The following is a 57,671-nucleotide window of genomic DNA, read 5'->3' on the forward strand; positions in this document are numbered from 1 at the left end:
CCGCCGTTGTAAAGCCATTCATCTAAGCTGGCTGCTTCCCAAATCGGGTAGAAGTGCAGGCCGATGGCGTTAGAGGAGGGCACGACTGCGCCGGAGATGATGTTGTTGCCGTATAGCAGTGAGCCGGCAACGGGTTCGCGGATGCCATCGATGTCCACTGGAGGGGCAGCGATGAAGGCGATGATGAAGCAGGTGGTGGCGGTTAGGAGGGTGGGGATCATTAGGACGCCGAACCAGCCGACATAGAGCCGGTTTTCGGTTGATGTGACCCACTCGCAGAACCGTTCCCAAACGTTGGCGCTTTCGCGGCGTTGGAGAGTTGTGGTCATTGATTTATGATTGCTATTGATTTTTCGAGGTGCGCGGTAGCGTTTTTTCTACCTTAGTATATAGATTACTGTCTATATTGAGTTTTGTAAAGCAATTTAATAAAAATTTTATTTTGTGCCGGCAAGCGGTTGGTCGGCAGTTTTTGAGAGAGGTTTAGGAATATGCAAGCCCAAATGCCAGAGCGCGCTCGCCTTCATTAAGCGGGAAATACCTTTTGACTCAAAGCATTCAGCACCCTTACCATCGGCCTCATCAGCTACGGATGACTCTCCGATTGCCCTGAGACCCTCACAGTGAATCACAAAAATATTTCTGACTGAGAATTGTAGGAATCCAGCAATTAATTAATATAACTTGATAATTCCAGCCGCTCACGAGCCTGGGCTTTAAAATTAGCAGATTAAGAGATATTAGCTTATTTTACATTGTAAATTTTTTACTTGCCTTCACCAAGAAACTAAAGTAGGTTACACAAACCTTATTTTTATAATTATTATAATAATGATGCTTGACAGTTAGGAGTAGTTTCTGTGTTGGCAAATCTTAAACTTAGAGGCCGTATATTTACGGGTTTTTCAATTCCTGTAGTTTTAGGACTTGGATTTAGTGGGCTAGTTTTTTTCGTAGGCAACCAACTTTTGGAAGCACTTAAACAAGTCGAGAGAACACAGGAAATTGTTGTCCAGACAGACATTATGGTTTTGAGAACTTCCATGATGGCTCGACAAGTGCGGGGTTACCTCCTCGTCAAATCTGAAGAACCTCTCAAGGAATTTAGGAAGCAAAAGCAACTTTACGATATGGCTGTTGAGGCTTCAAAAAATCTGATAGAAGACCCAGTCCAGCAACAAATTTTCAACGAAATGATTCAGTTAGGCGATGAATATTATGAAATGTGCCTAGAAACTTTTCGTCTAAAGGATGCCGGTCAGCACAATCAGGCTGTTAACCTTTACCTAAAAGAGTCTAAAGCAATGGTAGGGGGGCTAGATCTCCTGGGTGAAAAAGCAAACCAAAACGAGCGAAAAATAATGGAATCCTATACCAGAAGTGCAGCTAATGCTGTCCAGTTTCTGATCTTAGCGGCTGTGGTAACCGCACTGTTATCTTTGGTGCTTTCTGGTGCCGCTGCGTCTCTGATCTGGGGAACCATTGCCAAAACGAATCGAACGATGAATCAAACAGCCAATACAATTGCCGGTTCTTCAACACAAATTGCGGCGTCAGTAGAGCAACAGGAGCGTAATGCTTCACAGCAGGCGACTTCTGTTAATGAAACCACCACCACTATGAATGAGTTAGGTTCTTCCTCAAGAGTGACTGTGCAACAAGCAGAATCATCCGCAGAAACTGCGCGTCAAGTTTTAAAGTTAGCAGAATCATCTGTAGCCGGAGCCACTCAAGTATTAAACCTAGCAGAGAATGGAGCAACGGGAGCGCGCCAAGTTTTGTCTTTGGCACAGGGGGGAAGTCAGACGGTTGAGCGAACTTTAGAGGGAATATCAATTCTGAAAGACAAAGTTACTAACATTGCCGAACAAATTGGACGTTTGAATGAGCAGGCTCATCAAATTAGCAGCATTACGAACATCGTCAGTGATTTAGCCAACCAAACAAATATGCTAGCCCTTAATGCAGCAGTAGAAGCCGTGCGGGCGGGAGAACAGGGCAAAGGATTTGGTGTAGTCGCCACAGAAATTCGTAAATTAGCCGATCAAAGTAAAAAATCAGCGGATAAAATTAATAGCTTAGTTTTAGGGATTCAAACAGCTATTAATTCAACTGTTGTTGCGACAGAAGAAGGACGGAAAACAGCCCAGGAAAGTATTCAACTTTCTCAAGAAACAGCAGAGGCTTTCAACCAAGTCACTCAATCGATTAACGAAATTATTTTAAAATCTTCTATGGGAGTAGCGGAAGCGATTAATTCGATTGTGTTGCACAATCAAAAAACTTCACTTGAAGCAATTGAAAATGTAGTAGTAAACAATCAACAAATTTCTTTAACAGCTAAACAGCAAGCAGTTGCGATTGAACAAGTTGTTGAGGCGATGAACTTTCTGAATCAGGGAGCTGTTCAAACTGCTACTGGGCTGGCTCAAACCAAAATTGGACTTCAAAAACTTAATGAAGCGGCTCAGAGTTTAAAAGCAGCGGCGTAAGGATTTTAGCTGAATTTAAACATTTATAATCTAAAATCTTCATTTTTAAACGAGGAGCAATCCTTGAGTCAGATAAAATTCTTCATTTAACGCAGTTTTTCTGAAACGTCCTTCAATCTATCAAGAACATGTCGAAAAAAATCGCTACAAAATACGCAAGGCTAACTCAAATAGTACCCTTAAGTTTTGGGACAGTATTTTGTCTAATGCTGTTGGGTGCATTGGCTTTTAAAATGAGTTCAAATACTTTAGTATCATCCGTCGGTTGGGTGACGCATACTTATGAAGTCAAAGAAGACTTGAAAGACTTGGAAAAGATGTTAATTGATGCTGAAACCGGACAAAGAGGGTTTATTATTACGGGTCAAGAGAGCTTTTTAGAACCTTACAACAATTCAATACAAAAATTAAATGCTCGATTTGATGAAATAAAAAAATTGCTTAAAGATAATCCCGATCAAATCAGGAATTTAAGCGAAATTAAAAATTTATCTGATCAAAAAATGAAGGAATTAGCTGAAACTATTTTCCTGAAAAGAACCGGCAAAGAACAAGCATTAAGAACTTTAATCTTGTCGGCAAAGGGAAAAAATATTATGGATAATTTTAGAGTAAAAACGGCTGAAATGATTGAAGCTGAAAACCAGCTTTTAATCAAAAGGCAAAACATAGCAAAACAAGCTGAGGAATGGGGGAACCTTACTTCTTTCGGAATTCCCGTTTTGGGTATAATTTTCTGCTTATTCATTTTATTGTTTATTACCCGACGAGTTGTACAGCCACTTAATATGGTGGCAAGCTCAATCGCTAGATCTTCTGGCGAAATTTCGATCGCAGTAGAGCAACACGAACGGATTGCTCAGCAACAGGCTGTTTCGGTTAATCAAACCAGTACGACGATGAATGAATTAGGTGCATCCTCAAAAGCAACAGTTGAACAAGCCCAATCAGCGGCAGAAAATGCGCGTCAGGTCTTCAGGTTAGCCGAATCATCAGTAGTAGGGGCTACACAGGTATTAAACCTTGCAGAAGATGGAACTACTACAGCCCGTCAAGTTTTATCTTTGGCAGAGGGGGGAACCCAAACAGTTGAGCGTACCTTAGAGGAAATATTTATCCTCAAAGAAAAAGTCAGCAAGATCAGTCAGCAAATTGGACGTTTGAGCGAGCAAACGAATCAAATTGGCACCATTACGAACATCGTCAGCGATTTAGCCAATCAAACAAATATGCTTGCTCTCAATGCGGCGGTGGAAGCTGTACGGGCGGGAGAACATGGTAAAGGATTTGGGGTCGTGGCTACAGAAATTCGTAAATTAGCCGACCAAAGTAAAAAATCAGCCGATAAAATTAATACCCTCATTTTTGGGATTCAGTCGGCAATCAGTTCCACAGTTATGGCTACGGAAGAAGGCCAAAAAACTGCTCAGGAAGGCATCAAACTGTCTCAAGAAACGAGCAAGGCGTTTACGAATGTTACTCAAGCGATTAATGAGGTGATTTTAAAATCTTCTCAGGGAGTTGCTGAGGCAATCAATGATATTGTTTTGCATAATCAAACAACCGCGCTGACCGCAATTGAGGATGTGGTGGTGAACCTTCAACAAATTTCCCTAACTGCTAAAGAGCAAGCCAATGCCATTGAGCAAGTCGTTGAAGCCATGAGCAGTTTAAATGAGGGAGCAGTTGAGACAGCCAGCGGTATCACACAAACTAAAGTGGGGATTCAAAAACTCAACGAGGCGGCTTGTGATCTCAAAGCTGTTGTGTAGGGATTACAAATTTTAGATTCTTAAAGTTATCTAAAATCTATAATCCCCAAGTCATCTAACCGGGAGGCCATTTCATATGGCGTCCGCCGAGAATATGTAAATGCAGGTGATCAACTGTTTGGCCGCCATCATCGCCGTTGTTAATGACGAGGCGAAAACCATTACTTAAACCGGCCTCGTCGGCAATGCGCTTAGCAATTAACAGCAAATGCCCCATCAGCGCGTGATCTTCTGATGTCGCCTCAGCAAGTTTAGGAATCGGTTTCTTAGGAATTAACAGCAGGTGCACCGGCGCTTGAGGGTGAATGTCTTTGAAGGCAAGGCACAAGTCATCTTCATAAACAATATCCGCTGGAATTTCCTTACGAATAATTTTGCTGAAAATAGTTTCTGTGGTTTCACTCATGCAGATACTTCCTTGATTGTGCTATATGCCATCCTAAGGGGGTAAGGCGTTTGAGTAAACTACTTTTTGTTAATAAAGATTGCGAAGATTTTGCTCAGTTGTGGGGGAGTGGGTAGAGAATGATAGCGTTATTATGAATGCTGGTAGTTACCTAGCTCTAAAAAATGATTAGAAAGCTTTTTTAAAAAATATAAATTCCAGACCGATAATTTTTACCAATTTCAGGAAGATTAAAGTGCTTGCGAGAGTTTGGAGTGCATCGCTGGTTGGCATCGACGCCGTTAAAGTCGGTGTAGAAGTTGATGTGTCGGGTGGCTTGCCGGGAATTGTGGTGGTGGGGCTGCCAGATACCGCCGTGCAAGAGTCGAAAGAAAGAGTCAAGGCGGCGCTGAAAAATGCCGGCTATGCCTTTCCAATGCGGCGAATTGTGATTAATTTAACACCGGCAGATTTACGAAAAGAAGGGCCGATCTTCGATCTATCGATTAGTGTCGGGATTTTAGCCGCCTCTGAGCAAGTCAGTGCCCAGTTGCTGGGAGATTATTTATTTTTGGGGGAAGTTTCCCTGGATGGCAGTTTGCGTCCCGTTGCCGGCGTGTTGCCCATTGCAGCGGCGGCCCAAAGGCTGGGGATCACCGGCTTGGTGGTGCCGGCAGCAAATGCCCAGGAAGCGGCTGTGGTGCAAGGGATATCCGTCTATGGGTGCAAGCATCTGGCTGAAGTGGCAGACTTGCTCAATAATCCAGAACGCTATGTGCCGGTGAAACTGGATGGGTTAAAAGAGTTAGCGACAGCGCAATATGCCGGCCCTGACTTAAAGGATGTTAAAGGTCAAGCCCACGCCCGCCGCGCCTTGGAAATTGCCGCTGCCGGTGGTCACAATCTCATCTTTGTAGGGCCACCGGGAAGCGGTAAAACCATGCTGGCACGACGGTTGCCTGGAATTCTGCCACCGCTATCGTTTCAGGAAGCCCTTGAAGTCACGCAAATTCATTCTGTTGCCGGTCTTTTAAAAAATAGAGGTTCCCTCGTCAGCGATCGCCCCTTCCGCAGCCCCCACCACTCAGCCTCTGGCCCTTCCCTTGTCGGCGGCGGCAGTTTCCCAAGACCTGGAGAAATCTCTCTCGCCCACCGGGGGATCTTATTTCTCGATGAGTTAACCGAGTTTAAACGCGATGTTTTAGAATTTCTGCGCCAGCCGCTAGAAGATGGTCACGTTACAATCTCGCGTACGCGGCAATCTGTGAGTTTTCCCGCACAATTTACCTTAGTTGCCAGTACAAATCCCTGCCCCTGCGGCTATTTTGGAGATTCAATTCAGGCTTGTACGTGTACGCCCCGGCACCGAGAGCAATACTGGGCAAAGCTTTCTGGGCCTTTGATGGATCGGATTGACTTGCAAGTGGCGGTCAACCGGCTCAAACCTGAAGAAATTACGCGCCAACCCACGGGTGAGGAATCTGCGCCGGTGCGAGATCGGGTGAGGGCAGCACGGGAACGCACCCGTGATCGCTTTAAAGAAGACCCAGCGGTGGGCTGCAATGCTGAAATGCAGTCACAGCATTTGCGCCGGTGGTGCCAGCTAGAAGATGCTAGCCGCAATTTATTAGAAGGCGCAATTCGCAAGTTGGGTCTTTCGGCGCGGGCGACTGACCGCATCCTGAAAGTGGCGAGAACCATTGCAGATTTGGCAGGGGATGAGAACTTGCAAACTCCCCATGTAGCTGAAGCGATTCAGTACCGCACAATTGACCGAATGCAGTGAGAGTAAGGGCTGAGTTTTAAACCGGCTCTTGATAGTAAGTGAAAAAGTCTGTTTTGGTATGAGATATTCTTGAAAGCCGGTAAAAATAAAAAGCATCACGCTTGTTGTCAAATGTGATGCTTTAATTTTTAACAAATAAAAGTGAACTCGAAAAACTTCACTTTTAGCAAATTTGAGCACAGTTAACTTCAACTTGCTCCGCCAAAACCCTGGCAATTAAAACCGGCTCCAATAAATTTGGAGGAGACCCAACCTTCTAATGGCTGATCACCATTGGGTAATTCCGCCCTGGTAATATACAACCAGTGCCAAGCCTCTGTATTCATTGGGGCGCTATTTCTTCTTGCCACCCTGACTTTTGCGCCTTTGGGGATGCTGCTGATCACCCGGTAAACTACCCCCGGCCCTTCTCGGACAGCGAGAGGGGTACTTTGGGTTGTGACATTTGCACAGTAGTCGGCAATTAAAACCGGCTCTGGACTGCCGTTTTGGCCGGCTACAGCGCCCGTCCCCAAACCCACTACAGCCAATGAAAGCCCTGCTGCTAGTGTTAAGGATTTTCTCAATTGATTCATCTTTCTTAATTCTTACTCGTTAAGGTTCTAAATTTAGCCAGCACCCGCGTTATCTTGGAGTGTGTATAATCTTACTCAAACAATTTTTAAATCTCTCTATTCTTTAACTTTTTTTCCCATTGTTCTTTTGTACAATACCAGGCAGAGGTAGGGACGCTTTCTCAATTTTGGATATTTTAGGATTATAAGCGAGTCGCTTTTTTAAATTTTGATAGTTTAGAAGCTTGGATTTTAAACTAATAGCAATTTCCTCAACTAAATTTTTTATTGTTGAAAATAATGCAAATTCACAGCAAAATCTGTTCGGATAGCATCCGCTTAGTCATTTTATTTGCCTCACTCCGGGCGGTAGCCGGCCTACCGCTTATTTGACGTTGCTCGTTAGCCGGCAGTCCCACCATCGCTCCCGGATGATTCTGATGTGAGCGATCCCCGACCGGCACCTGTTTTTTTCCGCTGTTCCTGAGGCACCGGCTCAGATTCTAAGGCAGGCGGCGACACTGCGCTCTCAGATAGATTGCGAGAAGTGTGCAAGCGGAAGCCCATTTGTTGTAGGTAATCCCACCCCCTTTGCATTGCTACAGGTCGGTCTATTTGAGTGGAAATCCACTCGGCCACTTTCCGGCTGTTCCATAACCCACCATCAGGGGCCGGCCCATGTAAAGCTTGCCACAATAGAGCTTGCTGATCCTCAGACAGCAACGGCTCGCCACCCGGATTTTCGTGACGGCGATCTCCGAGTCCTTCTGGCCCAAGTTGGTTGTAGCGGCGAACAATTTTGCGAATCCAATCCAAGCTATAACCCGTTACCTGCGCGACTTCTTGGGTCGTTTTTCCAGAAGCCAGCAGCCACACAATTTGATAATGACTGCGTTCAACCGGATCTTTAGCTTGGCGGTAACGCGTTTCAAGTTCAGTTGCGTTGAGGAGCGGTTGAATGGTTACACGTTTAGGCATATTTGCGAATCGCACCTTCAGTGATGTAATGAGTTTACAGAAATTAGCGGGAAATCTAAAATCTCAATACTTTATGCCGGTGGAGCGCAGACTGCAGGGCAACTCACCATTGCCATATAATCAGGGGCAAACTCGAAAATGTGGTCTGAGCCTGAAAATCCTATAACAGTTAATTAAAAGCTGATTTGCTGCTCAGCAAGCTTTGCGCTCAACAATATTACGGAGGGAAGGTTAACTGTGGACATTATCGAGATTCTTCAGCAAGACTATCAAAGATTTCCCCTTGACCAAACTTACAGTATTTATGATAAAAATGTTTATTTTAAAGATCCGCTCAATGAGTTTCGGGGTGTAGAACGCTACCGGCTGATGATCGGTTTTATCAAGACTTGGTTTATTGACACGCAAATGGATGTGCACGATATGCAGCGTGCCGGTGACACGATTGAAACCCGCTGGACACTGAGCTTTAACGCGCCGGTTCCCTGGAAACCCCGGATCGCCATTCCCGGTAAGAGTGAATTAAAACTCAACGCTGAAGAATTAATTGTTTCTCACATTGATTATTGGAACTGTTCGCGCCTTGATGTTGTAAAGCAGTTGTGGCCCGGAAAATCCGCTAAGGTTAATTAATGTAAAAACTTCTCAGGAGTAGTTATGACTGGGAGCTGGAAATTGAGGGGTTAATCAGTCAACAAATTGCCAGTGCAGATTGAAAATTGAGGATTGACGCCGCATCCACCGGCACTGAGGAACGCAAAATCGCTAAATGCCTAACAGGGATTGAAATCTCCCTTCAGCCAGACCTGTTGCCGACGAAAACCCGCTAAATTAAATAAATGTAAATAATTCTCAGGCGGGGTTAAACGATTCATGCGCGTAATATTGATGACCGGCAAAGGAGGCGTGGGCAAAACCTCCGTAGCAGCGGCTACAGGCTTGCGTTGTGCTGAACTCGGCTATAGAACCCTTGTGCTGAGTACAGATCCCGCTCACTCTTTGGCAGACAGTTTTGATCTGGAACTGGGCCACGAGCCGCAACTGGTGCGCCCCAACTTATGGGGGGCAGAACTCGATGCGCTGATGGAATTAGAAAGCAATTGGGGTGCGGTGAAGCGCTACATCACTCAAGTTCTGCAAGCGCGAGGACTGGATGGCGTCCAAGCTGAAGAGCTGGCCATTCTACCGGGTATGGATGAGATTTTTGGCCTAGTCCGGATGAAGCGTCATTATGACGAGGGTGAATTTGATGTGCTGATCATTGACTCAGCACCCACCGGCACAGCATTGAGATTGCTGAGTTTACCGGAAGTCAGTGGCTGGTATATGCGCCGGTTTTATCGCCCACTGCAACAAATGTCAGTTGTGCTGCGCCCTTTGGTTGAACCATTTTTTAAACCTCTTGCCGGTTTTTCCCTGCCTGACAGAGAGGTGATGGATGCGCCCTATGAGTTTTACGAACAAATTGAAGCATTAGAAAAAGTTCTCACAGATAATACTCAAACATCTGTGCGCTTAGTCACCAATCCAGAGAAAATGGTGATTAAAGAGTCGCTTCGTGCTCATGCCTATTTAAGTCTTTATAACGTCGGCACAGATCTAGTCGTGGCAAACCGGATTATTCCTGAATCTGTAACCGATCCTTTCTTTCAGCGCTGGAAAGAAAATCAGCAGCAATACCGGCACGAAATTCACGAGAATTTTCACCCACTGCCGGTTAAGGAAGTCCCCCTTTATTCCGAAGAAATGTGCGGCTTAGCTGCCTTAGATCGCCTGAAAGAAACGCTGTATGCGGATGAAGATCCGACTCAGGTTTACTACAAAGAAACCACCCTAAGAGTGGTACAAGAGAATAATCAGTACAGCTTAGAACTTTACTTGCCTGGAATTCCTAAAGATCAAGTTCAACTGAATAAGACGGGGGATGAATTAAATATCCGAATTGGCAACCACCGGCGCAATTTAGTGCTGCCGCAAGCATTGGCTGCTCTACAGCCTGCCGGTGCCAAAATGGAAGATGATTATCTCAAGATTCGCTTTACTGAGGTGGCAAAGGTTTAGCCGGCGAAGTGAAAGGATTTATGAGTTTTAAACTGGGCGCTTCTATTGCCGCATTTTACACAGGGAAACCGATTGGAGAAAAGTTTCTGGAAGGGGCACCTGTGTCTGCGGCATGGAGGCTAGTGGTGAGGAATGTATAATGTTCTCCAGCAAGAAGTTGTGAGACTTTAGCGCATTAATCATCCGCAACAGCCGCAGGTTGATCACCAGAGTGAAGTGGTAGAAGCTGAGCCGGCTGTACCTGGTTAATCGATGCCGGTGGAAGATTTATTTATTTAGCGGATTAGCTACGCCTTAGCTTCTTACACCAGCGCTTAACCTATCTGTGGTTATCTGTGATAAAAATATATCGCATTCAGGCAAATTGACTAACTTTTCATTTTGTCTCAACTGTAATATTCCAAGCATCTAAAGTAATTCCAACCGTTTGCTCAAGCAAAGTTAGTGCGTTTAAATAATCAATTCTAGCGTCTAATTCTGCATTTCTGGCTTGGGCTAAGTCATTTTGAAAACCGACAACATCAATAATATTGGATATTCCTAATTTAAGCTTTTCTTGTTCTATACTCAGTTGCTTTTCAGATAATTCTCTAGCGCGTTGGGCAAGTTCCACTTGTTTGAGCTTCAAGTTAACATCTCTGATTCTATCCGTTACTTCAATTTCTAAACTTTCTTTCACATCATTTAAACTGTTTTCAGCTTGAAGTCGGTTAACTCGACTTCGTTGATATCTTTGTTCGACTGTTAAATCGCCAAATTCTCGGCTGAAAGTCAAGCCGGCTCTCACGTCTGTTGTTTTATCGCTTCCTGTATTTGCGACATTGCCATAGGTTGCATTAAAATCTAAATTCCACTTTCGCTCATTTTCTGCTAGTAAAAGCGCAAATTTAGAGATATCTAGGGCAAGTGTTGAGCGTAAATAATTGGGATTGTTGGTCAAAGCAAGTTGGTTTAAATTTTTTACATCTGGCGGTGTTGTGGGTAACGAAGAAGGTGCGGCGGCTAAAATATTGGTAGTTCGCTCAATGTCGAGAATTTTAATCAGTTCCAACCTGACTCGCTCTCGCTCATTCTCAGCAGCTAATAAAGTGAGTTGCCGGCTGGCAACATTTGTCTCACTTGGAAAAATATCCACTGGCGCTTCTCTGCCGGCATTAATTAAAACCTGCAAAGTTTCCAATTGCTGTTGAGCAATTTCTAGAGAAATTCTTTCGATTTTAACGCGTTCCTGAGCTTGTAGTAAGTTTCTATAAGCTAAAATAGCATTGGTTATAATATCGCTCAGCGTAGATTTTAAAAATAAAATATTAGCTTGTTCGTTCAAACGAGCAATATCTATAGAAGCTCGGTTAACTTCAACGCCAAATCCCCTTAAAAGCGGTTGATTAAAATTGAGCTGGAGATTTTGTCCAAGTGCGCCGCCATCATTGAAATCATCATCAAAATCAAAGTTATTCGTTGTTAAAGCGCGTCCCGTGCCATTCCAGCCAAAACTCAAGTTTCCACCTGCAGGAAGGGTAACAGAAACATTTGCCCCCAGATCCACGCCGCCTGATTTGCTTGTGCCGGCACCTACTCTTTGGCGATCTAATGCGATTGAAATTCTGGGTGTAAAATTAGGAACAAACTTATCTTGTGCAACGGCTAAATCTTGTCTTTGTACAATTCTTTCGAGATAAGCGTTTTTAATTCCTCGATTATTCTGCAAAGCCAAAATTACAATATCAGAAACCGTTAAAAGAATCCCTGGCTCATCGGTAACGGATGGTTGTTGTGCCGGCTTTTGTTTCGTTTCTGTCTGTAAATCACCTCTTTTTTTACTTTCTAAATTATTGTTGGTCGGTGAATTTGAGCTAGATGCCGACAAGGAATGCTGTTGAAATTGGGTGGAAATTTTTGCAGGGGAATTGAGGGGTTGAGAACGATTCGCAGACGCTAAAGTATTAACCGACTTTTTCCATCCAAATTTTTTTATCCGACTCTGAGAATTGTTTACTGCTGTTTTTAATGCCAAATTTTGATAAGTTGAAGATTGAACTACCGACGCGGGCGGAGAAATTGGTTGCTGCTGTTGAACGTTAGGAAGTGGAGGATTATTTTGAGTTGAGATTTGAGAAGATATTAACCGCTGAGTGTTTTTAACTTGAACAGGGTTAATTTTTGCAGAGGGTGCCGGCTCAACTAATTTACCTTCAGCAGTTGCTTTGACAGTTAAAAAAGGTTTAACAGCAAAAGCTAAAATACAAACCCAGCCCACAGTAGCACCCACGAGTGTGAGAATGCGAAATATCCTGTCTCGGATGGAGAGAACTGAGGAAGGGCTTGGATCTAGCTCGTCGGAAGTAGGATGCGGGGGCTGATGCATAAGAATTAAAGCCGGCTCAGTAATTTTTTTGCAAAGGTGTTATTTTAAACCGCAGAGGGGTTAAGGTTTGGGGTGATTTAGTTTAGATTTTTTTGGTTATTTTTAAACTTTTATGGAATTTTCACTCAGAACGTAATGCTTTAACGGGATCGAGTCGGCTGGCACGGATAGCCGGCATAAATCCAGCACCCACCCCCACTAATAGGGCTGATCCTAATGCTAAAGCTGCGGTGCCGGTTTCAAACTCGTAAGGCAGTGTAAACGTCTCAGCCACCACAACCGTTAACCCGTGTACTGTTACAATTGCTACCATTCCCCCGACTAAACTTAAAATCGCTGCTTCTAGAATAAACTGCAACATAATATCGGTCTGAGTTGCCCCAATTGCTCGCCTCAGACCGATTTCTGGGGTACGTTCCATCACCGCTGCGATACTAATATTAGCAATTCCAACGCCCCCAACCAGCAGTGAAATTGCCCCCAGTGCTAGCAGTGCTTGTGAAACCAATTCCAGGGTTTTTTGCTGCTCTATAATTTTCTTAACACTGTTATAAATATAAAACTTCTGACCTGGAAAACGCTGTTCCAGAAGCTTCTTAACTTGTTCTCCCATATCTGCCAAGTCTTCCATCTTGTAAGGGCGCAGCCAAATTTCTCCAATATCGCGGCGACCCGTCAGGGCGCTGTGAACCGACATCGGCAGTAGCAATTGTCCCTCTGGCTCACCCAGACTCTCCTTGGTTGGCACCACCCCTACGACAATATAAGGCCGGCTATCAGCATAGATGCGTTGATTGATCGGATCTTCGCCTTGAAACAGGGTTTCTACCAAAAATTCATCAATTACCACTACAGGACGGTAGCTAGCAAAATCCCCAGGATTGAAAAATCGGCCCGCCACCAATTGCCGGCCAGTTGTGAGCAAGTAGTCTAGAGAAACCGCCTGCATGTCAGGCGTGGCTTCCTCTCCCTGAAACACCGTTTTTGGAGCACCTGTCGACTCTCCCGCACTGATCGCCTGCAAACCCACGATTCGCTGTCGCAAAAATTCCATATCTTCCAACTTCAGATCGAGCCGCTGCCCGGTGTCACGATCCCACAGGGCGAAAACCCTAAGGTGCGGCGCATCGCGTTCTGCGAGTTGCTGTTGGAGCACAGCTTTGCTAATATTGCCCACTTGAAGCGTGGCGCTGACAGCAGCCACTCCCATGAACACTCCCAGCGTTGTCAAGGCGGAACGCAAGGGGTTGCCGCGCAAAGAGTTGCAAGTGAGGGCGAGGAGATCGAAAGGGGCGAGGCTCATATCGATTTTAGAGTTAGGCAGTTATTTTTTGGTTCTCGGTTTTCCCTTGCCATTTTTAGCTTTCGGGGGTTCTATTTCGGGAGTCACCGGCATTCCAGCCTCCAAAGCAGCCTCTGGCGGGGGCACCACAACCTGGTCGCCCGGTCGCAGTCCAGATTTGACCTCCACCGTGACTAACCCTTCTAAACCCAGCTTAACAGGACGTTTCTGAGCTTTGCCTTGAGTGTCGCGCACCCAGACAAACGGTAATGGACCCTCCCGCTGAATGGCCTCTGTATCCAAAACCACAACGTTCTGCCGCGCATCCAGCACGATTTCCACATTCACCTGACTGCCTGGAATCAGCTTACCGCTCGGAGTGCTCAGCCGCACCGTTGCCGGCACAGTTGCTTGAGCGGCTTCGCTGCTTTGATCTTGGCTATTTTGGGTGCCGGCACCTGCCAGTGGTGACAAACTCACAATCTGGCCGGCGAAGGTTTCTCCTTCTGGGCCAATCACACTAATCCGGGCTTCTTGATTCGGCTTTACTCGCGCCGCATTCAGAGTGGAAAGCTGAAGTTTTACGAATTCTTGGGAGGGATCGCCCAGGGTGAGCAGCTTATCGCTGAGGTTAACGCCATCCCCTTCTTTAACGACGAGGTCGAGAATCACACCGCTAATCGGGGCAATCACAACATTTTCTTGAAGTTTCGCTTCAATTTCTTGGCGTTCTAATTGCGCTTGTTGTAGTGCGATAGTCGCGGTGGCAACGTCTGCTTCTGCCTGTCGCAATGCAGCGGTGGCGTCTCGTTCAGAGGCTTCCGCTTGTTGCAATGTAGTGCGATCTTCTTCGGCTTTGTCCTGAAATTCTTCTTCTATTGTTTGAATTTCTAACTGAAGGCGTTGTTGCTCAATAATATTGGTGTTCACTTGTGACTGTGCTTCGCGTAAAGAAGATTCAGCATTGCGAACTGTCTCTTCCTGCTCTCGAAGTTCCGTTTTGGCAATGAAACCTCGACGATCTAATTCTTCAAGTTCACGCAGCTCTCGCTGTGTAGATGCGAGGCTTTCTTTAGCATCAAGAACTTTTTGCCGGCTGCTTGCTAAGGTGAGTTGTTGTTTTTCGCTCTCCAACTGCTGCTGGTTGAGACGGATTTGTTTTGTATTGTCGCGCCGGCTGACAATATCCTGTAGTGCCTTTTGGGCAGCGTTGAGCTGTGCGGTGGCTTCGAGAACTTTCTGCCGGTTATTTGCTAGGGTGATTTCCTGTTCCCGAATTTTCGCCTGCTGGGTGCTGAGGCTTATCTGTCGTTCCGGGTTTCGCAACACGAGCAGTTGCTCCCCAGAATCAACGCGTTCGCCTTGTCGCACCAATACTTGAGCAACTGCACCTTCTAGGGGCGATTTGAGTGTCTGCTGACCCCCAAGTTCCACTGTGCCGCTCTCGTTGATTGTACTTTCAACGTTGTCTTGTTTAACGTCAATTAGACGCACCGAGACGGCATCGGCTGGCCGGTTAATAATTTGGCCATAGACTAACCAGCCGCCAGCGCTTGCCAGGGCTAAAACTGCTGACATCATGATCCATTTGATGCCGGCTGTGACTTGTTTTTTATCTTTTTGCCCCATTATGAACTCTTATAGGCGAGGCGATTCCTCTTAATTTAACTATTGGTGGTGAGCTAGAGCAAAGAAATTTATATTAAACTTCATGCAAAAGTCTTCAAATGCCAATCTATGCCGGCGCGTTACGCTGCACGAGCATCTGTGATTAAAAAAGATTTTTTCAAGAAATCCATTGTCAATGTTTTGAGAAAGTCGGGACTTGAAAGCTCACTGTTGTTTGACTTGTCCCGAACAAATTGACTCAATGAATGTTTTGATAGCTCAAGCTCTCAATTGCACCGGCATGACTAAATAAATCATTTTCATCCCTCCCAACGGCGTTAGAACCACCGGATTTGTCGCTAAATTAAGCTGAATCTGAATTTCAGAAGTGCTTAGCACTTTTAACCCATCCATCAAATATTTAACATTGAAGGCAATTTCTTTCGGTTCATCTGCCGAAATTTGCGCCGGCATTGACTCTCTTCCACTCCCCACATCCGCCGCTTCAACTGATAGAAAAATCTGCTGGTTCTCGCTATCAAGCGTACACTTGACAATATTATTCTTTTGATCTGCAAGCACCGCAATCCGCTCTAAAGCGCTCAACAGTTGCCGCCGGTCAACATTAACTTGGTTAGAAAAATTTTTGGGAATTAATTGCCGGTAAGCCGGATATTGTCCCTCTAATTTTCGGCTCGTCAGCCGCTGATCTCCTAACTCAAAAACAATTTGCCCTTGGTCAAAATGCAGGGCGATCGGTTCAGATCCTTGGCGCATTCCCACCATTCGTTCCAATTCCCGCAAAGCTCTCGCCGGAACCGTCATTTCAAATTCTCGGTTGTCGGTTTCTGGCTGATCTGAGTCCTCATCAACCTTACCCTGTTTGGGTGTTTGCACAACAGCCAGCCGGTGGCCATCAGTCGCTGCAAATTCTAAGTCATCTTGCCCAACTTTCAAGTGGACGCCGGTGAGTACCTGCTTGGTTTCATCCGCACTGGTGGCGAACAAAGAACCCCGCAGTCCTTCAATTAAAGCCTCACCAGGCAAATAGATTGCTTGACCATTTTCCACAACCGGCAACTCTGGAAATTCTTCTACTCCCATTCCCCGAACTTTGTAGCGTCCTGACGTTGAAGTGATGGTGGCAGTAATACCGGCATCTGAACCCTCACCGGCAGCTTCTTCAACCGCTAGCGTGATCTCTCCCTGGGGCAAACGCGACACAATATCATTGAGTAGTTTTGCCGGCAGCGTCATTTCCCCCCCCTCTTCCACAGAGGCAGCAAAACTGGTGCGAAGTCCGAGACTAAGGTCAAATCCTGTCAACTGCACCCGCTGCGTTTCCACATCCGCACTCAAGAGTACGTTAGCAAGCACTGGATGCGTCGGACGAGAAGGCACTGCACGACTTACGAGCGATAAATTGGTACTGAGGTCACTTTGGGCACAAACCAGCTTCATGGCGTTTAAATGTCTACTTTGGAGTGATTGAAGTACGGAACACGCCATACCCCTGAGCGATATTTTGGCAGAATTTGCCTGGAAGGAAATCGTAGCACTCTCTAGAGTTAACAATCTAGTTGGATGCCGGTGCGAATAAAACGACTGATCAGAAATGAATTTATAAAGAGTAGTCGTAAAGGCTGTGGAAATTGTGGAAAAACTTGAGAAACGCTTTGCCGGCAAATCTTTGATGCCGGTTCAGCCTGTGGAAAACCTGTGGGAAAAGTCCCCGGTTTTTCCACAGAGTATTTATACTTGTCCGGGTTTTTCACTGGATCAGGCCGCTTTTCCACAGATTATCCACAGAGTTTTCCACAACTTTAGGGAAGTTTTCCACAGGATGGGTCGACCTTCTTAATTCTTAACCGTATTATTTAATAAAAGTTAAAATCAAAAATTTTCTGCATCGGCAACAAAAAGCCGATCAAGAACTTCGCAGTTTTGCATCTGTGTACAGGCAATCTTCAAGGTTAGGAAAGAAAGATTACCTAGATGGCCGACTTGCAAAATTAATGCGATCACTCAGTTGGCGAAGCGTTTGGGCTAAACTGGGATCGCTCTCTTTTAGTTGGGCAACTTTTTCGCAGCTATACATCACGGTTGTATGATCTTTGCCGCCAAATTCTTCTCCAATTTTCGGCAAACTTAAGTCTGTATGCTGTCGCATTAAATACATTCCAATTTGACGAGCTTGACTAATTTCTCGCCGACGCGAGTTGCTTTTCAAGTCTTCGATTGAAACATCAAAGGCTTCGGCAATCGCCATAATCACTGCTGCCGGTGAAGCTTCTATTTTCTCTGTTTGAGGATTTAAAATCGGCGTAATATTTTCCACCGTCATCGGTAAACCAGAAATTGAGATATAGGCAACCGCCCGAATTAAAGCTCCCTCTAATTCTCGAATATTGGAGGTGTAGCTAGAGGCGATATATTCAATCACATCTCTAGGCAGACGCATATTTTCGTACTCTGCCTTTTTTTGCAAAATTGCCATCCGTGTTTCTAAATCGGGCGTTTGAATATCTGCAATCAAACCCATTGAAAAGCGAGAACAAAGTCGTTCTTGTAGGCGAGGAATTTGATTAGGAGGCCGGTCTGAGGCGATCACAACTTGCTTACCGGCTTCGTGCAAGGTATTAAATGTGTGGAAAAATTCTTCTTGGGTGTATTCTTTGCCTTCGAGAAATTGAATGTCGTCTACCAAGATGACATCTGCAGCGCGATAATGCTCGCGAAAGCTTTGCATACTATCTTTACGAATGGCTGCGATTAAATCATTGGTAAATTGTTCAGTGGAAACATAAAAGATTTTGGCATCGGGATCGATTTCCAAGCGATAGTGACCGATAGCCTGCATTAAATGGGTTTTTCCTAAGCCGACACCGCCACACAGAAACAGGGGATTAAATTCTCGTCCGGGAGATTCTGCCACGGCAAGAGAAGCGGCGTGAGCCATGCGATTGTTAGATCCAACCACGAAGCGCGAGAAAACATATTTCTGGTTTAAGTCGGTCGGTTTGGGCCGGGGGGTGGGTGTGGGTTCTGGGGTGCCGGTGGCAGATGGCCACAGAAATTGGGTTTCACCGGCACTCGTGGTTTGATCAGCTTGGGCCGTGGTAATGTAAATTTCGACGCTGTGGCCCAAAATGTCACGCACAACGTCAGCAATGGTTTTGATGTAATACTTCTGCAACCAATTACGCGCAAAAGGGTTGGGCGTGCGAATGATCAAACAGTTATTTTCCAGTTGTTCGGCACTGGCAGTCTTGATCCAAGTCTCGAAGGTAGGCCGGCTCAGTTGCAGTTGCAGGCGTTCTAAGACTTGATTCCAAAGACTTTCAAGGGGAATGGTCACCGCTTACCTCTACTGCTAACTGGGCATGGGGAATGGGGGATGGGGGATTGGGCATGGGGCATGGGGATCTTTTCATCACCTCTTTCACTGTGTCACTCTCCCACTCTCCCACTCAGGACTTAGGACTCAGGACTCAGGACTCTCCTAACCCTAGTCTCTCAAATCCCCCTAATCTATAATGAAGTCAAGCCAAGGACATTTTTATTTGGCAAAGAAGCTATTCTGATTGTGGGGGGAAACTCCGGTTAAATACTGTTAATTTAACGGCTTTCTATAAAAAATTGAAAGTGTCTTTGCCATCGCTGTCTGCAGTCTACCAAAACCCTGCGTGACCTGTCGTTAGCGCCCGAAATCCAAACTTCACAATCTAATGTCCAAAATCAATCTGATGGATACTTCAACCAGCAAGACTGAGGCATCAAGCAAATTTTCGTGGAAGCAGCCGGCAATTTACTTACTGCTGGTGCTGATGGGAGCCGGTGGCACGTTCTTGGGCACGCGTTTTATCAAAGCTAACCCGCAGTTATTTGCCGGCTCAACGGCGAAACAAACTCAACAGTTCAAGAGTTTAGCTCCTCTGCAAACAGAGACTGCTGCAGTTGAGTCCTTGCCACCGGCTGATGTGGATTCTAATTTTATTGTGGCGGCAGTTGAGAAAGTGGGTCCGGCTGTGGTGCGGATTGATGCCTCCCGAACCGTAAGCCGATCACGCTCAGATATGTTTGAAGATCCCATTTTTCGCCGATTTTTTGGCCGAAATCAACCGCAACCTCCTCAGCAGCGACGCGTTGAGCAGGGCGTTGGCTCTGGTTTTGCCCTCAGTGAGGATGGCCATATTATCACGAACGCTCATGTGATTGATGGTGCGGATACGGTGGAGGTGACACTCAAGGATGGGCGCACGTTCACCGGCAAGGTACTGGGGGAAGATCCGGTGACTGATGTGGCGGTGGTTAAGATTCAAGCCCTTAACTTGCCGGCGGTGACGATCGGAGATTCCGCGCTGCTACAGCCGGGGGAATGGGCCATCGCCATCGGCAATCCTTTGGGGTTAGACAATACGGTGACAGCCGGCATTATTAGCGCGACTGAACGATCTAGCAATCAAGTGGGCGTGCCTGATAAGCGGGTTGGCTTTATTCAAACCGATGCTGCGATTAATCCCGGAAATTCTGGCGGACCACTGCTGAATGCTGCCGGTGAGGTGATTGGCATGAACACGGCTATCATTAGTGGGGCGCAAGGGCTGGGTTTTGCGATTCCGATTAACTCGGTGCAAGAAATTGCCCAGCAGCTGATCAGCAAAGGCAAAGTTGAACATCCCTATCTTGGCATTGAGATGATTGCCTTGACGCCGGAAATTAGAAAAGAAATTAACGCTGAACCCAGTAGTGGCATTCGCGTAGAAACCGACCAAGGTGTTTTAATCAGTCGGATTGCTGAGGATGCACCGGCAGCTAAAGCGGGGTTGCGGGCCGGCGATGTGATCCAAAAGATTGACAATCAGCCCATTACTAAGGCAGAAACCGTGCAACAGTTGGTACGAGCCAGCAAGCTCGGTAGCCCCCTGCAAGTTGAAATTAACCGTAATGGGAAGACGTTGAAACTGGAGGTAAAACCCGGCCCAATGCCGGTGCAACCTGAGTAGCCGAGTTTTGCTCCGTTACTGTGTGGCGCGATGGCAGCCGCCAACCGCGCCACCCTATTATTTGTCACTTGGAGAATTCCAGAAATTGGGGAGTTTTAAATTTTGTATTTGCGCTTGCGACGACGCCGTACTGGAAGGCATAGTGGCCAACTTTAACCCACCGAGAATCAAAGTTACTAAAATCGCTACAATGTAAAGATTAAGCTTACCAGGACGTGATAATAACCGATTGGCGAGAGAAGACTTGTTCCCATTGAAAGTTTCCATCTGTTTAGCGCGGATCGTTACCTCCGTTTTGGTAACGTTGATCAGTTCAAGTTGCTTTAACTGCCTAAAAGCGTTGAGAACCTCACGTTCGCTATAGGGTCTTTCCTTAAACTCAGCACTCCATGCTTGAAAATCCTTGATGTTAAGGTTAGCCGTAGCTTTGGTGGGAACTTTCCGCAGAATCCATTGATAGAGAAGGTTAGCGCAGGGGGTCAGCTGTTCTTGTAACATTTGTGTATAGGTAATTTGGTATTGCCCGTCTTCCGTGGCATTTTTATAGTGCCCAAGAATCGAAAGCTATCAGCAGAATTTTGACGATTTTAACAAAACTTTACAATTAGCCTACCTCTTCAGGCAGATGCAGCTCTTCTTTATTTAATGTAGCGTAGAAAAATTTTTATGAGCGACTTACTGGAAATCTCTCAACTAGGCGATCCCATCCTGCGCCGGCAAGCTCAGCCAATCGAAAATGTTCACGATGAACACATTCAAAAACTGATTGATCGCTTAATTTTTACTGCCGGTAAAGCGAATGGCGTAGGAATTGCCGCGCCCCAAGTGGCAGAATCTTACCGCTTGTTTATTGTGGCATCGCGCCCAACGATAAGATATCCCAATGCGCCGGTGATGGAACCAACAGCAATACTGAATCCCCAGATTATTGCTCACTCCGCTGAAGTTGTGAAGGATTGGGAAGGATGTTTAAGTATTCCGGGGATTCGGGGATTGGTTCCGAGATATCAAGCGATTGAAGTTGAATACACCACTCGGGATGGCAAACTGTGCCGGCAAACATTAAGCGATTTTGTTGCCCGAATTTTTCAGCACGAATTCGATCATCTCAACGGCATCGTGTTTGTTGATCGGGTAGAGAGTACGCTAGAGATTGTCACAGAGCAAGAATACCAGAAACTGATTGTTTAGCCATCAGCCTGAACCCGTAAAAATACCGAGTTCAGGCCAGATCAATATGTGTAAGATTGCTGCAGACACCCTTGGGTGCGAGTGCGGTTCACTACATATTGGGTAGGGTTGCAGGAAGCATGGCTAACACAAATGACGACTCCGATATCGAGTTAGAGTTAGAGCAAATGCGGCGGGAACTCGCAAAACCTGAGCCAATTACAAGCAATCAGAATCCCGCGTCAATTGCAAGTAATCAGAATCATACGTTAGTTACAAATACTCAGAATGCTGAGCCAATTGCAAGCAATCAGAATATCGAACTCTACCCACAAAAACTCTACACTTCATCATATATTGCAATCGGCCTTTTAATTGTTGGGGTGGGTGCCGGCTTCTTCACCTTATATAAAGCACAGCAGTGGACGCTCGCTAAATCCCAAACCGTAATAGCGAAGGTGGAAACTGTTAAGAATAGTCCTGATATCAATTCGCTGACAAATGCAGAGCAATCTTTGACAGAAACAATTGCCATTTTAGAAAAGATGCCCAATGCGCCTGGATTTCCCTACAAACAAGCTCAAGCGGATCTAGTTAAGCTGAGAGGACTGCAAAGCATTGTTGGGGTAAATTTTTTAGCAGCAGAAAATCTAAAAAATGCTGAAAAACTAGCGATGGAAGCTGCTATTTTGGTGCAAAAGCCACCGCATCCGGTGAAAGTTTGGTATGAAGCGAAGCAGAAATGGCAAATGGCGCTTCTCCTCGTTAAAACGATTCCCGTAAGTACATCTGTGGCAGAAATCGCTCAGCAGAAGTTGCCGGCTTACCGTTCTAATTACGAGATAATCAGCAAAAGATTTGCAACTGCTCAGCAGGCAGCAGACTTTAATAACCGAGGGGTTCTTAAACTTGAAAAAGCGGAGTATCGGCGAGCTTTAGAATATTTTACGCAAGCAGTAAGTCTGAATTCCAGCATCGCTGAGTCTTACTTCGGGCGGGGAATTGCGTATTCGGCTTTGGGAAATAATCAGAAAGCCGTTCAAGAATACAACCAGGTTATTAAACTGAATGCTAACTATAGTCAAGCATATTTTAATCGCGCTTTGGCGCAATATGTCTTAGGAAATAAACAACAGACAGTATCTGATTTAAGTGAAACAATCCGCGTTGAGCCAAACCATGCTAGAGCTTACCTGGAACGAGGTTCGCTGCGTTATGAGCTAGGAATTCAGGAAAAAGGAATTGAAGACTTACAGAAAGCCTCAGAACTTTTTTCTCAGCAGGGAGATACCAAGAATCTGCAACAAGCTGAAAAATTAATTAGCCAGTGGCAAGGAACTGCTGAACCGGCTGCTGTTGCAGTAAGTGATGCAGAATTAGAGGATTCTGAGTTAGATGAATGCGAGGACGCGTGGCAAAGCCATTCCCCGGCACTCTCCTGTTATCTTCCATCAGTTGATATTACTAATCGGCGTGACCGGCAACCGTTAAATACTGGTTCTACTAATATTCTTCCTAAAACTCAAAGTGATGCCGGCAATACTGAAACCTCAATTCGTACGCCTTCTCGCAGCCGTGGCGGTAGCTTTAGCCGTAGCAGAAGAAGATAAGCTTAACTAAGTATTACTCACTTAGCATTCAGCACTCAATCTCACTCCTGAAATCCGTTGCCGGCAATCACTTCGCTGTACCATTTAGCACTCTGTTTGGGGATGCGTTTGCCTGTTTCATATTCCACTCGTACTAAGCCGAAACGTGGCTTGTATCCGTGTGCCCACTCAAAATTATCCATCAGAGTCCAAATGTAGTAGCCATGTAAATTAACACCTTCTTCAATCGCATCGTGGGCTGCCAGAAAGTGGGCGCGAAGAAAATTTATCCGGTTGGGATCGCTCACAAAACCGTTTGTGTCGGGTGTATCTTTGAGGGCGCAACCGTTCTCAGTAATGTAGATTTTGGGATTGCCGTAGTTTTCTTTGATATCAAGTAAAACGGCTTTAAAACCGGCAGGATTGATCCCCCAGCCCATTTCAGTTTTACCCCAACCTGATGCTGAGATGGGTTTGGAATCATATTTGAGCAATCCGCCCCAAGGGGTAAAAGAAATGGCATCTGTGAAGTAATAATTGACTCCCAAAAAGTCGATCGGCTGGCTAATGATTGCCATGTCGCCGTCTTGCACTTTTGGTGCGTGGGAACCGATCCACTCAAACAGCATTTCTGGGTAACGCCCTTTGAATAGTGGTTCCAAGAATAAGCTGATAGTGTTCTCATAAATTCGCCGGCAGGCTGCGATATCTGCTTCGTTATGGGTTGCCGGCTCAAAATGGGAGAAGTTCAACACAATGCCAAGTTCGCCCTGATAACCGCCTTGGCGAAACACCTGCAATGCTTTGCCGTGAGCTAGTAACAGGTGATGGGCAGTCTGGTAGGCTTGGGAAAAATCTGCAATTCCTGGGGCAAAATTGCCGAAGCCGTAGCCGAAAAAAGCCGCTACCCAAGGTTCGTTGTGAGTAGACCACAAGGTTACTCGATCTCCCAGCCGACTAAACATCAAGCCGGCATATTCGGCAAACCAATCGGTGATATCGCGGTTTGGCCAGCCGCCAGCATCTTGAATGGCTTGGGGCAAATCCCAGTGGTTGAGGGTGATGTTGGGGACGATGCCGGCTTCTAATAATTTATCGACCAACCGGTTGTAGAAGTCGATGCCTTTTTCGTTGATATTTCCGTATCCTTGCGGGATTACTCTCGACCAAGAGATTGAGAAGCGATAACTTTGCAACCCTAATTCTTTCATTAGGGCTACGTCTTCAGGCATTTGATGATAATGATTGCAAGTTATATCGCCGTTGCCACTGTTGAGAATGGTATGCTGCCGGTGGGTGAAGCGATCCCAAATACTTTCGCCTTTACCATCTTCATTCCAGGCACCTTCTATCTGATAGGCAGCGCTTGCTGCACCCCACAAGAATTTTTCTGGGAATTTTTTTAAGGCCATGTTTTGGGGTTTTTAAAGATAATTAACCGCAGATGATAGCGCAGCGTACCGCCGGCATACACAGATAAAGAGGAGTTGGCCGGCTTTTAGCGAGTAAATAAGTTGGGAAATAAATACCGGAATCCTATGAGGAATAAAAATAGGCCATAGAGTTTTTTCATGAGTTCGCTGCTAATGTATGGCTGATTAGCAAAAAGTGCGCCGAAGAGATTGCCAATTACTAAGCCAATGGCAATGATAATCGCGTGTTTAATATTCAGGTTGTTGTTGCGATGGTAGACAATTGCACCGAGAATTCCAATCGGTAATACCTGGGCGGCTAGAGATGTGCCGGTGGCTAATTTTTGATCGAGGCTTAATAGGAGTACCATTGCCGGCACCATAATTGCGCCGCCGCCGATGCCGAACATTCCGCCGGCGACACCGGCAACTAAACCAATTAGTAGCAATTGAATCAAAAGGTTAGACATTCTTCTATTTCAGGTTTTGAGTTTTTTGGCTTGTCAAACTTAGCATGATAACGGGGAATCACATCCGATCTAATACTCGAATTCCTAGCAAGTACAATCCCATTTTTAGCGTGTAAGCTGTCAAATCGCACAGCATTAAGCGAGAAGTTCGCTGCGGTTCTTCTGCTTGCAAGACAGAACACCGATCATAAAATTGATTGAATTTTTGGCTAAGTTCAAAAAGATATTGACACAGCCGGTTTGGCAGTAAATCAACTTCTACGATACTGATAACTTCGTCCAGTTGAAGTAAATGCTTCGCTAAGGCTAGTTCTGTTTCTTCTTGCAACAGAATTTTTCCACCGGCACCTAAATTGTCAAAATCAATATTACCCTTGCGGCTAATCCCTTGCACTCGGACATAAGCATAGAGCATATAAGGGGCAGTATTGCCCTGTAACGTCAGCATTTTGTCATAGCTAAAAATGTAGTTGCTGGTGCGATTTTGACTCAAATCGGCATACTTAACGGCACTTAATCCCACGATTTGGGCGACATTGGCAATAAATTCTTCAGTTTCCTCGCGTTCTTCTTCTTTGATTCGGGTTTCTAAATCTGCACGGGCGCGAATTACTGCTTCATCTAATAAATCCCGCAGCCGCACGGTTTCCCCAGAACGAGTTTTTAATTTTTTGCCATCTTCTCCTAATACTAATCCAAAGGGAACATGAACAATTTCAACATTATCTGGAATCCAATCGGCACGTCTAGCAACTTGAAAGAATTGAGCGAAGTGGTTAGATTGGCCGGCATCGGTAATATATATGAGCCGATCTGCCTCATCTTGTTGAATCCGGTAGCGCAGGGCTGCTAAATCGGTTGTGGCGTAGTTATAGCCGCCATCGGATTTTTTGACAATTAAGGGTAAAGGATTGCCTTCTGTGTTCTTAAATCCTTCTAAGAAAACACATTTTGCCCCGGCATCTTCCACCAGCAATCCTGACTTCTCTAAATCTTCCACGACTGCCGGCAGCAAGGGATTATAGAACGATTCGCCCCGTTCCGTTAAACAGATATCTAGCAAGTCATAAATTACTTGAAATTCACGCCGCGATTGCTCACATAAAAGCTGCCAAGCGTGGCGGGTATCTTCGGCACCGGCTTGCAGTTTCACCACTTCTTGTTTGGCGATTTCTTTAAAGGCTTCATCGCTATCAAACCGCTGTTTTGCTTTCTTATAAAAAGCAACTAGATCGCCTAAATCGAGAGCATTTGCCGTTGTCAGCGCCTCTGGAGAAACTTCCCGCAGGTACGCGATCAGCATTCCAAATTGAGTCCCCCAATCCCCGACATGATTCAGCCGCAGAACATCATGACCTTTAAATTCTAAAATTCGGGCGATGCAATCACCGATAATGGTGGAACGCAAATGCCCGACGTGCATTTCTTTGGCAATATTGGGACTAGAAAAATCCACCACCACGCGCAGGGGTGTTTTCGCCTTGGGAATTCCCAGCCGGCTATCTCCCTGAATTGCCATCAACTGGGTTTCCAGATAAGCCGGCTTGAGGGTGAGATTGATAAAACCAGGACCGGCAACTTCTGGCGGTTCGCAAAAGTCGGCGATTTGCAAATTTTGAACGAGTTTGTCTGCGATCTCACGCGGCTTTTGCCCCAATTTCTTTGCCAGGGACATCGCCGCATTCGATTGATAGTCGCCAAATTTCGGATTGCTGGCAGGGACAAGCATGGCGTCTGTGCCGGCCATTTCGTCCCCAAAGGCGGCGATGAAGGCTTGGTTGAAGCGGGTTTTGAGCTGTTCGAGGGTGGAGTTCATGATGCTAGATGCAACGCAGGCTTACGTCGTGTCTATCTAATGTAGCAAGCTGTCGATCTTCACATCAATCAATTTATGGTTTTGCGCGAATCCTACGGTTTTTTCTATAGCTGCAACTCATGCAAGTTCATCACACACGCTACGGTTGCGTTAATTGCCCGCGCTTCTGTGATTTTTCAATGCTCATCCGGCTGAAAAGCTTGCGATGCCGACATCTTGCCAGCTAGATCTCTAACAACCGATTTAGGATTGCTATAGAACCTCTCAGTTCAGTCCAATTTGATTAAGTGGGATTATTGGTAAATAATATTTTAATATATAGCGCAAATATCTTTACTTATAAAACTAAGTAAAATGAAACTCGAATTACGGGACTAGAGAGTTCCTAATCCGTCGAAGAAAAGTTTGAAGCCCAGATAAGTTTATGTTTTAACTGGCAACTTTTAAGAAACCGCGACGCACTCCATAAATCAGCCGATTGATGATCACTTGATGTTCATCGCTGATTTTATCTTCTAACAGTACAGCTTTTAGATGCTGGCGATCAGAGCTAGTCAGGAACCCGGAAAGGAGAACTTGACCGAATAAATCTTCTAGCGTGCCTGGGGAGGGATCGAGTTGAGACAGATGAGAGCTAAAGCCGTAGGTGATACCCATTTGATAGACCTCCTGTAGTTAGTCCTGTAATTCGTCTATATTTAATAGTCTGCCGTGTTTGCCGGCAAAGGTCATCAGCAGAAGCGCTAGTCTTGTTTTTTTCGGGATTCCGCAACATCTCTAACAGTAAAATTACGGAAAATCTAAGGGAAATTACACACAAATTCTAGCGTTCTCAGCCTTAAAAGTTAGGGGTATATGAGAATTAGCTGATATCCGCCGACAAATGTGATTACGCGCGTTCCTCTTGATCTACCACAGTTATTATTTTTGACATACCTTCTAAGCCAAATCGGCTTCTCGATATTCAAGCCGGCGCTGATCCCCTTTTCTTACTCCTGTAGTGTCTCTACTCTTTATCTACCGAAAGTAAGAGGACAAAAGCAGGCTTTCTGCTATCCTATTTTTTCGGGTCATCATTCCCTATGTTTACACACTGGCAAGGCGCTGCGTTCCAAGTCAATTCACTTTGACAGTTCAGCCATCTAATTTCAGAGAATTTACATAGAGCCAATGTCTGTAATTGTTCTGAGGTTTTTGTAAAAACAATCACAATTTAGATGCTTTAAGGCTCTAGAGCCTAGCTTTGCCCTGGCCGACTTCATAAAATTCAACACCTCTATAAAGATTTCTCGATAAAATATTTCTATAACTAGAGGAATAGTCACAATTATTACGGACATATAATGCTAGGACTTTTGCCAAACTTTTTTTCTGGAAGTTTTATTCCACATGGCCACTGCTACCTATGGAAGCCAAGTTTGGTAGGGTTGCATATAGTCTCCGACTCATTGATAGCACTAGCTTATTATTCAATTCCAATAATGCTGGTCTATTTCGTTGCCAAAAGGCGAGACGTGCCATTTTACGGCATCTTTTTGTTGTTTGGAACATTTATCATCGCCTGCGGCAGCACACATATTTTGGAAATTTGGACCCTTTGGCATCCAAATTACTGGCTTTCGGGGTTCCTGAAAGCCTTTACTGCTGGGGTTTCTGTATATACAGCTTTAACACTGACACCGCTGATCCCTCAAGCGTTAGCGCTCCCCAGCCCAGCCCAACTGGAAGCAACTAACCACAGGCTAGAAAATGAAATTCTCGAGCGCAAGCGGGTGGAGGAAGCACTACGACAAGCCCACAAGGAATTCGAGAAACACGTTGCAGAATGGACTGCCGAATTACAAGCAGCTAACGCGCTACTGCAACAGGAGATGGTTGAACACAAGCAAGCAGACGAAGCGTTACGCAAAAATGAAGCGCAATTCCGAGCGGTTTTTGAGTGGACAGCGGTTGGTATCATATTCGGTGATTTGGACGGGCGAATTGTGGAAAGCAATTTAGCCTTGCAAGAACTCATGGGATATAGCAGCGAAGAACTTCGCGGGATGATTTTCAGCAAGCTTATCCATCCGGACGATGTCACAATCGATCTAGAACTTTTTCAAGAAATGCGAGCAGGAAAAAGGGATGGTCACCGGCGAGAAAAGCGCTATATCTGCAAGAATGGTTTGATTATCTGGGTTCATGTAACGGTTTCTCTAATCAGAGATCAAAGCGGGCAACCTCAATTTATTGTGGCAATAATCGATAACATTACTGAGCAGCGGCAGGCTGAAGAGGCACTGCGGGAAAGTGAAGCGCAGTATCGCCGCATTGTTGAAACCGCCACAGAGGGAATTTGGGTTTTGGATGCGGAGGGCAATACAAATTTTGCCAATCAGCAAGTCGCTCAAATGCTTGGCAGTACGCCGGAGGAGATGATAGGTCAGCCTTTATTTGCGTTTATGGATGAGGAAGGTAAAGCAATCTCGCTGGAGAATATGGAGCGCCGCCGGCAAGGAATTAAAGAACAGCATGATTTTAAGTTCTATCGTAAAGATGGCTCTCATCTGTGGGCAATTGTGTCTACGAATCCCATCTTTGATCGAGCGGGAAACTATGCCGGTGTTTTAAAAATGATTACTGACATCACCGAACGCAAGCAGGCAGAATCTGCGTTGCGGGAACGTGAAGCGCGGTTGAGGAAGCAAACCAATCAGCTTGAACAAGCTTTCTACAAACTGCAACAGACCCAAAGCCAATTGGTTCAGAGTGAAAAAATGTCTTCTCTAGGACAAATGGTGGCGGGTGTCGCTCACGAAATTAACAATCCTATTAATTTTATTCACGGTAATCTAATGTACGCCAGTGAGTACACCCTAAGCTTGTTGGAATTGCTGCATCTTTACCAGTTACACTATCCCGAGCCATTGCCACAAATTCAAGCCAAAACAGAAGCTGTGGATCTGGATTTCCTTATAGAAGACCTTCCAAAAATGCTTTCTTCGATGTCTGTAGGAACTGAGCGTATTCGCTCAATTGTCCTGTCATTGCGAAACTTCTCGCGACTGGATGAAGCAGAAATGAAGCCGGTGAACATTCATGAAGGTCTCGACAGTACGCTGCTAATTTTGCAACACCGACTTAAGGCTGGGGTTAAAAATTCTGAAATTCAGGTGATCAAAGAATATGGTGAATTGCCTTTAGTGGAGTGCCATGCCGGCCAGTTGAATCAAGTGTTTATGAATCTCCTTAGCAATGCAATTGATGCTTTAGAAAATGTGACTTCCCCACGAATCATTACGATTCATACTTCAGTGGGGTTTGGCGAGGAGGAACAGGAATCTTCAATCCATCATCACCAATCCCCAAATCTAGATCCCCAGTTTGTGATCATTCGCATTGCTGACACCGGCATCGGCATGAGTGAGGATGTGCGCCGACGTCTGTTCGATCCGTTCTTTACGACTAAACCTGTTGGCAAAGGCACAGGATTGGGATTGTCGATCAGCTATCAGATTATCATTGAGAAACACGCGGGTCAGTTGAAGTGTATTTCGTCCCCAGGCAAAGGCGCGGAGTTTGTCATAGAAATTCCCATTCACCAACATTCTAAAAAGCCGGTTTTATTTTCGGGAGTCTAATCGTGTCGGCTTAACGTTTGTGTTCTAGAAAGCGAATTAAAAGCGTTCTATCAGTTGCTTGAGTCTTCTCCATCTTTTCCCGGTTGCATGAACTGTTTTAAAATTTCTTTGGGTTCACGATCCCATGTGTCGATGTGTTCGTAGATCAGGGCATCTTTGTTGAGTTTGTAAGTCGAGTAACCGTTGAAAAATACGCGAGCTTTCCAGGGAACTCTCAACACGCCGCGGACTGTCCACTTTGCCAGAATGGTCTCCTCGGTTACCCAATCAACTTCATGAAGATCGAAGTAGATTTTTGTAAAAAATAGCCGGCTGTGAAATCGCAATGTCCAAAATATAATCCGATAGTTGAATTTCCATTTAAAAGTGTTAACTGGATCTTTAAATAAAATATCATTTGTATAGATATCGTAAGAAATATCTTTCTCAAAAAGCGTTGGTAAGTCTTTTTTGAGTGTTTCAATCACTTCTTCTACCTGTCGCTGATCTTTAAGCACTGCTTCTACTCCCACGATCTGACACAATGATTATTGTATCTACTTAACTCCCTGGTTCTGTGGGCGCACCCATTGTTACTCGTTTTGCTGCCCAGACACAAGCCGGAAACCGCTAAGCCGCGCCTCTTTGGGTTGTGCCGGCGCGGTTTACTGAATGCCTGAGTTCGTTTTTGCCGGCTTCACTTGGCGACGCCATTTAAAATTTCCAACAAAAAAATGTTTGCTTCAGACAGATAGACAAAGGAATTGCGATAACTCAGTGTTCGCTCAAACTATCGGCTATGCTATTTATTAAAATAAATTCAAGTAGGCTATTTTAAAATTTTCCGAGGAAGATGCTTAATTCTCTAACTTCTTTAAATTCTGAAAAAATGAATAAACAATTATATTTCCAAAAACTAGACGCGCTGCGAGGAATTGCATCGTTATATGTCCTGCTTCATAATCTTGTTTACGGGTTAGTTGGCCTTAACTTAATTTCGCCAAAATTTAAAATATTTTTTGCTGCCGGCCAAGAAGCGGTGATTTTATTTTTTTTATTAAGCGGATTTGTGATTTACATTTCATTTTATAAAAATCCACATATCAATTTCAAAGGATTTTTTATTAAAAGATTTAAAAGAATTTATTTTATATTGCTCATTTCTTTAATTATTTCTATTTTTATTTCAGCTTTTAATGGTAATTTAGCACAAAGATTTTCTGAGAGAGAATTAATCGGAAATTTATTATTTCTCCAAGATTTTGGCCGGGTAAAGCCAGGAAATTTGGTTGACCCTTTTTTGGGTAATCTTCCATTATGGTCTTTATCCTATGAATGGTGGTTTTACATGATGTTTTTTATAGCTTATACAGTTTTACCTAAAAACAAAAATAGAATTTATTTGGTTTTAACACTTTCGGCAATTTCTTACGTAATTTTTATGATTCACCCCAACCATTTATGTTTAATTTCTGCTTATTTTATTCTTTGGTGGTCGGGAGTGGAAGCGGCTACCATCTTCACAACTTATAAAAGATTCACGTACAATCATCTACAACCTATATTTATTTCGTTGATTTTAATGTCACTTTTGGCTACACTTCCATTGCAAGGGGCAGAAGAACTTAGATTCGGTTATTATCCATTTTTAGTATTACGTCATTTTCTTGCGGCTTTATTATTAATGTTTCTTGGCTGGATTTGGTATATAAACAAATTGTTTATGTTTGATAAATTGTTAGGAGTCTTTGCAAAAATCTCTCCTATTTCTTACGCACTTTATATTTTCCATTATCCAATTTTAGTGCAGTGGCACCTCCGACCGTACATCCCTAATTATTGGCTGGAATACAGTTTAAAATTTGTTGTGCTGATCGGGCTGGCATATTTAACAGAAATTAAACTACAGTCCAGAATTTATCGGTGGATTAAATAACTTGAGTTTTGAGAAACTAGCTTTTGCTATTGAAGCGATTTTGAACGAATGTAAGCAATCGTTGAAAGTTGGTTGAAAGGCGACTTTGAAAGCTTGGCGCGGGAGACAGATTCATGCCGGCAAGACGCTGCTGCACGGGAATAGAGTCTTCAGAGGCCGGCTTTGCATAGGGTCCTTCTCGCAATGCTTTGGCTAAAGCATCGTTATCCTCTCGCAAACCTTCGTAGAAAAACAAAATTTCCCCTCCAATGCCAACTGAGCGATTGTAATTGATAGCTTGGATAAGGTATTCAGGAGTAATGCGGTATGAACCCACCTTAATTAAAATGCCTGGGGAAACCTTCGATAACTGATCCGCTGTAAATTGCTCACGCACCAGCCGGTCAATAATATCTTTGTAGCTGTAAAAGTCGCGGCGATAAACTTGGGGGTGAATCAAATCCGTTAATTCTTGATCAAGCCAAGCTTTGGAATCTTGCAAATATTCATTTAAACACCATTTATAAATATTAGGAGCCATTGACACCAGAATATCTGGTTTAATGGCTTTCACCTCTTGATAAAGATGCGCTAAAAAGTTGGTGAGAATATCAGCACGCCATTGCACCCATTGGGGATCTTTTGGGTTTTGCGGCGGATTTTGATTAAATGTTTGGCAGTAGCGTTCAATTGTGCCCGGATCGTATCCCCCTTCACAGGGAAATGCCGGCAGTCGATCATCTCCGTGAATCCCGTTGATGTCGTAGTTTCTCACCACTTCCAGCACTAAACTGAGCATAAAATCTTGCACTTGCGGATCGAGGGCATTCATCCACTCAAAACCGTTTTTTTTCAACAGGTTGCCGGCATAGTCACGGGCTGCCCATTCGGGTTTTTTGGCTAGCAGATGACCCCCGCCTAAGTTGTAAGAACTGGCAAAACCGTATTCAAACCAAGGAATCACTGCTAGGTTATACCGGCTTGCCTCTTCAATGAGTTCGGCTAAAGGATCACGCCCTTGGTAAAGGGGATCGATTTCCACTCCAAAAGTTTCCCTCATCACTTGACTGGGATACAAGGTGTGCGCTTTATTCCAAACAACGGGAAAAACCATATTAAATCCCGTTTCTGCTAGAAATTTCATCGCTTCCGCAATGTTTTTCTTTGAGCGCAAAACTTTACTATCCGTATTGGTCAGCCAAACACCGCGTATTTCCATATCACTTGAGTTTCCAAAGAAGCATCCCCACATCAAATTTAGCATTTGCTTACAGCCGGCTTTGGGCTTTAATTGATGTGCCTTAAAATTGTTATATTCGGCTAGGTGAAACAGTCTGCCAACACCCCAATCCAGAATATTTTGCACCGCTGACAATTTAAATCGGCTTAAACAAGTAGCGCATAATGCTTTTTATTATAATGAAATATACTTTGGGTAAGCGTCACCATAACCTTTATGAAAGGTAACGTTTGAGAAAACTATTTAACGAACTGAGAGAAAGCCCATGCAAGAATTGTTAAGAAATATTTTTTCACAGCAATTCATTCTTGATGGGCGAGGTTGGGCTATCCTGCCTCAGTGGGGAACGTGCGACCTCTGGCAGCCGGCCTTAGTGTGGCTGCATATCCTGTCGGATTCCCTGATGGCGCTGGTTTATTACTCAATTCCAGTAATGCTGGTCTATTTCGTCCGTGGGCGTTCCGATCTGCGGTTTTCCTGGGTTTTTTGGCTGTTGGGAGCCTTTATCGTTAGCAGTGGGACAACTCATTTGACGGAAGTATGGGCGCTGTGGCACCCGCAGTCTTGGCTAGCCGGCAGCCTCAAAGCCTTGACTGCTGTTGTTGCTTTATGCACAGCCGGCGCAATGCTACCCCTGATTCCTCAAGCACTGGCTTTGCCATCCGATTTGGCAGCAAGCAAGCACAGACTCACATTAGAAATTTGCGATCGCGCTGTGGCAGAGGCACAACTGCGCCAAACGACGGCTGAGCTGCAAGCGATTTTTAAAGCAGTTCCCGATTTGTACTTCCGGCTTTATGCCGATGGCACCATTCTTGATTACAACGCCGGACACCCTGAAGATTTATATTTATCGCCAGAAATGTTTTTGGGGAAACGAATGCAAGATGTTTTGCCGGCAGGCGTGGGAACTCAGATGGCTTCTGCGATCTCGCAAGTATTCGCTTCGCCAGAAGACACCTCTCCCCTGCCGATACAAATTGAGTATTCTTTACCCATGCCGGCAGGAAAACAAACCTATGAAGCTCGGCTCATTCCTTTAATCGACAACCAAATTATTGTGATCGCCCGCAACATCACGATTACCAAGCGTTCCCAAGAACAGGTACGTTCCTCTCAACAAATGCTGCGGCTGGTGATTGACAATATTCCCGAACTTATTTTCTGGAAAGATAAAAATTCAGTTTATCTCGGTTGCAATCAGAACTTTGCACGGGCTGCCGGTGTGGCCACTCCAGACAAGATTGTCGGGCTAACAGACTTCGACTTGCCCTGGACAAAAGAGGAGGCCGGCTGGTTCCGCGAGTGTGACCGGCGCGTGATGGAAAGCGACACAGCGGAATATCACATCATCGAAACCCAACTGCAAGCCGATGGCAAACAGTCTTGGGCGGATACCAATAAAATTCCACTCCATGATGCCGGCGGCAGCGTGGTGGGCATTCTGGGCACCTATGAGGACGTGACAGAGCGCAAACAGGCAGAGGAGTTGTTGCTCAGAAGCGAAGCCCGGTTCCAAAGGCTAGCCGCAAGTGTGCCGGGAGTGATTTACCAATATCGCCTCAGTGCCGATGGTTACCAGTCAATCTTATATGTGAGTCCAGCCTGCCGCGAACTTTATGAATTAGAACCCGAAGAATTTCAACAAACATTTGCCTATCACCTGATCCATCCTGATGATCGTCCATCCCTAGACCGGGCGATGGCTGTCTCTGCTTCTACCTTAGAGCCTTGGCATTGGGAGGGCCGGCTGATCACACCGTCGAGCGAGCGCAAGTGGTTGCAAACGGCGGCGCGGCCAGAATTGCAGCCTAACGGAGATATTCTCTGGGATGCCTTAGTCATCGATATCACCGAGCGCAAGCGGGTAGAAGAACAAGTTTACTTTCAAGCACTGCTGCTCGATGCAGTGGAACAAGCGGCAATCGCTGCCGATTTAGATGGCAAAATTACTTATTGGAATCGATTTGCCGAGACGCTTCAGGGTTGGCAAAAAGAAGAAGCCCTCGGTCGAAATTTTATAGAACTCTTACCCGTTGAGGCTTCCCGAACTGAGGCGGCAGAACTGCTGTCTCGCTTGAGAGCCGGTACAAGTTGGAGCGGCGAATTTGCCTTGCAACGTAAGGACGGCACAACTTTCCCGGTGATGACCACAAACTCGCCCATCTACGATGTCAATGGCGTCCTGATCGGCACTGTGAGCATTTCTCAAGACATCACGAAGCGTAAACAGGCCGAAGAAGCGCTGCGGCACTCGGAAGTACGCTCTAGAACCCTCGCGCAACGAGAAAAACTGCTGAACCGGCTCGCCAGCCAAATCCGCAACTCTCTTGATTTAGATACGATTTTAGGAACCGCAGTTCACGAAATTCGCAATCTGCTGCAAATTGATCAGTGTCTATTTATTTGGTATCGCCCAAACAGTTCTGAACTTTTTATTTTGAATTCTGAGTTACACGGGTCCATTGAAAATTCAAAATTAAATATTCAAAATATCTCTCATTGGGAAGTAGTGAAGGAGGCAAAAAATCCTGATCTGCCCAGCTTTCTCGGTTGTTACTCGGCTAAAAAAACAGACATTCTGATTAACAGGCAACTGTTAAACCTGGAAATGTTGCGAGTGGATGATATGTCGGAGGCGAGTGAGCCTTGGGAGCGATATCTTCGCAAGCATTTGGGCTACACTGCTTTTTTAGCCTTACCCATTCAAACGCGCTCTGGTGACGTTGGTGTGGTTAGCTGCGGGCATTTTAGTGAGCGCCGGCCTTGGAGTGATAATGAAGTGGAACTGCTGCAAGCTGTGAGTGATCAGCTAGCGATTGCCATTAGCCAAGCCGAAAGCTACGCTCAAGCCCAGGAAGCGGCTAGAATTGCCCAAGCGCAAGCTCAACAGCTTGAGCAAGCGCTCAAAGCGCTGCAACAAACTCAAGCGCAGCTGATTCAAAGTGAGAAAATGTCTTCTCTAGGGCAGATGGTTGCCGGTGTTGCCCATGAGATCAACAATCCGGTTAGTTTTATTCAGGGTAATCTTAATTTTGCGGTTGAGTATATCCAAAAGCTGTTGCAAATCGTGCAGCTTTACCAGCAAGTATATCCGAAGCCCGCACCTGTAATTGAAGCAGTTGCGGTTGCTATTGATTTAGATTTTATTATTGAAGATTTGCCGAAAATGCTCTCTTCTATGAAAATAGGAGCCGAACGTATTCGTCAGATCGTGCTGTCTTTACGGAACTTCTCGCGTCTAGATGAATCCCAGAGCAAATCTGTTGATATCCACGAAGGTTTAGACAGCACTTTGTTGCTGCTACAACACCGGCTGAAAGCCCAGCCTAAACATCCTGAAATTAAGCTAATTAAAGAGTATGGTCCTTTGCCGCCGGTGGAGTGCTATGCTAGCCAGCTCAATCAGGTGTTTATGAATATTCTGGCGAATGCGATTGATGCCCTCTTTCCTACGCGGGGAAGTTCCCAAAACCTTGAGGAAAAATCTATCATTCAAGATCCGCAGATTCGCCTACGCACCGAAGTCTTAGAGGGAGATCGGATCGCGATCATTATTGCAGATAACGGGCCAGGAATACCAGAGGACGTGCGTCTGCGAATTTTCGATCCTTTCTTTACAACGAAAGCTGTTGGATCGGGTACGGGTTTAGGGTTATCAATTAGCTATCAAATTATTGTTGAAAGGCATGGGGGTCAGTTGAGATGTATTTCCTCACCCGGTGGAGGTGCAGAGTTTATTATTGAGATTCCTATCAGGCAACCGACTCCAATCGTAACTGTGCGCCGATAAGTCGTTATCTTGGTCAAAATCTGTGTCAAAGCTGAATTTGCACAGATTATCTTCCTCCTGAAAGATTGACTGCATAAGCGAGTGCTGCTTGCTGTTCAATATTTAAATCCTCAAAGCCAAAGCAAACAAGCATGAGAGGCGGTAAGGCTGAGTTTGTATATAAAAAGATTTGATCCGATGCATCTATGAGAACGATTTTATCTTCCTCGATTTTCACTTTATAAAGTGATTGTTTGGCCGGGGTTTCTATTTCAAAACCGTAGTCGCGAAGTTTAATTCTATAAATTTCTTTGCCGGCTTCATTTTTAAGCTGATAATTCCCATCTTCCTGCCGGCTTAAAATATAAAGCTCTTTTGTTTGCTCGGCGTTCTCAATTGTCCAGGCGCTACCTTTGATCGCCGCATAACCTAATACTTTGCCGGCAGCGCTGTTAATTCTGAACTGTTTGCTGTTAGTTCCAATCGTGAACTGAGCAATTTCTTTTTCAGTCGCATCTAGGAATTTTGCCCCACCCACGACTGGCTTAATTGAAAAGGTATTCGTTCCCTCCTTTAGTTTAAATTGCATGGTATCATCGGCATCTTTATCAGGTTGTAACGAATTATTTTCAGCAGGTTGGCTGTTTTGATTGCTAGAAACCTCGCCACAGCTTACAAGAATTGGTGTTATAGAAACTAAAAGGCAATAAAAAATTACGATTTTCAGTATTTTTTTCATATTAATTAAACTTACTTTTGAAAAACAAAGTTGAGAATTTTAGCATAAATAAACTCGCTTGGCTGCTCAAACTAATGGCTATAAAACAAGGAGCCTCACTCATGCAATTTTCTGGGGATTTAATTTGGTTTTGTTTCTGTTGCTACTTAGAAAATTAATTAAGTTATCATGCTTTAGAAGGAGTAGTTTTTTAAGAAATTTATCCCTTAGATAGAATCTATTTTTAACGTGAGCATATTATATCATGCTTTAGATAGAGAACTTTTGCCAAAATCTTTATCCTTTAGATCGAAGATTTTCCTAGCTTCATTGATTAGGATAATAGTTGAGAAACTTAAATAGTAGTTGGAGTGTTTTCATGGCTGATACACAGCAAGTAAAAGAGTTACCGGCAGAACTCAAAGATCAAATGCTCGAAGGCTCTCAACAGATATATCTGGCTGCCTTGAATAGTGCTATGTCAAACGGGATGGATGAAGATTCTGCCCGCCGCGTTGCAATGAATACCGTAGAACATGACTATCAAAAAGGTGACGATGGCAAGTGGCACCGCCGGCCTCAACAAAGCAACCAGACCCGCAAATCGGTTCAGTCTGGTGGCAACTAGATGCCTTTAAAAAAAGGGTTTAAATCGATTGTTACCCTTGTGAAAATTACAAGGTGCAATAATTTTTCCCGACTTAAGTAAAAATTTCAGCCACGTATCAAATCTAAAAACCTCCTGATGGATTGGAATGCAGTGACAGCTAACAAACCAGGAGGTTTTTTGCGTTAACTTGAGGGTGATACGTCTACCTCCGTTGACAAGAAAGGCATTAGGGAGTTGCTTATTAACTCGTTTAGGGAAAAGGATTCAGATAGGAAAATCTTTGCCAACTCCAAGCAATGATTCCCTGAATGTCTTGCCCCGACAGTCTTTACATTTTGTTGTTTAACTCAAATTGCTGGAAAATCTTTAGCCCTACTGATCCGCAGGATTGAGACGAATCATTTCCCAAGTTGTATAAGTGCCAATGGGACTCCAAATTACATAGGGAAGGAGTAAAGCAGCAGCCCATCCCGAAATCGGCCATACGGTTAGTAGTAACAGTAAACCTAAAAGGGTGCCGGTAGCTCCGATAATGGTGCCGGCTTTGAGACTTCGCAGCCTTAACATTCCGGGATTGTAGGAAACAATCGCAATTTCTACTAACAGGTAAAAAGCCATCAACAACCAAGTTTTCTGGCTTCCTGGATCTTTTTCCCAAATAATATAAGCTGACCAAGCCCCACAAATAAAGACGATACTCCAAATAACCGGAATCAGCGCCTCAAAAGTCAGCCATCTTGGGCGCTGTAGATGCTTGAACCACTTGACATCCTTTGGCGTAATCAAGTTACTACCTAGGGCAACTAAGAAAGTAACGCCGCCAATCACCATCCAAGATCTAATAATCATTATTCCCCCACTTTTGTGCCGTGCCCAACCCCATAAAGCAATCGCCTCGTGTAAATTTTTCCAAGACAGGTTAGAGAGTCCTCATCCAACTCTGCTGATCCCCTAATGCCGGCCAATTTTCCAAAAATCTACAGATGGTGTTATTTTGTCAGGTGGGGAGGGGAAGGGGCAATCAGCCCGGAGTCTGAATTTTGAAAAAACTGCCCTATAGGGCTGCTATCGGATTTGTAAACCTCGTGAGGTGAGAAGGCCGGTTTTATAGAAAAACCAGGGTTTTTCCTGTTCACAAACAATTTAGGGTTGCTATATACTGGTTTGTAACAGCAATCTCATTCGTTGCAATCAAGTTTTTCGCCATGCCTCTCTACGATTATTTCTGTCCTAGCAATAACCAGAAGGTCGAAGTTATGCACAGTATGAACCAGGAAGTTAAAACCTGGGGTGACGTGTGCAAGTTGGCTAAATGTGAAACCGGCAATACTCCGGAAGATGCTCCTGTGCGCCGGCTGCTTAGCGCGCCAAGGCTGAGTGTCCCAACATCCGACAGTGATTACAAAAGTGTCGGGATGTCTAAGCTGGTGAAACGCGATCAAGGGGTTTATGAAAATGTGACGGCGAAGGATGGAGAAGACCGAATTGTGTATCGCTAGAATTTGAGTTTTAATCTGAATTTAAAAATTAAACCTTACCGGCACAGTTAGCTAAAAAAGCCTTTTTAGGCGGAATCAGTGCCGTATTTTTTTAACGGTAAATGCGGAAAAGCTTCTGGTTGGGGCAAAGTGCCGGCAATTCACTCCAACCAGAAAATGACCGGCTAGCAAAGTATTGTGGATTATCCGCGCCACCGGCGAGCAAAATAAATCAGTGTCGCTTGAGGTATTTGTCCTTGCAGCCAATTAAGTGCCTGATTTTGATTAGGCTTGGCTTGATAAAACCTGCACACATCAACCAAACGAATGGGCGCTGTGGAGGTGGAATTGCGCCACCGGCGGGCAAACTCTTGTAAGGTGGCGGCGGGAATTTGCCCTTGCAGCCAATCAAGCGCCTGATTTTGGTTGAGCCGGCGCTGATAGTATAAGCAAACATCAACCAGACGGATGAGTGTTGATTGAGACGAGGTAGTAGGAGTGCGCCACTTTTGGGCAAATTCCTGCAAGGTGGCTAAAGAGATTCGCCCCTGCAACCACTGTAGTGCTTGATTTTGATTGGTCAAACCTTGATAAAACTTGAACACGTCAAGCAGGCGAATGGGTACGTGGAATTTTGAGTTTCGCCATTTTTTAGAAAACTCGCTGAGGATGGCTTGAGGAATTTGTCTTTGTAGCCACTCAACGGCTTGATTTTGGTTGGGTAAGGCTTGATAGTATTTACCGGCATCCACCAAACTAATAATATATTGAGACGGGGTAGGAGGTGCCGGTGTTGGAGTGGGTATGGGTGTCGGTTTGGGTGCCGGTGCCGGGGTTGGTATCGGAGTGGGTGCCGGTGCCGGCTTGGGCATCACACTATTATCCATCAGTGCCGTCCACGTTTGAACCCCTACGATGCCATCAGCCTCAAGTCCCATCGCCCTTTGAAACGCAACGACCGCATTTTTGGTACTGGCACTAAAATAACCGTTAACGGTTCCAGGATTAAAGCCTTTTTTTTGCAAACATTGCTGGAAAAGCTTGACGATTGAGCTGGTTTGCCCTTCCCGTGAGCTTTGAAAACGATTGATGTCCACACCGCCAGAGACTCCATTCACCCGCCCAGAGTCGGTATATTGCCACATTGTCCAGGTATCCCAACCGCCAGTGATCCAAGGCGCAGAGTCGCTGGTGTAATGCGCGATCCACAGGGGATAGTCTGAGAAACGCTGCATATCGCCGATTCGTTGCCAGAATCCGGGATAGGTGTAGATAATCGGTCTGCGTCCGGTTGCTTTCTCGACTATCGATAACCATGTTGCCATGCGTGTGGCGATTGCGCTGGCACTCATACTGCCGGTGGATTCGATATCTAAGACTGCCGGCAAGTCTCCAGGCAGCATTTTGACGATTTTGAGGAAATGCTGCGCTTGCGCTTGAGCATCGCTTTGGGGGCGAAAGAAGTGGTACGCACCCCGCAGCAAACCAGCTGCCTTAGCGCCGGCCCAATTGGTTGCGAAGCTACTGGCGACAAAAGTTGTGCCTTCAGTGGCTTTGATAAAGGCAAACGAAATGCCATCATTGGCAACTGCCCGCCAATTGACGTTTTCCTGAAAATCTGAAACATCTATGCCGTATGCACTCATGTCTGCTCAATTTGTAAAGGATGGGTTCGATTCAAGTTTCTAACAGGTTACTGAGCTTTGGCTTTTTTTTCAGTGCGTTGAGAAATGAGAATTTGTACTTATTGCGGGAAGATAATTGTAAAAATTCTGCTAAAAATAAAAGGTTGAGAGGCAGAACTTGACAGTGATCGAGCAAACCTGTAGTAGGTAACTCTTCACTAGAATTAATGATTGTTCAGCAACGGGGAAATCGCTCATGGATGTTATTCCAGCAATCGATTTGTTAGAAGGCCGGTGTGTACGGCTGTATCAGGGAGATTATTCACAATCGCAAACGTTTAATGAAGACCCTGTTGCCGTGGCTAAACAGTGGGTAGATCAAGGTGCGACGCGGTTGCATTTGGTGGATCTTGATGGGGCAAAGACGGGCGCGTTGGTGAACCGGCAGGCGATTGCAGAGATTGTGCGGACGGTTTCGGTGCCGGTGCAGCTTGGAGGCGGCTTGCGAGATTACGCTGCCGTTGCCGATCTATTGTCTTTGGGTGTGGATCGAGCGATTTTAGGGACGGTGGCGGTAGAAAAACCGCAGTTGGTGTGGCAGTTGTGCGAAGAGTTCCCAGGTCAAATCATTGTTGGGATTGACGCCCGTGATGGTAAAGTGGCCACGCGAGGCTGGCTGGAAACGTCTGAGGTGCTGGCAACAGATTTAGCTCAGCAAATGGCCCAACACGGGGCGGCGGCAATTATCTATACAGATATTTACCGGGATGGGACGATGCAAGGGCCAAATATGCCGGCTTTGCGAGAAATTGCCGATGCAGTTGACATTCCCATTATTGCCTCTGGTGGGGTGAGTTCGATTACTGATTTGTTGAGTTTGCTGGCGCTCGAATCTGTGGGAGTCACCGGCGTCATTATCGGACGTGCCCTGTACACGGGTGATATTTCGCTGAAAGAGGCATTGCAAGCGATCGGCCCGGAACGGCTACAGGATATTCCCCCGGATTTTGGTTCCTCAGCGTTTGCTTAAAAGCCGGTGATTGTTCTGAATGTGGGGCATTGAGATGCGCTAAAGTGCAACCACCGTTTGAGAAGACTGCACAACTGGAATTGTAATCATGAACTCGGCACCCTCTCCGGGTGCTGAATTGCAGGTTAACTGACCTCCGTGCTTTTCCACGACAATTTGATAGCTAATTGATAATCCTAACCCTGTGCCGGCACCGACGGGTTTTGTGGTGAAGAAAGGGTCAAATAAACGCCGGCGAATTGCTTCGGTCATTCCTGGCCCATTGTCTGTAATTCGGATCACAACACAGTTGTTTTCGACTGATTCTGTCTGAATCCGAATTGTTCTTTTTTCACTGCATTCTTGGGATGAAAAACTTTCGATCACACCTGGCTCATCAAGTATGTCAATAGCATTGGTGATGATATTCATAAATACTTGATTTAACTGGCCGGCGTAACACTCTATTAGGGGCAGCTTGCCATATTCTTTAATTACTTGAATCGCGCCATGTCCGCCTTTGTCTTTGAGCCGATGTTGTAAAATCAGCAGGGTATTATTAATCCCGTCGTGAATATCAACCGGCTTCATTTCGGCTTCATCCAAACGCGAGAAGTTGCGGAGCGAGTAAACAATTTCTCGGATACGATCAGCTCCCATTTTCATAGAAGATAGCAGTTTGGGTAAGTCTTCCCTTAAAAATTCTAGTTCAGTCGCCTCTATTTCCTCTGCAACTCTAGGTGTGGGATTGGGATATTCTTCCTGGTAAACTTCAATCAGTTGCAGCAAGTTTTGGGCGTACTCGTTGGCGTGAACCAAATTGCCATAGATAAAGTTAACCGGGTTGTTAATTTCGTGAGCTACGCCAGCAACTAACTGACCGAGTGAAGACATTTTTTCGGTTTGAATCAGTTGAGTTTGAGTGGTTTGGAGTTCTTGCAAGGTCAGTTTTAATTGTTTCGCCTGTTCTTTAAGGCGCACATTTTTTTTCTGTAATTCCACCGTGCGTTCTTCAACTCTCAACTCCAGCGTTCGGCTGTAATCTTCTAATTGCTCATTCGCTGCTTTGAGGCTGTCAGTAGCATCAGACAAATTTCCATAAAGACGAGCATTTTCCAGCGAAATCGCGACTTGGGAAGATAGAAGTTTTAGAAGTTCTAGCCTGTCTGGAGTAAATGCGCCGGCGATCAAATTATTTTCTAAGTAAAGAATGCCGGTGAGTTTGCCTTGATTAATGATAGGCGCACATAAGATTGACTTGGGTTGCTTCTTTGCGATATACGAATCTGTTGTAAAGAGTCCCTCACAAGCGGCATCATTTAAAACGACGCTTTCTTTCGTTCGCTCTACATAATTTATGACAGACAAAGGTAAATTACGACTAGTTGTAACTGGAGTATTAACACCCAATACTGTCTCATCTTGCTCAACTGTGGCGCTGGCTTCTATCACTAGCGTCCCACTTTTTTCTAAGATAAGATAGCTCACTTGAGCGCCGGCATTTTCCATGACAATTTGCATTAATTTCTCTATCAAATGGCTTAAAAGGATTTCGCCGGAAATGGCTTGAGTTGCTTTGATGACGGTGGCTAAATCCATCGCTGCTGAACTCCCGCCAGTGGTCGAGACGGTTGTTTTGTGTAAGGACGTTAAATTTTGCGCCGGCTCATCTGCAATCTCTCGCTTCTGCCTTAAAGAAAGTAACTGCGGATATCTTTCTTCTAAGTCTTTGATCTTGGCTTTTGCTCCCCAGTTAATATAACCATAATGTGCTTTTGTCAAATACATCTGAGCAATTTCTTCTCTTCCTTTTGTTAGATAAAATTCTGCGGCTAGTTCATAAGCGAGTGCTTCTTCCTGGATGTAACCTTGTTCTCTTGCTCCTGCGCTCGCTCGATCATAATACTCTGCCGCTTCCCAATGTTCCCCCAAAACTCGCGCCTTCTCTGCCTCCACTAGCTCGTATTTATGCTGAAAGTTTGACGGGCAATGATCCGCCCATTTCTTCATTTTTTCTTGGTTCGACTCCACCAGAGTCATATATTGCTGTTGTTTGTCGGTTTTGGCATGAGCATACTCAGCCAGGAGAGCCAAAGAATAGTAAAACTTATGGGTGGCAATATACACCAACCCTATAGCCGATTTGGCATTTTCTTCTGCAAGCGAAGCGGTAACAATAGCTTCAGCAGACTCTTTTGCTAAATATAGGAGAATTGTTTTGGCTGTATAAGTGTTGAAAAGTGAAAAATGATCGTTACTGGCGTACAATTTTGGCAAGATGGCTTGTTCATCAAAACTTTCACCAATCAAACGATACTTATCTACCGCTAATCCTAATAAATTTAAAGTCAGTTGTCTCCAAATACTGGCATAGTAAAAAGAATGCGTGTTTTTTAGCTTAGGCAATAAATCTATGAAAGGCACTTGCTTCTGAGCTATAGACTCTAGTTTTTCCTCAATTGTAAAGATGTAAGCACAATAATTAGAAGCACAAAAGCTAGCATAGACTAAATCTCCAACTTCAAGCCCACTTTGAAGCCCTTCCATTAATGGAATCATTGTTTCCCTGATATGCCTTTTCCAGGGTCTGATAAACACGTTAAACATATTAATTACTGTGCATTTCAGTTCTCTGGCATCGAATTTATCCAACAGCTTCAGAGCCAGCAACCCAGCATGATATCCAGACTCTATATCTCCCAGCGCACCACACAGCACAAGGCCATACCAACTATATGTAAAAGCGGCTAGAGGTGAATGACCGTGTTCAATACAAAGATTGACCTGTGTGAAGATAATTAGGGGAAAAATATCGGGCTTGGCTTGATAAGCAGGAGCAGTGAGAGCCATAAGCAGCCGCATTGCCGCCAGTTTATAGGCATCAGTCATTTCTGGAATGTCTTCCAAGTCCTCAAGTCGAGGTAACGTCACCTTCTCGCTCCCGTTGCCAAGCACGTTGGATAGCGAAACGCCAATCATTTCCAGAGCTTGCAGCCCGGTATCGACGGCTTTTGCCATCTGAAGTTGAGCTGTATACATCTGGATTTTTAGCTCGTACACCTTCATCCGCTCAAGCAGGGTGTTAGCTTGTTTTAAGACGACCTCAGCCAGTGTTTCTGCCGGCTCAAAGTTAGTGTTTAAATACTGCACTTCCACGGCTTCGACATAGAGTGCAAGTGTTAAGTCATACTGACTTTGCCAGGAGTCAATTGCCAGCAGTCCTATTGCTACATTTAAATATCTGAGTGCAGCTTCATAAGCGGTTGCCGCCTTGGCACGCCGGCCTGAGGTAAGATTGAGTGCGGCGAGTTCATCTTTTTGCTTTTGCTCAGTAATTAAATTAACACCTATATTCAAATGGTTAACAATATCAAAAAGATTTTCAGCCAGGGTTTCGCGCCCCATATTTTGCAGCAACAACTGACCGACTTTCAGGTGTACTTCTTTTTTATGGTCAGCAGGAATTAAAGCATAAGCCGCTTGCTGAACTCGGTCGTGTAAAAACTTATAGTCAACCTGTATCTCTCTGACTGCGTTATTGAGATCATCTGGATCAAACGCAAGGGGAATTTTATAGTCGGAATTCAAAGGTAAAATTAAACCGCGCTGAAGTGCCGGCCACAGTTCCCCAGCGGTAGCGATGGCCGGCTTTTCATTTACAATCGCCAGAATCTCTAAATTAAACTGATTTCCAATACAAGCAGCCAGCTTTAAGACGTTCTGCGTTGCATCTGGCAGTTTTTGAATTTGGCTGATCATTAATTCAACGACATTTTCGGTGATTCCTACGGCTTGAATTTGCTCAATTTCCCAATGCCAAGAATCGGCAACAATATCGTAAGCTAACAGATTTTCTGAATGCAGAGACTTAAGTAACTGAGTCAAGAAAAAAGGATTTCCCCCTGTTTTTTCTAGCACCAGGTCAGCTAAAGATTTTGCTTTTTCGGTGGAGCAACTCGTTGTCTCTGCGATTAAATGAGTCACATGATCTAACTTTAAGGAACCCAGGGTAATCGTATTGACAATAGCTCCGGCTTTTTGAATTTCCTCTAAAGTTATCATGAAAGGATGGGTTGCGCTGACTTCATTATCTCGATACGCACCAATGAGTAATAAATATTGGCTTTCTGGCTCTGTGATCAGTAGTTCAATTAACTTTAGGGAGGCCAAATCCGCCCACTGCAAGTCATCCAGAAATAAAACCAGTGGGTGTTCTTTTTTTGTGAAAACATGAATGAATTGTTGAAAGACTCGATTAAACCGATTTTGAGCTTCAGCAGCACCTAATTGCGGCACCGGCTGTTGTTTTCCAACAATCAGTTCAACTTCGGGAATTACATCGATAATCACCTGACCGTTGGGGCCAAAAGCCTCTAAAAGTTTTTGTTTCCAAGCTTCTATTTGTTCGCTGCTTTCTGTTAGCAGTTGCCGCATTAATGACTGGAAGGCTTGAATGAGTGAAGCATAAGGGATATTTCGCTTGTACTGATCAAACTTGCCGGCAATAAAATATCCCCGTGCCGCAACAATGGGTTTATGTATTTCATTGACTAAAGCCGACTTGCCAATCCCTGAATAGCCGGCAACTAGCATCATTTCACTTTTGCCTTGTGCGGGCGAATCTGGAGAAAAAGTTACTTGTTCTTCAATAAATTTTTCTACTACATTCGCCCCGACTCGGTTATCCTGCGGACAGGCTACGCGCACAAAAGCATTCATCAGTATGGCAACTTCGGCATCACGTCCATAAAGTTTTTGGGGAATGAGAAATTGACCGGATTTATCTCGCTCACCGACTATGAAGTTTCCTATGGTGCCGGTAGTTTCTAACTGAATAAAACAGGCTTCTAAATCCGCTTTTAATCCTAAAGCAGTTTGATAGCGATCTTCAGCGGTTTTGGCGAGTAATTTCATCACGATGTCAGAAACTGCTTTGGGAATTTCTGAATTGAGCTGATGAGGGGACACCGGCATTTTAGCAATATGGCAGTGGACTAATTCCAGAGGATCGGTTGATTGAAAGGGTAGCCTGCCGGCAAGAATTTCATAAAAAGTAACCCCTAGAGAATAAAAGTCGGTGCGGTAGTCAATCGACCGATTCATTCTGCCGGTTTGCTCTGGAGACATATAGGCAAGTGTCCCTTCCAAAAAACTGGGATTGCTCAGTTGAGGACTTTCTGCCGAAAGGCGGGTGGCAATACTAAAATCGATAATTTTTACTTGGCCAAGCTGCTTGTTTATAATAATATTATGAGGTTTAATATCTTTATGAATAATATGATTTTTATGTAATTTTTCTAATATTAATGCTAACTGAATTGCAATTTTTAAAAAATCTCTTAATTGAATTTTTTGACTGGCTAGCAAATTTTTGAGTGATGCCCCGCTAAAATCTTCTAAAATGAGTGCCAAACCGTTTTGATAGTTCTCCAAACTATAGGGTTTGACAATTCCTTCGATATTCAGAGGTTCAAGGATCTTATACTCATGCCTCAAGCGGGTAAGCGCTTCTAAAGAGGGATACTCAGCTTTCAGGGTTTTAATGATCACTGAGGTTAATTCTGGCTCCCTAGCTCCACGATAAATGATGGTACTGACGCCTTCATGAATCGCTTCGATGAGTTGGTATCCTGACAGGGATTTGATCATGTTAGTCTTTACGGTTGCTAAGGTTATGCTGAGGTTATGGGGTGGGGATGGTAGATGTACTTATTTGAAAGAAATTGCTATAGGAAATAGTGCCAGAAATTTCATCGGGTTGAACGTGATAGGTAGCAGTCGGCAAGCTCATCATTGAAATGCAGTTGCTTTACCTTTAAGCTACAATTCTAAAGTGATTTTAATAAGTTTAACCACCGAAAATCTAAGGAGTACCGCTTGTGTAAATTCCCGGAGAAAACGAGTCCGTAAATTCCCATATAAATTGTTTCTAGCAAGTGCACCTCTATATTTAGAAGCAGCCTGAGGATCAGCTAGTTGTAAATATAGCCGCAGAATTTAAATATCTATATAATTGCCGGCTGAGAATAAAAAATATCAAGAGTAAGTCAGTGAAACCTTATCAAAAAATGCCGATTCAGGAGTGCGACGAGCCTCTGGTGGCAATTCCTCTGGATTGCTTTGCAGTTGTTGCGCCTCATCCATACCAAGCCTTGGGTGCACCTTATGGAACAAAATCACCGTTTTATGTGCGTCAAGGTGTTTTAACCGGCTTAATAAACGCTCAAACCGAATTACAACACCGACATCCTGGTTGGCGCATCCAAATCTTCGATGCCTACCGGCCCATTTCAGTGCAGAAATTTATGGTAGACTTCACCTTTGCCGAACTCGTCTCGCTCCACAATTTGACGGCGGCAGATTTAACAGAAACTCAGCGACAAGCCTTTTTAGAGCAGGTGTATCAATTTTGGGCAGCGCCTAGCCTCAACCCAGAAACGCCGCCACCCCATAGCACCGGCGCTGCGGTGGATGTGACATTGGTAGATGCCACTGGCTCACCTGTGGATATGGGTTCTCCGATTGATGAAATTTCGCCGCGATCTTATCCCGATCATTTTGCCGGCAGCACAGAGCCGGGGGAAATACAACATCACGCACATCGGCAGCTCTTAGCAGAAGTGATTAGTTCAGCCGGTTTTCAACGTCATCCCAATGAATGGTGGCACTTTTCCTGTGGCGATCAGATGTGGGCTTGGTTGTGCAGTCAACAGGGTGCCGGTGAGCCGGTTGTGGCGCGTTACGGGCGCGTAGAATAGCCAATGTGCGGGTAATTGTAGAGAAATAAAAATATGAAATAGCTTTGGCGCTTAAGAGCCAGTATTTTGATTGCTAATCGCCTTTTGAAATTCGCTCACCGCGTCATATTGATCTGAATAATTAACATACTGAACTAATAGATTCAAGTCTAGTGCTGGTAGCAAAATACTGCGTTCGCACAGCTCATACTCCTGTTCAGCCAAATGATAAACCTCAAGCTTTCCATTTTGCCAAAACCACACTTCAGGAACATAGACTCGCTTATAATTTTCCAGCACATTCACACCGCCGCTGGTAATAACCACCTCAATAACAATATCGGGAACAGGTTTTTTTGTTTCTAGATTGTAGGACTCGTCAGGCTCTTTTCTTCCCCCTAATTCCTTGCTTCCTAAAGTCGCGCTTCCGCGAGTATAAAATCTGATGCCCTTCACGCGAAAATAAGTTTCTAGCAGTAAGCCAATCGTACTCTTAAAATCTTCATGTTCAGGTGAAAGCGGAGCCATAATATCCAATGTTCCATCGAGATAAATTAGTCGGGTGCCGACAATTCCCTCCAAGGCTGATTCTATGGCTTCAAACTGCTCCCAACTGACTCCGTGTAAGGTTACACAGCCTTCTTGAGGTGGCAAACCGGCTTGTTTCTCCAGAAGTGGTGAACTCATCTTAATGCCTGAATAGGAAAATCTTGGATTGCTGTATTACCTGCCCGATTAGAACTCACAATGGACAAGTTAACTTGATGATAACAAAAAGGTGTTTGAACAAGGCCGCACTTATAGAATTCATTCTGCTGCTTGTCACATCATTTTGAATGCTTCTTCAAGACATCAAAAAGGTTTGGCTTCTTTTGGAGGAATTTTTTGGGAAAACGACAAAAAAAGCGCCTGAGTGAAGCTCAAGCGCATAAAAGTGATAAATTGTCAATACAAAACCTAACCGTTGAGTGCCTCAGCGCCGCCCACAACTTCCAGAATTTCTTGCGTAATTGCTGCCTGCCGCGCTTTGTTGTAAGACAGTGTCAGGCTGCCAATCAACTCTTTCGCGTTGTCACTGGCGCTGCTCATTGCCGTCATCCGCGCCGCCAGTTCGCTAGCCGCAGACTCTTGGAGTGCCCGCAGTAGCTGGTTACTCAGATACAGCGGCAACAAGGCGTCAAGAATTTGCACCGGATCTTGCTCAAATAGCATATCTCTCGGCAGACTCTTCATCGCCGGCGCAGTCACTGTCTCGCGCTGAACTTGGAATTCTCCGCCTTGAGAAGTGAGGCGGAAAATTTCATCATCTCTGACTTCCAAACCTTGAGAAGTCAGCGGCAAGAGCGTTTGAACAACCGGCCTGGAACTGATCAGCGAAACAAACTTGGTGTAAATCAACTCCACCCGATCCACTGTTTCAGACAAGAACAGCGATAGCAGTTGATCCGCAATCTGAGAAGCTTCATCTGCGGTGGGAATTTGTTCTAAGCCGGTGTAAGTCGCATCAATCGGCTGATTGCGCCGTTGGAAATACTGCGTGGCTTTACGCCCCACCAGGACAAATCTGTAGTCCACACCTTGAGCTTTCAGTTGCTTGGCCCGGTTTTCAGCCTGCTTGATGATGTTGTTGTTGTAGCCGCCACACAACCCGCGATCACCAGAAATGACGAGCAACCCGACTGACTTGACTTCCCGCTGCCTCAGCAAGGGGAGGTCGGCATCTTCAAACCGCAACCGGGCTTGTAAGCCGTAAAGCACTCGCACTAAGCGATCTGCAAAGGGGCGAGTTCCAATCACCTGTTCTTGGGCGCGACGTACTTTAGCGGCGGCCACAAGGCGCATGGCTTCTGTAATCTTTTTGGTATTTTTAACCGACTGGATACGGTCACGAATCGCTTTTAGATTTGCCATAATCTTGAGTCTTGAGTGTTTCTTAAGTCCTGAGTCCTGAGTTGGAGAGTTCTGAGTTTTGGGCATTGCTATTTTACTCAGCACTCAGCACCCAGCACTCAGCACTTTTTATGCCATTGCCTTGAAGGCTTGAGTGCTGAATCTTGAGTTTTGGCGTTGCTTTTTACTCAAAATTCAGCACTCAGCACCCAGCACTTTTTACGCCATTGCTTTGAAGGATTGCTTGAATTCAGCGACTGCTTCTTTCAGGACCTTTTCTGCCTCATCACCCAGCTTCTTCTCAGTCTTAATCAATTCAGCGTACTTGGGCTTGCTGGTGCGTAAATATTCGCGCAAACCTTTCGTAAAGCTGGTGATTTTGTTAACTGGGATATCATCCATTAGGCCATTAATACCGGCATAGATAATCGCCACTTGCTCGTTCACCGGCAGTGGAGAATATTGAGACTGTTTCAGCAGTTCACGTAAGCGCTCACCCCGTGCCAGTTGGTTCTGAGTGGTCTGATCCAAGTCGGAGGCGAACTGAGCGAAGGCTGCCAAGTCGTCATACTGAGCCAGTTCCAGTTTCACTTTACCGGCAACTTGTTTCATTGCCTTGGTTTGAGCGGCGGAACCCACACGGGACACAGAGATACCGGGGTTGACTGCCGGTCTCAGACCAGAGTTAAACAAGTTGGAAGAAAGGAAAATCTGGCCATCCGTAATCGAAATCACGTTGGTCGGGATGTAGGCAGATACGTCACCGGCTTGGGTTTCGATGATAGGTAGGGCGGTCATGCTGCCTTCACCCAATTCGTTGCTCAGCTTTGCGGCGCGTTCTAGCAAACGAGAGTGGAGGTAGAACACGTCCCCAGGATAGGCTTCCCGTCCCGGTGGCCGGCGCAGCAACAAGGACATTTGGCGGTAAGCTTGAGCTTGCTTGGAAAGGTCATCGTAGACTACCAAGGTGTGCTTGCCTTTATACATGAAGTATTCCGCCATACTCGCGCCGGTGTAGGGAGCGAGGTATTGCAATGTTGCGGGGTCACTTGCGTTTGCAGCAACAACGATGGTATACTCCATCGCGCCTTTTTCTTGGAGAACGTTGACGATGTTCGCCACGGTTGAGGCTTTTTGGCCAATCGCGACGTAAACGCAGATTACGTTTTCGCCTTTTTGGTTGATGATGGTGTCAATGGCGATTGAGGTCTTGCCGGTTTGCCGGTCGCCAATGATCAGCTCGCGCTGGCCACGTCCGATGGGAATCATGGAGTCGATGGCGGTGATGCCGGTTTGCAGCGGTTCATACACTGAGCGGCGTTCGATAATACCGGGTGCCGGTGATTCAATCAAACGAGTTTCGCCGGTGTTGATTTCGCCTTTGCCGTCGATAGCACGGCCTAAAGCGTCCACAACGCGACCCACAAGCGCATCACCGACCGGCACCTCAGCAATTCTGCCGGTGGAGGTAACGGAGGAGCCTTCTTGAATATCGCGGCCTTCACCCATGAGCACTGCGCCCACGTTATCTTCTTCGAGGTTCAGGGCGATGCCAATGGTGCCATCTTCAAATTCGAGCAGTTCGCCGGCCATTGCTTGTTCCAAGCCATAAATCCGGGCGATGCCGTCGCCAACTTGCAGCACGGTTCCGACGTTTGAAACTTTAACGTCTTGGTCGTACTGCTCAATTTGTTGCCGAATAATATTGCTGATTTCGTCAGGTCTAATACTTACCATTGTTGTTACTTGTCAGGTGTCAGGTGTTAGGTGTCAGTTCTTGGCCGTCAATTGTCCTTTGTCATTGCCAACAAACAAAGAACGTTTAACAAATGACTAAGCCGCACTGCTGAGGCGGATACCAATACGGCGCAGCTGTCCTCGCAAACTAGCGTCAACGACTTGCGATCCCACTTTAATTATGACTCCGCCAATCAAGTCGGGGTCTATTTTGGTACTCAGTTCAACAGCTCGTGCGCTGGTCATTGCTTGTACCTTTTCACGGACTGCTTGCTGCTGCGCTTCTGTTAGTTCTACTGCTGAGATGACTTCAGCTAAAACGGTTTGATTGAGTTCGCGCAGAAGTGTCAGGTACTGTTGAGCGATACCTTCTAAGAACAAGATGCGACGTCTATCTACAAGCAGCATTAAAAAATTGCGGGTGAAGGGGTGAACTCCCTCGCCGGCAATTTGTCCTAGAACTGCTTTTTTGTCCGCTTCTTTAACGAAGGGATTGCCCAAAAACTGGCGCAATTCCTCGGAATTATCCAGAGCACTCAGCAGGGAACGCACATCTTCACCGATTTGCTCTGTGATATTTTGCGATTTAGCCGCCGACATCAGAGCTTCTGCGTAGGGTTCGAGGATTTCAGCACTAACCAAACTGCCTTTCATCAACGCCCTCCTAGCATCGTAATGCTGCGATCAATCAATTGTTGCTGAGTACCCTCATTTAATTGAGACTTGAGTTGGGACTCAACTTGCTGCAAAGCCAGCGCTGCAACGCGCTGGCGCAGTTCCTTAAGCACCCGATCCAGGTCAGAATTTAGATCTCTGGCTGCATCTTCCTTCAGGCGCTCAACGTCTTTGACTGCCTGAGCTAAGATGGCTTCTTTTGCCACTTTTGCCCGTTCTTCTGCGCTGCGGCGGATGCGTTCTGCCTCGGCTTGGGCTTGGGTTAATTTTTGCTGCGCGTCGGACAATGCTGCCGCTGCGTCTTTCTGGCGCTTTTCTGCTTCCTTAATTGCTGTTTCAATGCCGGCGCGTCGTTCGCTGAGGATCTTCCCCAAAAAACCACGCCCGAAGTAAAACAGCACTCCAATAATAATCGCCAGGTTTATTAGGTTGGTTTCTAATATGTCTATATTGAGACCGACCCCACCTTCCGCTAATTCCGAGTGAACTTCACTGGCTGCTGTAGCCAATACTAAAAAAATCCCCATCATACTCAATCCATAACAGTGTTCATTAGCTCTGGGCTAGGAGAATTGAGAATTGAGAATTGAGAATTGGGAAGTCATTCTTAATTCTTAATTCTTAATTCTTCATTTGACTAACTCAGGGCCGAGGAGTTTTTCGAGGATCTGGCGACTGAGGGTGTCTACCTGTTGCTCAAGAGACCGCATAGCTTCTTGTTTTTGCTGTTCGATCTCTTGCTGAGCTTTTTCTCGCTCTTGCTGGGCTTGTTTTTGTGCTTGGGCTATTTGCTCAGCCGCCATTTTTTGGGCATCTGCTTCAGCCTGGGCAATAATTGCTTGAGACTGCCGGCGAGATTCCCCTAGCTGTTGCTCATATTGAGCGGCCAACATCTGGGATTTTTCCAGGCGTTCGCGGGCTTGTTTTTGATTGTTGCGGATGTACTCTTCCCGCTCATCTATTGCCTTGGTCAAGGGCTTATAAAAGATTGCGTTCAGAATTGCAGCCAATAGTAAAAACTGCACAGCCATCAAAGGCAGCGTGGCATCTATATCAAATAGCCCGCCTCCCTCCTCTGCAGCAGTTTCAACGGCTAATAAAATTGTCCAGTATGTCATGGCTTTTAATGGCCCCGATCTCTGTTAATAAAGAGTGATAAAGGGTGAAGATTGAGTGGTGAAAGATGAAGCATGAAAGATAATTTCACGCTTCACCCTTCACCGCAAGCAGTACGCACACGCTGAGCGATCGCCCTTGCTTCAGTGCGTCAGAACTTCAGTCCTTTCTTAGGCAAACGGGTTGGCGAATAGCAGCACCAGGGCAACCACTAGACCATAAATGGTGAGCGCTTCCATGAATGCCAAGCTCAACAGCAGGGTGCCACGAATTTTTCCTTCTGCTTCGGGCTGACGGGCAATCCCTTCCACAGCTTGACCTGCAGCATTACCTTGACCGATACCAGGGCCGATCGCGGCTAAACCAACAGCTAGAGAAGCGGCCAAAACGGAAGCAGCAGCAACTAATGGATCCATGATAATTTTCCTGACTTCTAGTACAAGTAACTGAACAAACGACAGAATCAAAATTTTTAGATTTTAGATTTTAGATTTTAGATTTTTGGATCTAAAATCCACGTCTCCAAAATCTACAATTTCATCAACAAAGTGAGGGTTCACTCGTGATGCTCTTCACCACCATGCCCTTCCATTGCCTCATGAATGTAGGCAGCTGCCAGAGTGGCAAAAATCAACGCCTGAATCGCACTGGTAAAAAGTCCCAAAATCATGACCGGCAATGGCACAAACAAGGGAACCAGCAGCACCAATACCGCCACCACCAATTCATCCGCCAAAATGTTGCCAAATAGACGGAACGAGAGCGAGAGGGGTTTGGTAAAGTCTTCCAGAATGTTGATGGGCAAAAGGATTGGCGTTGGCTGAATATACTTGGCAAAGTATTCTAAGCCACGCTTGCTGAAGCCGGCATAAAAATACGCCAGAGATGTCAGCAGTGCCAGGGCCACGGTGGTGTTAATGTCATTGGTTGGGGCAGCCAGTTCACCTTCAGGCAAATGGATTAGCTTCCAGGGAATTAACGCTCCCGACCAATTTGACACAAAAATGAACAGAAACAGTGTGCCAATAAATGGCACCCAAGGGCGGTACTCTTTCTCGCCAATCTGGTTTTTGGCCAGATCCCTGATAAAGTCCAGGGCGTATTCCATAAAGTTTTGCATACCACGGGGAATCCGCTGTACGTTCCGCGTGGCTGCCAGGGAAGCTATCACTAGCACGGCAATTACAAACCAGGAGGTGAGAAACACCTGTCCATGCAGTTTTAGATTGCCGATTTGCCAGTATAAATGCTGGCCGACTTCCAATTTGGCGAGGGGAAGAGTGTAAAGGGCGTTTAAAACATCCAGCATATCGATTCAGGAGTCTTCCAAGCGCAATGTCCATCAGGACATACGACTGGGCGAAAGAGTAGTTGGAGGATTCACAGGTTGTCTGACTTATTTAGGTCAGGCATGAGTGTTGTTCGCAACACATAAACGATGAGCGCGGCTTTATATGTCAGAAATCCCAAAAATATGGGCAATATGTGTAGCTGATTCCATTGAGTTGCTACTATAATCAACCCAATGAATATTGCTAACCGCGTCTTGCTAAGACGCTCTTTTTCTCTGCCAATGCGCTCAACGTCCTTCGCCAACATTCTCAAGTAAACCACACCTGTGCACGCCCCGATCAAATAATTCAGGGCAATGTTTAGCGAGTAAGCAATCCAGACAGAAACGAAGATAATCCCTGTCAGTGCCAGAGTCCACAGCAATAACTCTTTTTGGAGTTGGTAGAACTCTTGCATCGATTCATCCGGTTCTGATCGAACAGAAACAGATTGAGGAGCATCTTCCGCTAGGGAAGTCGGTTCGAGAGAGTCGTCTGGCAAGTTCACCAAAAGATGTTTGGATGTGCAGGCCACTGCCAATGATATCACGCAGGGGTAACAATTCTTAAAAAACAATTAATCAGAGTGGAGGGGAAAGGGGCATGGGGAATGGGGCATTGAGCATTGGGGATTGGGGATTGGGCAAGGCTGCGCCAACCAAAAATGGGCGGGAAAAAGGGGGAATTTTTGGTGGCGTAGGGCTTTAGTTCCTAGCTCTACAGTTAATCCTGCTGGTGGGAGAATAGGTAGGCACCGGCAGCCGATAGGGCAATGGCAATGACCAGCAGCACTGGCACGCTGTACCAGGGAAATTGGGAAGCCGGCAAATAAGCGGCAGCACGTAAGCCAATGCTGGTATAAGTCAACGGCAGCAGATAGACAATTGCTTTAATGGCCGCCGGCAGGGTAGCCGGATCAAAAAATGTCGCCCCTAAGAAAGACATTGGGATAATCAAAAAATTGTTTGCCAAACCGACACTTTCCAGGGACTTGACAGTTAAGCCCATAATCACCCCCAATCCAGAAAATACCGCACAGTTAAGCAGCAGCAACAAAAGAAACAGCGGGTTGAGAAAACTCCACACCTTGCCGGTGAACAAAATCGCCACGAGGATCACAGAACCGGATGTCATCAACCCGCGCACAATTCCCGCCATCATTTTGCCGATGTGCAACGCCAAGGGGTGCACCGGCATCAGCAACATCTCCTCAAATGTCTTGCTAAACAGCCGGTCACCACAAATTGAAAACGTGGTGCCTCCAAAACAGATTGCCATCGATGACAGCGCCACCATCCCCGGTAGCATAAATTCCAAATAGCTGCTGTAATTACCACTAATTCCTGATCCGGGCTTGATTGAGCTTCCTAGCCCCAAGCCAAAAGCGAGAATGTAGATCAACGGCGACACCAAACCAGAGGCGGCAACTTGGACAATTCGCACGCGCAAATCAAGCCAATCTCCCCAAAA

Annotated in this window: 45 protein-coding genes and 2 pseudogenes (1 of these 47 running past the window's edge); 16 read left to right on the top strand and 31 right to left on the bottom strand. The window is 45.4% G+C overall.

Features of this window, described 5'->3' with window-relative positions; translation table 11 throughout:
• A pseudogene (locus H6F56_RS17730) lies at nucleotides 1-329 on the bottom strand (photosystem II q(b) protein); the annotation flags it as partial.
• A 531-nt stretch (nucleotides 330-860) separates the two neighbouring features.
• On the opposite strand from H6F56_RS17730, the gene H6F56_RS17735 reads away from it, so the two are divergent.
• On the top strand, nucleotides 861-2,492 hold the full coding sequence (locus H6F56_RS17735; protein ID WP_190670794.1) for a methyl-accepting chemotaxis protein: 1,632 nt from the start codon (nucleotides 861-863) through the stop codon (nucleotides 2,490-2,492).
• A 233-nt stretch (nucleotides 2,493-2,725) separates the two neighbouring features.
• Nucleotides 2,726-4,264, top strand: coding sequence for a CHASE3 domain-containing protein (locus tag H6F56_RS17740; RefSeq protein WP_242032066.1), 1,539 nt, complete (start codon nucleotides 2,726-2,728; stop codon nucleotides 4,262-4,264).
• Nucleotides 4,265-4,319: 55 nt separating this feature from the next.
• Here the strand turns inward: H6F56_RS17740 and H6F56_RS17745 are convergent, their stop codons facing one another.
• Nucleotides 4,320-4,670 carry a histidine triad nucleotide-binding protein gene (locus H6F56_RS17745; RefSeq protein WP_190670797.1) on the bottom strand — a complete coding sequence of 117 codons (351 nt, stop codon included), beginning with the start codon at nucleotides 4,668-4,670 and terminating at the stop codon, nucleotides 4,320-4,322.
• A gap of 235 nt (nucleotides 4,671-4,905) precedes the next feature.
• Between H6F56_RS17745 and H6F56_RS17750 the strand changes: the two genes are divergently transcribed.
• The gene (locus tag H6F56_RS17750) at nucleotides 4,906-6,435 is read left to right on the top strand and encodes a YifB family Mg chelatase-like AAA ATPase (RefSeq protein ID WP_190670799.1); all 1,530 of its coding nucleotides are present in this window, start codon (nucleotides 4,906-4,908) and stop codon (nucleotides 6,433-6,435) included.
• A gap of 188 nt (nucleotides 6,436-6,623) precedes the next feature.
• Here the strand turns inward: H6F56_RS17750 and H6F56_RS17755 are convergent, their stop codons facing one another.
• Nucleotides 6,624-7,010, bottom strand: a complete 387-nt coding sequence (locus H6F56_RS17755) for an SH3 domain-containing protein (protein ID WP_190670801.1) — start codon at nucleotides 7,008-7,010, stop codon at nucleotides 6,624-6,626.
• 381 nt (nucleotides 7,011-7,391) lie between these two features.
• On the bottom strand, nucleotides 7,392-7,967 hold the full coding sequence (locus H6F56_RS17760; RefSeq protein WP_190670802.1) for a helix-turn-helix domain-containing protein: 576 nt from the start codon (nucleotides 7,965-7,967) through the stop codon (nucleotides 7,392-7,394).
• 237 nt (nucleotides 7,968-8,204) lie between these two features.
• Between H6F56_RS17760 and H6F56_RS17765 the strand changes: the two genes are divergently transcribed.
• Together H6F56_RS17765 and H6F56_RS17770 are read left to right on the top strand one after the other, a co-directional pair.
• Nucleotides 8,205-8,600 (top strand): DUF2358 domain-containing protein, encoded by a 396-nt coding sequence (locus H6F56_RS17765; RefSeq protein WP_190670804.1) that lies wholly within the window; start codon nucleotides 8,205-8,207, stop codon nucleotides 8,598-8,600.
• Nucleotides 8,601-8,840: 240 nt separating this feature from the next.
• Entirely contained in the window at nucleotides 8,841-10,028 is a 1,188-nt protein-coding gene (locus H6F56_RS17770; RefSeq protein ID WP_190670807.1) for a TRC40/GET3/ArsA family transport-energizing ATPase, read from the top strand.
• Between the two features lie 376 nt (nucleotides 10,029-10,404).
• Here H6F56_RS17770 and H6F56_RS17775 read toward each other — a convergent pair whose 3' ends face one another.
• The 6 genes from H6F56_RS17775 to dnaA all read right to left on the bottom strand — a co-directional run bounded on the left by H6F56_RS17775 (nucleotide 10,405) and on the right by dnaA (nucleotide 18,641).
• Complete coding sequence (locus tag H6F56_RS17775) at nucleotides 10,405-12,393, bottom strand: TolC family protein (protein WP_190670809.1); 1,989 nt, start codon at nucleotides 12,391-12,393, stop codon at nucleotides 10,405-10,407.
• Between the two features lie 121 nt (nucleotides 12,394-12,514).
• Complete coding sequence (locus tag H6F56_RS17780) at nucleotides 12,515-13,696, bottom strand: ABC transporter permease (protein WP_190670811.1); 1,182 nt, start codon at nucleotides 13,694-13,696, stop codon at nucleotides 12,515-12,517.
• Between the two features lie 21 nt (nucleotides 13,697-13,717).
• The gene (locus H6F56_RS17785) at nucleotides 13,718-15,304 is read right to left on the bottom strand and encodes an efflux RND transporter periplasmic adaptor subunit (protein ID WP_190670813.1); all 1,587 of its coding nucleotides are present in this window, start codon (nucleotides 15,302-15,304) and stop codon (nucleotides 13,718-13,720) included.
• Between the two features lie 258 nt (nucleotides 15,305-15,562).
• A complete protein-coding gene (gene dnaN, locus H6F56_RS17790; protein ID WP_190670815.1) occupies nucleotides 15,563-16,744 on the bottom strand; it encodes a DNA polymerase III subunit beta in 1,182 nt (393 codons plus the stop codon).
• A gap of 107 nt (nucleotides 16,745-16,851) precedes the next feature.
• Nucleotides 16,852-17,079, bottom strand: coding sequence for a hypothetical protein (locus H6F56_RS17795; protein ID WP_190670817.1), 228 nt, complete (start codon nucleotides 17,077-17,079; stop codon nucleotides 16,852-16,854).
• 191 nt (nucleotides 17,080-17,270) lie between these two features.
• On the bottom strand, nucleotides 17,271-18,641 hold the full coding sequence (dnaA, locus tag H6F56_RS17800; RefSeq protein ID WP_190670819.1) for a chromosomal replication initiator protein DnaA: 1,371 nt from the start codon (nucleotides 18,639-18,641) through the stop codon (nucleotides 17,271-17,273).
• 370 nt (nucleotides 18,642-19,011) lie between these two features.
• Between dnaA and H6F56_RS17805 the strand changes: the two genes are divergently transcribed.
• Nucleotides 19,012-20,289: an HhoA/HhoB/HtrA family serine endopeptidase gene (locus H6F56_RS17805; protein WP_242032067.1), complete on the top strand. Its 1,278-nt coding sequence runs from the start codon at nucleotides 19,012-19,014 to the stop codon at nucleotides 20,287-20,289.
• Between the two features lie 57 nt (nucleotides 20,290-20,346).
• On the opposite strand, the gene H6F56_RS17810 is transcribed toward H6F56_RS17805, so the two are convergent.
• Nucleotides 20,347-20,787, bottom strand: coding sequence for a hypothetical protein (locus tag H6F56_RS17810; protein WP_190670821.1), 441 nt, complete (start codon nucleotides 20,785-20,787; stop codon nucleotides 20,347-20,349).
• Between the two features lie 168 nt (nucleotides 20,788-20,955).
• Between H6F56_RS17810 and def the strand changes: the two genes are divergently transcribed.
• Together def and H6F56_RS17820 are read left to right on the top strand one after the other, a co-directional pair.
• The gene (gene def / locus H6F56_RS17815) at nucleotides 20,956-21,480 is read left to right on the top strand and encodes a peptide deformylase (protein WP_190670823.1); all 525 of its coding nucleotides are present in this window, start codon (nucleotides 20,956-20,958) and stop codon (nucleotides 21,478-21,480) included.
• A 119-nt stretch (nucleotides 21,481-21,599) separates the two neighbouring features.
• Nucleotides 21,600-23,069, top strand: coding sequence for a tetratricopeptide repeat protein (locus tag H6F56_RS17820; RefSeq protein WP_190670825.1), 1,470 nt, complete (start codon nucleotides 21,600-21,602; stop codon nucleotides 23,067-23,069).
• Nucleotides 23,070-23,110: 41 nt separating this feature from the next.
• Here the strand turns inward: H6F56_RS17820 and H6F56_RS17825 are convergent, their stop codons facing one another.
• From H6F56_RS17825 to H6F56_RS17840, 4 genes are all read right to left on the bottom strand, one after another.
• Nucleotides 23,111-24,460, bottom strand: coding sequence for a GH1 family beta-glucosidase (locus tag H6F56_RS17825; protein ID WP_190670827.1), 1,350 nt, complete (start codon nucleotides 24,458-24,460; stop codon nucleotides 23,111-23,113).
• A gap of 86 nt (nucleotides 24,461-24,546) precedes the next feature.
• Nucleotides 24,547-24,930 carry a sulfite exporter TauE/SafE family protein gene (locus H6F56_RS17830; RefSeq protein WP_190670829.1) on the bottom strand — a complete coding sequence of 128 codons (384 nt, stop codon included), beginning with the start codon at nucleotides 24,928-24,930 and terminating at the stop codon, nucleotides 24,547-24,549.
• Nucleotides 24,931-24,988: 58 nt separating this feature from the next.
• Nucleotides 24,989-26,746 (bottom strand): arginine--tRNA ligase, encoded by a 1,758-nt coding sequence (argS, locus tag H6F56_RS17835; RefSeq protein ID WP_190670831.1) that lies wholly within the window; start codon nucleotides 26,744-26,746, stop codon nucleotides 24,989-24,991.
• 429 nt (nucleotides 26,747-27,175) lie between these two features.
• A complete protein-coding gene (locus tag H6F56_RS17840; RefSeq protein WP_190670833.1) occupies nucleotides 27,176-27,403 on the bottom strand; it encodes a hypothetical protein in 228 nt (75 codons plus the stop codon).
• Between the two features lie 1,214 nt (nucleotides 27,404-28,617).
• On the opposite strand from H6F56_RS17840, the pseudogene H6F56_RS27365 reads away from it, so the two are divergent.
• Both H6F56_RS27365 and H6F56_RS27370 read left to right on the top strand, forming a co-directional pair.
• Nucleotides 28,618-29,019 (top strand): annotated as a pseudogene (locus tag H6F56_RS27365) (PAS domain S-box protein); the annotation flags it as partial.
• 9 nt (nucleotides 29,020-29,028) lie between these two features.
• On the top strand, nucleotides 29,029-30,369 hold the full coding sequence (locus H6F56_RS27370; protein ID WP_416360999.1) for a sensor histidine kinase: 1,341 nt from the start codon (nucleotides 29,029-29,031) through the stop codon (nucleotides 30,367-30,369).
• A 50-nt stretch (nucleotides 30,370-30,419) separates the two neighbouring features.
• Here the strand turns inward: H6F56_RS27370 and H6F56_RS17850 are convergent, their stop codons facing one another.
• Nucleotides 30,420-30,866: a DUF2358 domain-containing protein gene (locus tag H6F56_RS17850; protein WP_190670836.1), complete on the bottom strand. Its 447-nt coding sequence runs from the start codon at nucleotides 30,864-30,866 to the stop codon at nucleotides 30,420-30,422.
• Nucleotides 30,867-31,237: 371 nt separating this feature from the next.
• Here H6F56_RS17850 and H6F56_RS17855 point away from each other — a divergent pair, with 371 nt between their 5' ends.
• Nucleotides 31,238-32,284 (top strand): acyltransferase family protein, encoded by a 1,047-nt coding sequence (locus tag H6F56_RS17855; protein WP_190670839.1) that lies wholly within the window; start codon nucleotides 31,238-31,240, stop codon nucleotides 32,282-32,284.
• Between the two features lie 16 nt (nucleotides 32,285-32,300).
• Here the strand turns inward: H6F56_RS17855 and H6F56_RS17860 are convergent, their stop codons facing one another.
• Nucleotides 32,301-33,482, bottom strand: a complete 1,182-nt coding sequence (locus H6F56_RS17860) for a glycoside hydrolase family 10 protein (RefSeq protein ID WP_190671186.1) — start codon at nucleotides 33,480-33,482, stop codon at nucleotides 32,301-32,303.
• Between the two features lie 286 nt (nucleotides 33,483-33,768).
• Between H6F56_RS17860 and H6F56_RS17865 the strand changes: the two genes are divergently transcribed.
• Nucleotides 33,769-37,296, top strand: coding sequence for a PAS domain S-box protein (locus H6F56_RS17865; protein WP_190670841.1), 3,528 nt, complete (start codon nucleotides 33,769-33,771; stop codon nucleotides 37,294-37,296).
• 46 nt (nucleotides 37,297-37,342) lie between these two features.
• Here the strand turns inward: H6F56_RS17865 and H6F56_RS17870 are convergent, their stop codons facing one another.
• Nucleotides 37,343-38,014, bottom strand: coding sequence for a hypothetical protein (locus tag H6F56_RS17870; protein ID WP_190670843.1), 672 nt, complete (start codon nucleotides 38,012-38,014; stop codon nucleotides 37,343-37,345).
• A gap of 358 nt (nucleotides 38,015-38,372) precedes the next feature.
• On the opposite strand from H6F56_RS17870, the gene H6F56_RS17875 reads away from it, so the two are divergent.
• Complete coding sequence (locus tag H6F56_RS17875; protein ID WP_190670845.1) at nucleotides 38,373-38,621, top strand: ChaB family protein; 249 nt, start codon at nucleotides 38,373-38,375, stop codon at nucleotides 38,619-38,621.
• Between the two features lie 354 nt (nucleotides 38,622-38,975).
• Here the strand turns inward: H6F56_RS17875 and H6F56_RS17880 are convergent, their stop codons facing one another.
• On the bottom strand, nucleotides 38,976-39,449 hold the full coding sequence (locus H6F56_RS17880; protein WP_190671187.1) for a TspO/MBR family protein: 474 nt from the start codon (nucleotides 39,447-39,449) through the stop codon (nucleotides 38,976-38,978).
• A 359-nt stretch (nucleotides 39,450-39,808) separates the two neighbouring features.
• Between H6F56_RS17880 and H6F56_RS17885 the strand changes: the two genes are divergently transcribed.
• Nucleotides 39,809-40,102, top strand: coding sequence for a zinc ribbon domain-containing protein (locus tag H6F56_RS17885; protein WP_190670846.1), 294 nt, complete (start codon nucleotides 39,809-39,811; stop codon nucleotides 40,100-40,102).
• Nucleotides 40,103-40,284: 182 nt separating this feature from the next.
• On the opposite strand, the gene H6F56_RS17890 is transcribed toward H6F56_RS17885, so the two are convergent.
• Entirely contained in the window at nucleotides 40,285-41,727 is a 1,443-nt protein-coding gene (locus H6F56_RS17890) for a GH25 family lysozyme (RefSeq protein ID WP_190670848.1), read from the bottom strand.
• 235 nt (nucleotides 41,728-41,962) lie between these two features.
• Here H6F56_RS17890 and hisA point away from each other — a divergent pair, with 235 nt between their 5' ends.
• Complete coding sequence (gene hisA / locus H6F56_RS17895) at nucleotides 41,963-42,736, top strand: 1-(5-phosphoribosyl)-5-[(5-phosphoribosylamino)methylideneamino]imidazole-4-carboxamide isomerase (protein ID WP_190670851.1); 774 nt, start codon at nucleotides 41,963-41,965, stop codon at nucleotides 42,734-42,736.
• 39 nt (nucleotides 42,737-42,775) lie between these two features.
• Here hisA and H6F56_RS17900 read toward each other — a convergent pair whose 3' ends face one another.
• On the bottom strand, nucleotides 42,776-48,364 hold the full coding sequence (locus H6F56_RS17900) for an ATP-binding sensor histidine kinase (RefSeq protein WP_190670853.1): 5,589 nt from the start codon (nucleotides 48,362-48,364) through the stop codon (nucleotides 42,776-42,778).
• Nucleotides 48,365-48,765: 401 nt separating this feature from the next.
• Between H6F56_RS17900 and H6F56_RS17905 the strand changes: the two genes are divergently transcribed.
• The gene (locus H6F56_RS17905; protein ID WP_309236567.1) at nucleotides 48,766-49,473 is read left to right on the top strand and encodes a M15 family metallopeptidase; all 708 of its coding nucleotides are present in this window, start codon (nucleotides 48,766-48,768) and stop codon (nucleotides 49,471-49,473) included.
• Nucleotides 49,474-49,524: 51 nt separating this feature from the next.
• Here the strand turns inward: H6F56_RS17905 and H6F56_RS17910 are convergent, their stop codons facing one another.
• From H6F56_RS17910 to H6F56_RS17955, 10 genes are all read right to left on the bottom strand, one after another.
• The gene (locus H6F56_RS17910; RefSeq protein ID WP_190670855.1) at nucleotides 49,525-50,139 is read right to left on the bottom strand and encodes a Uma2 family endonuclease; all 615 of its coding nucleotides are present in this window, start codon (nucleotides 50,137-50,139) and stop codon (nucleotides 49,525-49,527) included.
• 270 nt (nucleotides 50,140-50,409) lie between these two features.
• On the bottom strand, nucleotides 50,410-51,363 hold the full coding sequence (locus H6F56_RS17915; RefSeq protein WP_190670857.1) for a F0F1 ATP synthase subunit gamma: 954 nt from the start codon (nucleotides 51,361-51,363) through the stop codon (nucleotides 50,410-50,412).
• 198 nt (nucleotides 51,364-51,561) lie between these two features.
• Nucleotides 51,562-53,079, bottom strand: a complete 1,518-nt coding sequence (gene atpA, locus H6F56_RS17920) for a F0F1 ATP synthase subunit alpha (RefSeq protein WP_190670859.1) — start codon at nucleotides 53,077-53,079, stop codon at nucleotides 51,562-51,564.
• 96 nt (nucleotides 53,080-53,175) lie between these two features.
• Nucleotides 53,176-53,733 (bottom strand): ATP synthase F1 subunit delta, encoded by a 558-nt coding sequence (atpH, locus tag H6F56_RS17925; RefSeq protein ID WP_190670860.1) that lies wholly within the window; start codon nucleotides 53,731-53,733, stop codon nucleotides 53,176-53,178.
• Nucleotides 53,733-54,281: a F0F1 ATP synthase subunit B gene (locus H6F56_RS17930; protein ID WP_190671191.1), complete on the bottom strand. Its 549-nt coding sequence runs from the start codon at nucleotides 54,279-54,281 to the stop codon at nucleotides 53,733-53,735. The genes atpH and H6F56_RS17930 overlap by 1 nt, the downstream gene beginning before the upstream one ends.
• Nucleotides 54,282-54,383: 102 nt before the next feature.
• Entirely contained in the window at nucleotides 54,384-54,872 is a 489-nt protein-coding gene (locus tag H6F56_RS17935) for a F0F1 ATP synthase subunit B' (protein WP_190670862.1), read from the bottom strand.
• A gap of 168 nt (nucleotides 54,873-55,040) precedes the next feature.
• Nucleotides 55,041-55,286 (bottom strand): ATP synthase F0 subunit C, encoded by a 246-nt coding sequence (gene atpE / locus H6F56_RS17940; protein WP_190670864.1) that lies wholly within the window; start codon nucleotides 55,284-55,286, stop codon nucleotides 55,041-55,043.
• Nucleotides 55,287-55,426: 140 nt separating this feature from the next.
• Complete coding sequence (gene atpB, locus H6F56_RS17945; RefSeq protein ID WP_190671194.1) at nucleotides 55,427-56,185, bottom strand: F0F1 ATP synthase subunit A; 759 nt, start codon at nucleotides 56,183-56,185, stop codon at nucleotides 55,427-55,429.
• Nucleotides 56,186-56,250: 65 nt separating this feature from the next.
• A complete protein-coding gene (locus H6F56_RS17950; protein WP_309236571.1) occupies nucleotides 56,251-56,709 on the bottom strand; it encodes an ATP synthase subunit I in 459 nt (152 codons plus the stop codon).
• 215 nt (nucleotides 56,710-56,924) lie between these two features.
• Nucleotides 56,925-57,671, bottom strand: partial view of an ABC transporter permease gene (locus tag H6F56_RS17955; RefSeq protein WP_309236568.1) — the 3' portion only. 66 nt of this gene lie beyond the right edge of the window; the window shows 747 of its 813 coding nt (coding positions 67-813); the start codon falls outside the window, past its right edge; its stop codon occupies nucleotides 56,925-56,927.

The sequence above is a fragment of the Microcoleus sp. FACHB-672 genome (assembly GCF_014695725.1).
In the GTDB taxonomy this organism is placed as follows: domain Bacteria; phylum Cyanobacteriota; class Cyanobacteriia; order Cyanobacteriales; family Oscillatoriaceae; genus FACHB-68.

Coding starts and splice junctions, on each gene's coding strand:
- H6F56_RS17875 (WP_190670845.1), top strand. CDS start 38,373: ATGGCTGATACACAGCAAGTAAAAGAGTTACCGGCAGAACTCAAAGAT.
- H6F56_RS17780 (WP_190670811.1), bottom strand. CDS start 13,696: ATGAGCCTCGCCCCTTTCGATCTCCTCGCCCTCACTTGCAACTCTTTG.
- H6F56_RS17890 (WP_190670848.1), bottom strand. CDS start 41,727: ATGAGTGCATACGGCATAGATGTTTCAGATTTTCAGGAAAACGTCAAT.
- H6F56_RS17865 (WP_190670841.1), top strand. CDS start 33,769: ATGCAAGAATTGTTAAGAAATATTTTTTCACAGCAATTCATTCTTGAT.
- H6F56_RS17930 (WP_190671191.1), bottom strand. CDS start 54,281: ATGGGGATTTTTTTAGTATTGGCTACAGCAGCCAGTGAAGTTCACTCG.
- H6F56_RS17745 (WP_190670797.1), bottom strand. CDS start 4,670: ATGAGTGAAACCACAGAAACTATTTTCAGCAAAATTATTCGTAAGGAA.
- atpH (WP_190670860.1), bottom strand. CDS start 53,733: ATGAAAGGCAGTTTGGTTAGTGCTGAAATCCTCGAACCCTACGCAGAA.
- H6F56_RS17785 (WP_190670813.1), bottom strand. CDS start 15,304: ATGGGGCAAAAAGATAAAAAACAAGTCACAGCCGGCATCAAATGGATC.
- H6F56_RS17770 (WP_190670807.1), top strand. CDS start 8,841: ATGCGCGTAATATTGATGACCGGCAAAGGAGGCGTGGGCAAAACCTCC.
- argS (WP_190670831.1), bottom strand. CDS start 26,746: ATGAACTCCACCCTCGAACAGCTCAAAACCCGCTTCAACCAAGCCTTC.
- H6F56_RS17830 (WP_190670829.1), bottom strand. CDS start 24,930: ATGTCTAACCTTTTGATTCAATTGCTACTAATTGGTTTAGTTGCCGGT.
- atpA (WP_190670859.1), bottom strand. CDS start 53,079: ATGGTAAGTATTAGACCTGACGAAATCAGCAATATTATTCGGCAACAA.
- H6F56_RS17840 (WP_190670833.1), bottom strand. CDS start 27,403: ATGGGTATCACCTACGGCTTTAGCTCTCATCTGTCTCAACTCGATCCC.
- H6F56_RS17870 (WP_190670843.1), bottom strand. CDS start 38,014: ATGAAAAAAATACTGAAAATCGTAATTTTTTATTGCCTTTTAGTTTCT.
- dnaN (WP_190670815.1), bottom strand. CDS start 16,744: ATGAAGCTGGTTTGTGCCCAAAGTGACCTCAGTACCAATTTATCGCTC.
- H6F56_RS17915 (WP_190670857.1), bottom strand. CDS start 51,363: ATGGCAAATCTAAAAGCGATTCGTGACCGTATCCAGTCGGTTAAAAAT.
- hisA (WP_190670851.1), top strand. CDS start 41,963: ATGGATGTTATTCCAGCAATCGATTTGTTAGAAGGCCGGTGTGTACGG.
- H6F56_RS17755 (WP_190670801.1), bottom strand. CDS start 7,010: ATGAATCAATTGAGAAAATCCTTAACACTAGCAGCAGGGCTTTCATTG.
- H6F56_RS17885 (WP_190670846.1), top strand. CDS start 39,809: ATGCCTCTCTACGATTATTTCTGTCCTAGCAATAACCAGAAGGTCGAA.
- H6F56_RS17855 (WP_190670839.1), top strand. CDS start 31,238: ATGAATAAACAATTATATTTCCAAAAACTAGACGCGCTGCGAGGAATT.
- H6F56_RS17805 (WP_242032067.1), top strand. CDS start 19,012: ATGTCCAAAATCAATCTGATGGATACTTCAACCAGCAAGACTGAGGCA.
- H6F56_RS17820 (WP_190670825.1), top strand. CDS start 21,600: ATGGCTAACACAAATGACGACTCCGATATCGAGTTAGAGTTAGAGCAA.
- atpE (WP_190670864.1), bottom strand. CDS start 55,286: ATGGATCCATTAGTTGCTGCTGCTTCCGTTTTGGCCGCTTCTCTAGCT.
- H6F56_RS17860 (WP_190671186.1), bottom strand. CDS start 33,482: ATGGAAATACGCGGTGTTTGGCTGACCAATACGGATAGTAAAGTTTTG.
- H6F56_RS17935 (WP_190670862.1), bottom strand. CDS start 54,872: ATGACATACTGGACAATTTTATTAGCCGTTGAAACTGCTGCAGAGGAG.
- H6F56_RS17760 (WP_190670802.1), bottom strand. CDS start 7,967: ATGCCTAAACGTGTAACCATTCAACCGCTCCTCAACGCAACTGAACTT.
- H6F56_RS17910 (WP_190670855.1), bottom strand. CDS start 50,139: ATGAGTTCACCACTTCTGGAGAAACAAGCCGGTTTGCCACCTCAAGAA.
- H6F56_RS17900 (WP_190670853.1), bottom strand. CDS start 48,364: ATGATCAAATCCCTGTCAGGATACCAACTCATCGAAGCGATTCATGAA.
- H6F56_RS17810 (WP_190670821.1), bottom strand. CDS start 20,787: ATGTTACAAGAACAGCTGACCCCCTGCGCTAACCTTCTCTATCAATGG.
- H6F56_RS17775 (WP_190670809.1), bottom strand. CDS start 12,393: ATGCATCAGCCCCCGCATCCTACTTCCGACGAGCTAGATCCAAGCCCT.
- H6F56_RS17740 (WP_242032066.1), top strand. CDS start 2,726: ATGAGTTCAAATACTTTAGTATCATCCGTCGGTTGGGTGACGCATACT.
- def (WP_190670823.1), top strand. CDS start 20,956: ATGAGCGACTTACTGGAAATCTCTCAACTAGGCGATCCCATCCTGCGC.
- H6F56_RS17825 (WP_190670827.1), bottom strand. CDS start 24,460: ATGGCCTTAAAAAAATTCCCAGAAAAATTCTTGTGGGGTGCAGCAAGC.